This is a genomic window from Paractinoplanes hotanensis (assembly GCF_023717965.1).
Taxonomy (GTDB): Bacteria; Actinomycetota; Actinomycetes; order Mycobacteriales; family Micromonosporaceae; genus Actinoplanes; species Actinoplanes polyasparticus.
Genome location: NZ_JAMQOL010000051.1, coordinates 1 through 57,024, shown reverse-complemented (window position 1 = coordinate 57,024; position 57,024 = coordinate 1). Strand labels below are relative to the sequence as shown.

General features: G+C 72.1%; 51 protein-coding genes (1 of these 51 only partly in view). 27 read left to right on the top strand and 24 right to left on the bottom strand.

Translation table 11 applies throughout. The annotated features are described in order from the left end of the window. Positions 1-825, bottom strand: the 5' portion of a protein-coding gene (locus tag LXN57_RS34965; protein ID WP_251802510.1) for an endo-1,4-beta-xylanase. Its footprint begins 528 nt before the window's first position; only the first 825 of its 1,353 coding nucleotides appear in the window; its start codon is at positions 823-825; the stop codon falls past the left edge of the window. Positions 826-1,254: 429 nt separating this feature from the next. On the opposite strand from LXN57_RS34965, the gene LXN57_RS34960 reads away from it, so the two are divergent. Continuing rightward, on the top strand, positions 1,255-2,673 hold the full coding sequence (locus LXN57_RS34960; RefSeq protein ID WP_251802509.1) for an alpha/beta hydrolase family protein: 1,419 nt from the start codon (positions 1,255-1,257) through the stop codon (positions 2,671-2,673). 210 nt (positions 2,674-2,883) lie between these two features. Here the strand turns inward: LXN57_RS34960 and LXN57_RS34955 are convergent, their stop codons facing one another. From LXN57_RS34955 to LXN57_RS34945, 3 genes are all read right to left on the bottom strand, one after another. Further along, positions 2,884-4,398, bottom strand: a complete 1,515-nt coding sequence (locus LXN57_RS34955) for an FAD-dependent oxidoreductase (protein ID WP_285904705.1) — start codon at positions 4,396-4,398, stop codon at positions 2,884-2,886. Positions 4,399-4,488: 90 nt separating this feature from the next. Continuing rightward, positions 4,489-4,968, bottom strand: coding sequence for a hypothetical protein (locus LXN57_RS34950; RefSeq protein WP_251802508.1), 480 nt, complete (start codon positions 4,966-4,968; stop codon positions 4,489-4,491). Positions 4,969-5,043: 75 nt separating this feature from the next. Next, the gene (locus tag LXN57_RS34945) at positions 5,044-6,063 is read right to left on the bottom strand and encodes an aldo/keto reductase (RefSeq protein WP_251802507.1); all 1,020 of its coding nucleotides are present in this window, start codon (positions 6,061-6,063) and stop codon (positions 5,044-5,046) included. Positions 6,064-6,200: 137 nt separating this feature from the next. Between LXN57_RS34945 and LXN57_RS34940 the strand changes: the two genes are divergently transcribed. Beyond that, the gene (locus LXN57_RS34940; RefSeq protein ID WP_251802506.1) at positions 6,201-6,500 is read left to right on the top strand and encodes a hypothetical protein; all 300 of its coding nucleotides are present in this window, start codon (positions 6,201-6,203) and stop codon (positions 6,498-6,500) included. Between the two features lie 271 nt (positions 6,501-6,771). Continuing rightward, positions 6,772-7,470, top strand: coding sequence for a DUF4097 family beta strand repeat-containing protein (locus LXN57_RS34935; protein ID WP_251802514.1), 699 nt, complete (start codon positions 6,772-6,774; stop codon positions 7,468-7,470). A 17-nt stretch (positions 7,471-7,487) separates the two neighbouring features. On the opposite strand, the gene LXN57_RS34930 is transcribed toward LXN57_RS34935, so the two are convergent. After that, complete coding sequence (locus LXN57_RS34930) at positions 7,488-8,162, bottom strand: GntR family transcriptional regulator (protein WP_251802505.1); 675 nt, start codon at positions 8,160-8,162, stop codon at positions 7,488-7,490. 115 nt (positions 8,163-8,277) lie between these two features. Between LXN57_RS34930 and LXN57_RS34925 the strand changes: the two genes are divergently transcribed. From LXN57_RS34925 to LXN57_RS34890, 8 genes are read left to right on the top strand one after another with little or no spacing between them, the layout of a single operon-like run. Then, positions 8,278-9,075, top strand: coding sequence for an FAD binding domain-containing protein (locus tag LXN57_RS34925; RefSeq protein WP_251802504.1), 798 nt, complete (start codon positions 8,278-8,280; stop codon positions 9,073-9,075). A gap of 16 nt (positions 9,076-9,091) precedes the next feature. After that, positions 9,092-9,583 carry a (2Fe-2S)-binding protein gene (locus tag LXN57_RS34920; protein WP_251802503.1) on the top strand — a complete coding sequence of 164 codons (492 nt, stop codon included), beginning with the start codon at positions 9,092-9,094 and terminating at the stop codon, positions 9,581-9,583. Next, positions 9,583-10,971 (top strand): xanthine dehydrogenase family protein molybdopterin-binding subunit, encoded by a 1,389-nt coding sequence (locus tag LXN57_RS34915; RefSeq protein WP_251802502.1) that lies wholly within the window; start codon positions 9,583-9,585, stop codon positions 10,969-10,971. The genes LXN57_RS34920 and LXN57_RS34915 overlap by 1 nt, the downstream gene beginning before the upstream one ends. Further along, entirely contained in the window at positions 10,968-11,972 is a 1,005-nt protein-coding gene (locus LXN57_RS34910; protein WP_251802501.1) for a xanthine dehydrogenase family protein molybdopterin-binding subunit, read from the top strand. The genes LXN57_RS34915 and LXN57_RS34910 overlap by 4 nt, the downstream gene beginning before the upstream one ends. After that, a complete protein-coding gene (locus LXN57_RS34905) occupies positions 11,969-12,838 on the top strand; it encodes an AAA family ATPase (RefSeq protein ID WP_251802500.1) in 870 nt (289 codons plus the stop codon). Before LXN57_RS34910 ends, LXN57_RS34905 begins: the two co-directional genes overlap by 4 nt. Continuing rightward, positions 12,825-13,976 (top strand): vWA domain-containing protein, encoded by a 1,152-nt coding sequence (locus tag LXN57_RS34900; protein WP_251802499.1) that lies wholly within the window; start codon positions 12,825-12,827, stop codon positions 13,974-13,976. Before LXN57_RS34905 ends, LXN57_RS34900 begins: the two co-directional genes overlap by 14 nt. After that, positions 13,963-14,883, top strand: a complete 921-nt coding sequence (locus LXN57_RS34895) for an amidohydrolase family protein (protein WP_251802498.1) — start codon at positions 13,963-13,965, stop codon at positions 14,881-14,883. The genes LXN57_RS34900 and LXN57_RS34895 overlap by 14 nt, the downstream gene beginning before the upstream one ends. Further along, on the top strand, positions 14,880-15,149 hold the full coding sequence (locus LXN57_RS34890) for a YciI family protein (RefSeq protein ID WP_251802497.1): 270 nt from the start codon (positions 14,880-14,882) through the stop codon (positions 15,147-15,149). Before LXN57_RS34895 ends, LXN57_RS34890 begins: the two co-directional genes overlap by 4 nt. Here LXN57_RS34890 and LXN57_RS34885 read toward each other — a convergent pair. Next, on the bottom strand, positions 15,133-16,425 hold the full coding sequence (locus LXN57_RS34885) for a hypothetical protein (RefSeq protein ID WP_251802496.1): 1,293 nt from the start codon (positions 16,423-16,425) through the stop codon (positions 15,133-15,135). The two genes, LXN57_RS34890 and LXN57_RS34885, sit on opposite strands and share 17 nt — an antisense overlap. Positions 16,426-16,560: 135 nt before the next feature. Between LXN57_RS34885 and LXN57_RS34880 the strand changes: the two genes are divergently transcribed. After that, a complete protein-coding gene (locus LXN57_RS34880) occupies positions 16,561-16,965 on the top strand; it encodes a protein kinase family protein (RefSeq protein WP_251802495.1) in 405 nt (134 codons plus the stop codon). 24 nt (positions 16,966-16,989) lie between these two features. On the opposite strand, the gene LXN57_RS34875 is transcribed toward LXN57_RS34880, so the two are convergent. The 6 genes from LXN57_RS34875 to LXN57_RS34850 form a co-directional block, all read right to left on the bottom strand. Beyond that, a complete protein-coding gene (locus tag LXN57_RS34875) occupies positions 16,990-18,096 on the bottom strand; it encodes an ABC transporter ATP-binding protein (protein ID WP_438872947.1) in 1,107 nt (368 codons plus the stop codon). Then, entirely contained in the window at positions 18,093-19,076 is a 984-nt protein-coding gene (locus tag LXN57_RS34870; RefSeq protein ID WP_251802494.1) for an ABC transporter ATP-binding protein, read from the bottom strand. Before LXN57_RS34870 ends, LXN57_RS34875 begins: the two co-directional genes overlap by 4 nt. 6 nt (positions 19,077-19,082) lie before the next feature. Next, complete coding sequence (locus tag LXN57_RS34865) at positions 19,083-20,042, bottom strand: ABC transporter permease (protein WP_251802493.1); 960 nt, start codon at positions 20,040-20,042, stop codon at positions 19,083-19,085. Beyond that, a complete protein-coding gene (locus LXN57_RS34860) occupies positions 20,039-21,046 on the bottom strand; it encodes an ABC transporter permease (RefSeq protein WP_251802492.1) in 1,008 nt (335 codons plus the stop codon). Before LXN57_RS34860 ends, LXN57_RS34865 begins: the two co-directional genes overlap by 4 nt. Positions 21,047-21,119: 73 nt before the next feature. Further along, complete coding sequence (locus tag LXN57_RS34855) at positions 21,120-22,787, bottom strand: ABC transporter substrate-binding protein (RefSeq protein WP_251802491.1); 1,668 nt, start codon at positions 22,785-22,787, stop codon at positions 21,120-21,122. 183 nt (positions 22,788-22,970) lie between these two features. Beyond that, positions 22,971-23,549 carry a YciI family protein gene (locus tag LXN57_RS34850; RefSeq protein ID WP_251802490.1) on the bottom strand — a complete coding sequence of 193 codons (579 nt, stop codon included), beginning with the start codon at positions 23,547-23,549 and terminating at the stop codon, positions 22,971-22,973. 91 nt (positions 23,550-23,640) lie between these two features. On the opposite strand from LXN57_RS34850, the gene LXN57_RS34845 reads away from it, so the two are divergent. Next, complete coding sequence (locus LXN57_RS34845) at positions 23,641-25,185, top strand: LPXTG cell wall anchor domain-containing protein (RefSeq protein ID WP_251802489.1); 1,545 nt, start codon at positions 23,641-23,643, stop codon at positions 25,183-25,185. A gap of 41 nt (positions 25,186-25,226) precedes the next feature. On the opposite strand, the gene LXN57_RS34840 is transcribed toward LXN57_RS34845, so the two are convergent. Further along, positions 25,227-25,505: an amidohydrolase family protein gene (locus tag LXN57_RS34840; protein WP_251802488.1), complete on the bottom strand. Its 279-nt coding sequence runs from the start codon at positions 25,503-25,505 to the stop codon at positions 25,227-25,229. Here LXN57_RS34840 and LXN57_RS34835 point away from each other — a divergent pair. Further along, entirely contained in the window at positions 25,495-25,683 is a 189-nt protein-coding gene (locus LXN57_RS34835; protein WP_251802487.1) for a P-loop NTPase family protein, read from the top strand. The two genes, LXN57_RS34840 and LXN57_RS34835, sit on opposite strands and share 11 nt — an antisense overlap. Next, on the top strand, positions 25,676-26,512 hold the full coding sequence (locus tag LXN57_RS34830; protein WP_251802486.1) for an ABC transporter ATP-binding protein: 837 nt from the start codon (positions 25,676-25,678) through the stop codon (positions 26,510-26,512). The genes LXN57_RS34835 and LXN57_RS34830 overlap by 8 nt, the downstream gene beginning before the upstream one ends. On the opposite strand, the gene LXN57_RS34825 is transcribed toward LXN57_RS34830, so the two are convergent. The 4 genes from LXN57_RS34825 to LXN57_RS34810 are packed head-to-tail and all read right to left on the bottom strand — an operon-like array spanning position 26,474 to position 30,700. Next, the gene (locus LXN57_RS34825; RefSeq protein WP_251802485.1) at positions 26,474-27,691 is read right to left on the bottom strand and encodes a lipopolysaccharide biosynthesis protein; all 1,218 of its coding nucleotides are present in this window, start codon (positions 27,689-27,691) and stop codon (positions 26,474-26,476) included. The two genes, LXN57_RS34830 and LXN57_RS34825, sit on opposite strands and share 39 nt — an antisense overlap. Continuing rightward, on the bottom strand, positions 27,655-28,680 hold the full coding sequence (locus LXN57_RS34820; RefSeq protein WP_251802484.1) for an NAD-dependent epimerase/dehydratase family protein: 1,026 nt from the start codon (positions 28,678-28,680) through the stop codon (positions 27,655-27,657). Before LXN57_RS34820 ends, LXN57_RS34825 begins: the two co-directional genes overlap by 37 nt. Continuing rightward, positions 28,677-29,525, bottom strand: coding sequence for a glycosyltransferase family 2 protein (locus tag LXN57_RS34815; protein ID WP_251802483.1), 849 nt, complete (start codon positions 29,523-29,525; stop codon positions 28,677-28,679). Before LXN57_RS34815 ends, LXN57_RS34820 begins: the two co-directional genes overlap by 4 nt. After that, entirely contained in the window at positions 29,522-30,700 is a 1,179-nt protein-coding gene (locus LXN57_RS34810) for a nucleotide sugar dehydrogenase (protein WP_251802482.1), read from the bottom strand. The genes LXN57_RS34815 and LXN57_RS34810 overlap by 4 nt, the downstream gene beginning before the upstream one ends. 91 nt (positions 30,701-30,791) lie before the next feature. Here LXN57_RS34810 and LXN57_RS34805 point away from each other — a divergent pair, with 91 nt between their 5' ends. From LXN57_RS34805 to LXN57_RS34790, 4 genes are read left to right on the top strand one after another with little or no spacing between them, the layout of a single operon-like run. Then, on the top strand, positions 30,792-31,550 hold the full coding sequence (locus LXN57_RS34805) for an FkbM family methyltransferase (RefSeq protein WP_251802481.1): 759 nt from the start codon (positions 30,792-30,794) through the stop codon (positions 31,548-31,550). Further along, the gene (locus tag LXN57_RS34800) at positions 31,547-33,358 is read left to right on the top strand and encodes a hypothetical protein (protein ID WP_251802480.1); all 1,812 of its coding nucleotides are present in this window, start codon (positions 31,547-31,549) and stop codon (positions 33,356-33,358) included. The genes LXN57_RS34805 and LXN57_RS34800 overlap by 4 nt, the downstream gene beginning before the upstream one ends. Beyond that, positions 33,355-35,010 (top strand): MmpA family trehalose lipid delivery protein, encoded by a 1,656-nt coding sequence (locus LXN57_RS34795; RefSeq protein WP_251802479.1) that lies wholly within the window; start codon positions 33,355-33,357, stop codon positions 35,008-35,010. The genes LXN57_RS34800 and LXN57_RS34795 overlap by 4 nt, the downstream gene beginning before the upstream one ends. A 33-nt stretch (positions 35,011-35,043) precedes the next feature. Next, positions 35,044-35,205 carry a hypothetical protein gene (locus LXN57_RS34790; RefSeq protein ID WP_251802478.1) on the top strand — a complete coding sequence of 54 codons (162 nt, stop codon included), beginning with the start codon at positions 35,044-35,046 and terminating at the stop codon, positions 35,203-35,205. Here the strand turns inward: LXN57_RS34790 and LXN57_RS34785 are convergent. Then, positions 35,190-36,371, bottom strand: a complete 1,182-nt coding sequence (locus LXN57_RS34785; RefSeq protein ID WP_251802477.1) for a glycosyltransferase family 4 protein — start codon at positions 36,369-36,371, stop codon at positions 35,190-35,192. The two genes, LXN57_RS34790 and LXN57_RS34785, sit on opposite strands and share 16 nt — an antisense overlap. 106 nt (positions 36,372-36,477) lie before the next feature. Between LXN57_RS34785 and LXN57_RS34780 the strand changes: the two genes are divergently transcribed. From LXN57_RS34780 to LXN57_RS34760, 5 genes are all read left to right on the top strand, one after another. Continuing rightward, entirely contained in the window at positions 36,478-38,148 is a 1,671-nt protein-coding gene (locus LXN57_RS34780; protein ID WP_251802476.1) for a substrate-binding domain-containing protein, read from the top strand. Further along, entirely contained in the window at positions 38,145-42,395 is a 4,251-nt protein-coding gene (locus LXN57_RS34775; RefSeq protein WP_251802475.1) for an alpha-(1->3)-arabinofuranosyltransferase domain-containing protein, read from the top strand. Before LXN57_RS34780 ends, LXN57_RS34775 begins: the two co-directional genes overlap by 4 nt. Beyond that, entirely contained in the window at positions 42,310-43,071 is a 762-nt protein-coding gene (locus LXN57_RS34770) for a class I SAM-dependent methyltransferase (RefSeq protein ID WP_251802474.1), read from the top strand. Before LXN57_RS34775 ends, LXN57_RS34770 begins: the two co-directional genes overlap by 86 nt. A gap of 133 nt (positions 43,072-43,204) precedes the next feature. Beyond that, positions 43,205-44,296 carry a cell envelope lipid trafficking protein PgfA gene (gene pgfA, locus LXN57_RS34765; protein WP_251802473.1) on the top strand — a complete coding sequence of 364 codons (1,092 nt, stop codon included), beginning with the start codon at positions 43,205-43,207 and terminating at the stop codon, positions 44,294-44,296. 114 nt (positions 44,297-44,410) lie between these two features. After that, positions 44,411-46,450: a serine/threonine protein kinase gene (locus LXN57_RS34760; RefSeq protein WP_251802472.1), complete on the top strand. Its 2,040-nt coding sequence runs from the start codon at positions 44,411-44,413 to the stop codon at positions 46,448-46,450. A gap of 60 nt (positions 46,451-46,510) precedes the next feature. Here LXN57_RS34760 and LXN57_RS34755 read toward each other — a convergent pair whose 3' ends face one another. Genes LXN57_RS34755 through LXN57_RS34735 form a run of 5 tightly spaced genes read right to left on the bottom strand, consistent with a single transcriptional unit; the run spans position 46,511 to position 52,457 of the window. Further along, positions 46,511-49,051 carry a tetratricopeptide repeat protein gene (locus LXN57_RS34755; protein WP_251802471.1) on the bottom strand — a complete coding sequence of 847 codons (2,541 nt, stop codon included), beginning with the start codon at positions 49,049-49,051 and terminating at the stop codon, positions 46,511-46,513. Between the two features lie 43 nt (positions 49,052-49,094). After that, on the bottom strand, positions 49,095-50,285 hold the full coding sequence (locus LXN57_RS34750) for an ABC transporter permease (RefSeq protein WP_251802470.1): 1,191 nt from the start codon (positions 50,283-50,285) through the stop codon (positions 49,095-49,097). Beyond that, positions 50,282-50,932, bottom strand: coding sequence for an ABC transporter ATP-binding protein (locus tag LXN57_RS34745; RefSeq protein ID WP_438872949.1), 651 nt, complete (start codon positions 50,930-50,932; stop codon positions 50,282-50,284). Before LXN57_RS34745 ends, LXN57_RS34750 begins: the two co-directional genes overlap by 4 nt. Before the next feature lie 2 nt (positions 50,933-50,934). Continuing rightward, positions 50,935-51,969, bottom strand: coding sequence for a peptidoglycan-binding protein (locus LXN57_RS34740; protein ID WP_251802468.1), 1,035 nt, complete (start codon positions 51,967-51,969; stop codon positions 50,935-50,937). Further along, positions 51,969-52,457, bottom strand: a complete 489-nt coding sequence (locus LXN57_RS34735; RefSeq protein WP_251802467.1) for a hypothetical protein — start codon at positions 52,455-52,457, stop codon at positions 51,969-51,971. Before LXN57_RS34735 ends, LXN57_RS34740 begins: the two co-directional genes overlap by 1 nt. Before the next feature lie 88 nt (positions 52,458-52,545). On the opposite strand from LXN57_RS34735, the gene LXN57_RS34730 reads away from it, so the two are divergent. Further along, positions 52,546-53,196 (top strand): response regulator transcription factor, encoded by a 651-nt coding sequence (locus LXN57_RS34730; protein ID WP_251802466.1) that lies wholly within the window; start codon positions 52,546-52,548, stop codon positions 53,194-53,196. Beyond that, positions 53,193-54,344 (top strand): sensor histidine kinase, encoded by a 1,152-nt coding sequence (locus tag LXN57_RS34725; protein WP_251802465.1) that lies wholly within the window; start codon positions 53,193-53,195, stop codon positions 54,342-54,344. The genes LXN57_RS34730 and LXN57_RS34725 overlap by 4 nt, the downstream gene beginning before the upstream one ends. 75 nt (positions 54,345-54,419) lie before the next feature. Here the strand turns inward: LXN57_RS34725 and LXN57_RS34720 are convergent, their stop codons facing one another. Further along, entirely contained in the window at positions 54,420-55,295 is an 876-nt protein-coding gene (locus LXN57_RS34720; protein WP_251802464.1) for a bile acid:sodium symporter family protein, read from the bottom strand. 161 nt (positions 55,296-55,456) lie between these two features. On the opposite strand from LXN57_RS34720, the gene LXN57_RS34715 reads away from it, so the two are divergent. Then, positions 55,457-56,845, top strand: coding sequence for a carbohydrate-binding protein (locus tag LXN57_RS34715; RefSeq protein ID WP_438872946.1), 1,389 nt, complete (start codon positions 55,457-55,459; stop codon positions 56,843-56,845). The last annotated feature ends 179 nt before the right edge of the window (positions 56,846-57,024 follow it).

Below are 57,024 nucleotides of genomic sequence, written 5' to 3'. Positions count from 1 at the left end.
GCCGCCTTGTTGGACGTCGAGTTCGGTGATCTGCACGTCCACGCCGAGGTCGGCGAAGCGCTGGATGTTGGCCTGGTAGGTCGAGTCGAGGCTGGTGCCCAGATGGGACTGCAGGCCGACGCAGTCGATCGGGACGCCACGCGCCTTGAAGTCGCGGACCATGTTGTAGATGCCGGTCGACTTCGCGTTGATGCCGTCGGTGTTGTAGTCGTTGTAGCAGAGTTTGGCGGCCGGGTCGGCGGTGCGGGCGGCCCGGAAGGCGGCCTCGATCCAGTCGTTGCCGGTGCGTTGCAGGTTGGAGTCGCGCCGGGCGCCGGAACCGCCGTCGGCGAACGCCTCGTTCACCACGTCCCAGGTGTGGATTTTGCCGCGGTAGTGGGTGGCGACCTGGGTGACGTGGTTGATGGCGGCGTTGCGCAGGGCGGTGCCGGACAGGGATTGGGCCCAGCCGGGTTGTTGCTGGTGCCAGAGCAGGGCGTGGCCGCGGACTTTGGCACCCATGGCGATGCCCTGGTTGAGGATGCGGTCGCCGTTGGTGTAGGTGAACCGGCCCTGGGACGGTTCGGTGGCGTCCCATTTCATTTCGTTCTCGGCCGTGACGGAGTTGAATTCGGTGGTCAGGATGCGGGTGTAGGTGGAGTCGCCCAGCCGGCCGGCGGCGATCGCCGCGCCGTAGTAGCGGCCGGTCTGGGCGGCGGATGCGCCCAGGGTGCTCGCGGCCTCGGCCGGGCCGACCACGGCGAGGCTGCCGGCGGCGACGACACCCGCGGCCGCTGCCGAGAGCAGCCACGAGCGTCGTCGTGCGGATGCGGATCGGGGCTTCATCAGGGGATGTGCCTTCCTGTGGGGAATCGCGGCTGGGAGCGCTCCCAATTCGTCGCATATTGCCAGGATGTTTCTCCGTCCTCAAGGCGATGTGAACGTGACTCATTGGGGCGGTCCGGCATAACAGCTTTCGCCGACCCGATTTTTGTATGTTCTGAGAGATGCGCTGTTGCGAGCGGAGAACAGCCTCGCGAGCGGCCAACCAGGACATCCGTAAGTATCGCTGTTATCGCTCACATAGGTGATGGCTGGGCCGGTGCGTCGCCCTCAGTGCCCGCCGCCGCTTCGCTGCCGTCCGGCTTCAGCCTGGCCTCCGCCCGGTCGCGGCTGGTTGTGGTCCGTCCTCCGCCTTGCCGCAGTTCGGTCGCACGGCTCGAAGTCTTGACGCCGGTCGATGTCAGGCATGGAATGTTACCGGGAGGTAACACCATGATCCGGAGTCGTGCCGCCGCCGGGCTCGGGCTGATCGTCGCGCTCGCCGTCGCGTTCACGCCGGCTGTCGCCGCGCCGGCCGTCGCCGCACCGGCCGCTGCGCCGTTCTGCACCGCGCCCACGCCCAGCACGACCCAGCCCGGCTACCTGGTCGCCGACCCGGACTGCACGCTCGACGGCACCCCGTTCACCGCGCTACCGGGCGCCGAGGTCCACACCGGAATCGTCGGCGGTGCGGCGTATCGCATCGAGGTTCCCGGCGCGTGGAACGGCGGGCTCGTCGTCTACGCCCACGGGTATCGCGGCACCGGCACGACCGTCTACGTCGACGATCCGGCGCTGCGGCAGCACTACGTGGCGCGGGGCTATGCGTGGGCGGCCTCCAGCTACGCCACCAACGGCTACGACGTCGGTCAGGGCGTCCGCGACTCGGTCGCCCTGATCGACGTGTTCCGGCGGGTCACCGGCGTCCGCGCCCGGTCGGTGATCATGTCCGGGGCGTCGATGGGCGGGCACGTCACCGCGGTGGCGATCGAGGAGCACCCCCGTGCCTTCGCGGGGGCGATGCCCTATTGCGGGGTGCTGGGCGACACCGCCCTGTACGACTACTTTCTCGACGCGAACGTCACGGCGGCCGCTCTGACCGGTGTGACGATCGAGTTCCCGCGGGAACCGGCGGCGGACTACCAACAGCGGTGGCGGGAGCAGGTCGGCCGGATCGTGCCCGCGCTGGGCCTGCCGTCCGGCTCCACGCCGGCCGGGCGCACGTGGTCGGCCGTCGTGGAAAGACGCAGCGGCGGCGACCGGCCCGGCTTCGACAGCGCGTTCGCGTACTGGAACTCCGCACCCTCCCTGCCGCCGCTGGCCGATCTGCCGTTCCTGTTCGGCCTCTATCCCGGTCTGCAGGGCGGCACCGCGGGCATCGCCGAGGGCAACGTCGCCGGCAACCGGCACACGGTCTACCGCAGCACCGACCGGCTGTGGCCGACCGCTGCGGAATGGCGCCTCAACCGGGACGTGCTGCGGGTGAAGCGGGCCGTTCCCGCCGATCCGGGCCTGTCCGGCGTTCCCCGCGTCGACGGCCGGCCGTCGATCCCGGTCCTGTCCCTGCACGACCTCGGCGACCTGTTCGTGCCGTTCTCGATGGAGCAGGAGTACGCGGCCCGGGCGGCCCGCAACGGCCGGTCCGCCCTGTTCGTGTCCCGGGCGATCCGCGGCGTCGGCCATTGCGACTTCACCCCGGCCGAGTTGACGCAGGCCTTCGACGACCTGACAACCTGGCTCCGTACGGGCCACCGCGCCGCCGGCGACGCCGTGCTCAACCGCCGGGCCGTTGCCGATCCGGACTTCGGCTGCCGGTGGACGCGGGGCACGCACCGCGGTTTCGTCGCCCCACCCTGCCCGGCTGACGGCTGAGCCCGGCGGAAGACGGCGTCTCTGCCAGCGCGCCGCCCGGCCCGGCTGACGGCTGAGCCCGGCGGTAGGCGGAGCGTGGCGGCTGGCGGTTCGACCATGACCGTCGGGGCGACGTTCAGCACGGCGGCGGCGTTCTCGCTAACCCGGTTGGCCGCTGGGTCCGCCGGCAAGCAGCGTCACCGCGGGCGTGCGGCCCCGCGGTAGACGGTGTCACCCCCGGCGTGGGGCCAGCAGGCCGCGGGGCGGAACCGAGAACACCTGGACCGGACGCACCCCGTGCCGGCGCAGGATCGCGTTGGCGGCCATGGCCGCCGAGGCGGCCGAACGCTCCATCAGCGCGCACGGAAACGGCATGCGGACCCAGTCGCCGGCCACGAACAGCCCGTCGGCGTCGGTGGTCACGCCCGGCCGGGTGGCGTCGCTGCCCACGTCGAAGGCCGGGGCGTCGTAGCCGACCCGGCTGTCGACGTCGACCGCCCGCAGCCCGCCCGCCTCCGGCCAGATCCCGGCGAGCTCCGACCACATGTCGCGGGCCGCCGCGTCCGCTTCGACATCCGTGTCCGCGGCATAGGCGTGCAGTTCCACGACGGCGCCACCGGTGCGCCGGGCCCATTGCGCCGAGCCGTGTTCGATGCGGTGGAACAGGCTCACCGAGTCCAGCAGCGGCTCACGGGCGACACCGTTGAAGACGGCGCGGTCGCGGGCGACGTCGCCGTCGGTCCAGAATCGGCTCACCGCGTACGGGGCGGTGGTCTCGACCGTCTTCATCGCGGTCGCGAGGCGCAGGGGCAGGCCGGGGGAGGCGGCGGCGATGCTCCGTGCGGAGGCCGGGTCGGTGGCCAGGATGACGTGCTCGGCCTGGATCCGGGCGCCGCCGGTGAGAGTGACGGTCCAGCCGGGTTCGATGCTGTCCACGCCGGCGCCGGTGCGGATGTCCGCTCCGAGCGCCAGCAGCCGCTCGCTCAACGGCCCCCAGATGGCGGACTGGTAGTCGTCGTCGGGCGCGTCGAAGTCCAGGCCCTCGGGGTTGCGCAGGAAGTAGAAGTGGAACTGCATGATCATCTCGGCCGCTGACATCTCGGCCGCGCGGTTGAAGAACGAGTGGGCGAACACGTCGAACAGCAACGTGCGGGCCCGGTCCGGCATGGCCAGGCGATCCAGGAACTCCGCGGCCGACATCGCGTCGAACTCGCGGTACGTCTCGGCCCGCGAATACCGCAGCAGCGCCAGCGAGGTGGGGCCGTCGACGTCGCGCATCTCGCGCGTCCGCAGGCTGGGGGAGCGGGCCATCAGGGCGAACAGGCTCCACGGCGGACCGCCCGGCAGGCCGCCGAAGTCCTCCTCCGGCCAGTCCCGCGAGATCACCGGATAGCGCTCGGCCGGGCGCAGGAAGGACAACGACGGATCGACCCGGCGCAGGACGTTCCGCCAGTTGTAGTACTGCCGGAAGAAGGCGTGGAATCCGTGGCCGACCATCTGGACGGATCCGTCGGCCAGCTTGCGGGGCCAGGCGGAAAGCCGCCCGCCCAGTCGCTCGTCACGTTCCAGCAGCGTCACCGTCACGCCGCGCTCGGCGAGCAGCAGCGCGGCCGTCATTCCGGCGATGCCACCCCCGACGACCACCGTACGCACCGGATGTTCCACCGTGCGGGGCAAGGACCGATCGACGCGGACCAGGCGGTGGGCCCGGCGAGTGGTGCTGACGGCTGCCCGAGAAGGGATCATGCCCGCAAGGTTCCCACCGGCCGATGGTCCAACCCAAACCGTGCCGGGCGCGAGGACCCGGCGCCGCGGGGGTGCGGCGCCGGGAGGAAGTCAGCGCCAGACCGTGTAGCGGACCGTCTGCGGCGCCGGGTCGATGTAGTCGATCTGGTAGAGCACGCGGAACTGGGTTCCGGTCGGCACCCCGGTGGCGAGCACCGTACGCGTCCGGTGCGTGGGCGAGCACGCCCGCACCGGTTCGGTGTAGGTGGGATCGCGCCCGTCGGTGGAGAGCAGCGCCACCAGGAACGTCTGGCACCTGTCCCATGGCCGGCTCACGTCCCGGATGCCCGAGACCGAGATGGTGGTGCACTTCGCGTTGCGGTCGACGATCGGAGCGGAGGCGATGCGCCCGCCGGCATAGAAGTCCGCTGCGGGTCGGACCGGCGTGCAGCGTTGCGCGCCGGCGGTGTTGTGAGTGGCGGTGGTGTGGGCGGCGGTGGTGTGGGCGGCGGTGGTGTGGGCGGCGACGGGCGTGGCTGCGACCACGCCCATCGCCGCCGCGGCAGTGATGACACAGGCTAGTTTCTTCATGCGCACACCGTCTCCCGGCGGCTACGGAGAGTGCCCGGATGATGAACGTGCTGGCACGATGCCGGGAGACGGCCCTCAGATGGTGCGGCTCCGCTGCTTGATGCCGAGCGGGCCGTACGGGTAGTCGTTCGGCCGTGGGTCGCTGGCCTGGTCGAGGGCGTCGATCTCGTCGGCGGTGAGGTGCAGGCCGGCCGCCTTGAGGTTGGCGTCCAGCTGGTCGAGCGTGCGGGCGCCCAGGATCGTCGAGGTCACGCCGGGGCGGTCGGTCACCCAGGCCAGCGCCACCTCGGCCATCGACACGCCGCGGGCCTCGGCGATGCGCTGCACGGCCTCGATCACGTCCCAGGTGCGCGCGCTGTTACGCCGGTCGTAGGCTTCCATGCCCCGCTCCGGGTTGTCGCCGAGGCGGGTGTCGCCGGTGGGCCGCTGGTCGCGCTGATACTTGCCGGTCAGCCAGCCGCCGCCGAGCGGGCTCCACGGCAGCAGGCCGAGGCCGGCGTCGAGCGAGGCCGGGACGATCTCGTACTCGATCTCGCGGACCAGCAGGTTGTACTGGGGCTGGAGGCTGACCGGGCCGGTCAGCCCGAGCTCGCGAGCCAGCGATACCGCCTTGGTGAGCTGCCAGCCGGTGAAGTTGGAGAACCCGTAGTAGCGAATCTTGCCGGCCCGGACGAACCCGTCCAGGGTGCGCAGGGTCTCTTCGAGCGGGGTGAACTCGTCCCACGCGTGGGCCTGGTAGAGGTCGACCGCCTCGACGCCGAGCCGGGTCAGCGACGCGTCGAGCGCGCGGGTGAGGTGGCGGGCCGACAGTCCGGCGCCGTTGGGGTCGGCCGCCATCGGGAAGCGGCCCTTGGTGGCGAGCACGACCGCCTCGGTGACGTCGGCCGGCCGCGCGGCCAGCCAGCGGCCGATGATCCGTTCCGACTCGCCCGCCGAGTACACGTCCGCGGTGTCCACGAACGTGCCGCCGGCCTCGAGGAACCGGTCGAGCTGGGCGTGCGACACCTTCTCGTCGGACTCGTCGCCGAAGGTCATCGTGCCCAGACAGAGCGAGGAGACGGCGCATCCGCTGCGCCCGAGCGTGCGATATTCCATGATCTCAACCTAACGGAGTACGGGGTTCCGGCTTGCCGACACAGCACCAGTACCTTCCCGGGGGCCCCTCAAACACCCGCGGCGGGGAACCGGCCCTCGTGCCATCGGGCGGTGGCCGGTGCTGGATCATCAACGGCATGGCTGTGATGGTGGAGATCCACTTCCCGGCGACCGGGGAGGACGAATGGGTCGACGATGTCGGTGACTTCCTGATCGACCTGGAGGACGAGTTCGGCCTCGAGGAGTACGAGGACGGCGAGCAGGTCGGCGACGACTACGTCTTCTTCATCGCCGGGGCGAGCGAGCGGACGCTGCTGAAGGCGGCTTCCCGGGTGGCGGTGCGCAAGGGCGTGCCGGCGGGGGCGTACGCGATGGTGACCGACACCGCGGCGGCCGAGGTCGGCCTGGGCCGGCGGGTGACCCTGCCGGTGCGATGACCGTCCGGTTGTAGCTCCGGCACGGCCCCGTCATCGGCTGCCGGCCCGCCGGCTGGAGATCAGCCGTGTGCTGCCGCGGGTGCACCTCCGCAAACTGGAGGCGCGTCTCCGCGACGACGCGCCGGGGCAGGGGTGAAACGGAGAGGGAGCCGGCAGTGAACCTGGAGTCGGAGGTCGCAGGCCCGCAGTGCCGGGTGCGGGCGATGGAGAAGCTGTTGCGGGACACGGAGCAGGCGCGCGCGCCGCTGTCACGGGGAGAGGGCCGCAAGTGATGCTGAAGGTGGACGACGGTTCGATGAGCTGGGTACGCGGGGCGGGCCTGGCCGTGATCGTCGCGGTCGCCCTGGCCGGGTGCGGCACGGGTGGCGACAGGACGAGCGCATCGTCGTCGTACGAGGTCGCCGAGACGGTCACGGCTCTGCGGGTCGACGGGCACGGCGGCGACATCAGGATCGTCACCGGCAGCGGTCCCATCAAGGTCACCGAGACGATGCGGTACGGCGCCGAGAAGCCGGTCAGCCGGCACAGCGTCAGCGACGGCAAGCTCCTGCTGCAGTCCGACCGCTGCGACGTCGACGGCGTCTGCACCGTCGACTACAAGATCCAGATCCCGGGGACGCTGACCGCGAAGCTGTCCAGCGGCGGCGGCGCGGTCGAGGTCACCGGCGTGGGGGCCCCGGTTGACATCGATTCGGGCGGCGGCACGGTGGTCGTCGGCAAGCTGTCGGCCAACCTGACCGTCAAGTCCAGCGGCGGCGCGGTCGAGGCCGGCCTGAGCGCGGAGCCGGAATCGGTCACCGTCGACACCTCGGGCGGCGGCGCCCGGATCACGCTGCCCGGCGGGCCGTACGCGGTCGAGGCCGACAGCGGCGGTGGCCCGCGCGACGTCTCGGTCGAGACCGACGACACCTCGGTCCACAAGGTGACCGTCAGGACCAGCGGCGGAGACATCACCATCCGGGCCGCTTGACGACCACCACCGATGTCCTACGTGGCGCTGCTGGGGAAGCGCACCGCTCGGGCCGTGCCGTGCATGTCGTGGGGGAGGTCCGCGTAGGCCCACTGATGCGAGCGTGTGTGCAGGCAGGCAGCCTCCACGTCGCCGGATTCGAGGACGCTCAGCAGCTCGGCGTGCTCGTCGGCCACGTGTCCGAGGTCGGGTTCGGTCACCATCAGGGTGATCGCGGTGCGGGCCTCGATCTGCAGCGCCTCCCAGGCTCGCTCCAGCAGGAAGTTGTCGCCGGCCAGCACCACCCGGCGGTGAAAGCGGGTGCTGGCCAGGCCGATACCGCGGACGTCGCCGGCCGCCCCGCACCGGCGCATGTCGGCGACGTCGTCGCCCATCGCCTCCAGCGGCAGCTTTCCGTTGAGCATCGCCAGCCGGGTCGCCGTCTCCTCCAGGGCCGCGCGAACCACGTACGCCTCCCGCAGGGTCTGTTCGACGAACGGCAGAACGTGGCGGCCGCGCCGGGGGCGGCTCTCGACCAGGCCCAGCCCCTCGAGTTCGCGCAGGGCTTCCCGGACGGGGGCCTGGCTGGTTCCGAAGTCGGCCGCGATCCGGGTCTCGATCAGCCTCTCGCCGGTCTTGAGCCGGCCCGACACGATCATCTCGACCAGGCCGTCCCGGATGCCTTCACTCAGCGTCGGCCTCGACGTGGTCACCCTGGTCCTTCCTCGTCGCCATGATCGCGGAGCGTCAACCGGCGACCGCGCTCTGTTGACCAGCATAGTGAGATCCCGTTACGTTGAATTATCGATATCGATAAAAGGATCTCGCATGTTGACTGAGGTTCATGTCCCCGAGGACGTGCCCGCGGCTGTGGGTCTGATCGCTTCGGGTGCCACCATCCTCGGCGGCGGCACCAGCCTGATGCCGGCGCTCAACGACTACGGATCACCGCCGACCGAACTGGTCAGCCTGCGCCGCACCGGACTGTCCGGCATCACCGTCACCGGCTCCACAGCGACCACCGGCTCCACAGCGACCATTGGCGCGACGACGACGCTCTCGCAGATCGAGCACGATCCCCGGCTCGAGATCCTCAATTCCGTCGTCCGCTCGATCGCCTCGGTGCCGGTGCGCAACCTGGCCACCGTCGGCGGCAACCTGTTCGTCCGGCAGCCCTACGGGGACCTCGCCGTCGCCCTGGTCGCCCTGAACGCCCGTGCTCTACCGGCCGACGGGAGCGGCCCGGCCGAGCTGCCCCTGGAACGGCCGGCTCTCGTCACCGCCGTGACTTTCGAGCTGCCCGCGCCCGGAGTTTTCAAGTACGTCAAGGCGGCCCGCCGCCGGTGGAACTCCGCCTCGCTGGTCACGGTCGCGGCCACGATCGTCGAACTCGACGGGCTCGTGTCCGGGGCCCGGGTCGCCCTGGGCGGCGTCAGCGACCACATCGTCCGGGCGGCGGCCGTCGAGGAAGCGCTGCTCGGCCGGCCGCTGACCGACGAGACCGTGGCGGCCGCCGCGCGGGCCGGCCTCGGTGAGCTGTCGCCGGCCGACGACGCGTACGCCTCGGCCTGGTACCGCACGCGGGTCTTTCCTGTCCACCTGCGGCGAGCGCTGCTCGGCCGCTGACGGAACGAGGTCGCCGGTGAAGATCGTGAACCTCCGGGTCAACGGGGCCGGCCAGGCGTTCATCGCCCGGCCCGGGACGACGCTGCTGCTCGCGCTGCGCGAGCAACTCGGCCTGACCGGGGCCAAGCGGGGCTGCGCTCAGGGCGCCTGCGGCTCGTGCACCGTGCTGCTGGACGGGCAGCCCGTGGTGTCCTGCCTGGTGCCCGCGGTGACGGTCGACGGCGCCGAGATCGCCACGATCGAGGGGCTCGCCGACGGTCAGGTGCTGAGCGACGTGCAGCAGGCCTTCCTCGACGGGTTCGCCACCCAGTGCGGCTTCTGCACGCCCGGCATGATCATGTCGGCCGAGGCGCTGCTCGACCGCAATCCGGATCCGACCCGCGACGAGGTCAACGAGGCGATCAGCGGCAACGTCTGCCGATGCACCGGCTACGAGCCGATAGTCAGCGCCATCCTCGACGCCGCCGCCCGCCGGCGGTCGCGCGCGGGCCAGGGGGCGAAGCTCTGATGCCGCGCGTCAACCCGATCGACACCGAGTACTTCAAGGACGAGCGCAAGGGCGGCGACTTCACCGTCATCGGCACCACGGTGCAGCGCTCGGACGCGCTGGGGCACGTCACCGGGCGTACGGAATTCTTCGAGGACCGGACCTTCCCGGACCTCGCGCACGTCAAGATCCACCGCTCCGCCCGCCATCACGCGCGGATCGACAGCGTCGACTGTTCGGAGACGCTGAAGGTGCCCGGCGTGCTGCGGGTCATCACCCACCGGGACGTGCCGTCGAACTGGTACGTCGTGCTGCGGCTGATCGGCATCGAGCCCAACGACGAGCCGGTGCTGGCCGAGGACCGGGTGCTCTACAAGGGCGAGCCCATCGTCGCGGTGGTGGCCGACTCGGAGGCGGCCGCGATCGAGGGCGCCGCGCGGGTCAAGGTCGGCTACACCGAACTGCCGGCGGTGTTCGACGTCGAGGAGGCGCTGGCCCCGGACGCGCCCGTCATCAAGCAGGCCGGCACGAACTACTTCGTCTACGAGGGTCACCACGCGCGCCGGCTCCGGTTCGGCGACGTCGAGCGGGGCTTCGCGCAGTCCGACCGCATCTTCGAGTGGCGCTACAGCTCGGCCCCCATCGAGCACGCGCCGACCGAGACCACCGGCTGCGTCGTCGTGCCGCAGAGCAGCGGCCGCCTTCTCATCCACAGCAACACCCAGGCCGCGTTCTTCACGCTCGACAACACGGCCCTGATCCTCGACCGGCCGTTCACCGACCTGCAGGTCAAGGGGGGCACCGTCGGCGGCGGCTTCGGCGGCAAGGTCGACGTCATGGTCGAGCCGCTGGCCTGCATCGCGGCGACGCTCACGAACCGGCCGGTCAAGTTCGTCTACACCCGCGAGGAGGAGATGCAGGTCTCGTCGCCCCGGGCGGCCGAGCGCATCTACATCAAGGACGGTGTCACCAGCGACGGGCGCATCCTCGCCCGCAAGGTGATGCTCTACGTCGACGCCGGCGCCTATTCGCGGCACTCGCCCTACGGCACGACCAAGGCGTGTGCCCATCTGCCCGGCCCGTACACGATTCCGAACGTCTACGCCGACTGCCATTGCGTCTACACCAACCGCACGCCGTCGAGCGCGATGCGCGGGTTCGGCGTCACCATCGCAGACTTCGCCCTGGAGTCCCAGATGGACCGGATCGCCCGGGCCCTCGACCTCGACCCGCTGCAGTTCCGGCTGCGCAACGCCTACCGCGACGGCGATCTGAAGGCCCACCGCAAGGTCGCCGAGGGCACCGCCCTGATCGAGGTCATCCAGCGCGCCGCCGCCCTCGTCGGCCACGAGCTGCCCGCCGAATACCTGGCCCTGACCTCGACCACGCCGAGAGGAGACGAGGCATGACGCTGTTGCGCGGCCGCGGGTACGCGTCGGTCAACTACCCCACCGGCATGAACCTGGGCGGGGACCCGTCCCAGGCGCTCATCCACGCGACGACCATGGGCGGCTTCGTGATCAGCCTGTCGTCGGTCGACCTCGGTCAGGGGCTCAAGACCGTCGTCGCCCAGTGCGCGGCCGAGACGCTGGGCATGCCGATGGCCAACGTCATCGTCGACACCGCCGACACCGACACCGGCCCGCACTGCATGGGCACCTTCGCCAGCCGGGGCACGCACCGCATCGGCAACGCGGTCATCATGGCCGCCCGCGAGGCGCGGGACGTGATGCTCGAGGTGGCGGCGGAGGAGCTCGAGGCCGACGCGGGCGACCTGGAGACCGACGGCACGGGCTTCGTGCGGCTCAAGGGCAGCCCGGAAACGAAGATCCACATCCAGGACATCACGCTGGCCGCCCACTTCAAGCAGGGCCGGACGATCTCGGGGCGGGGCATCTATCTCAAGGAGCGCAACTATCCGGTCCCCGAGACCGGTGAGATGGACCCGGACTCGTGCCAGGCCCACGCGTGCACGGTCGCCGAGGTCGAGGTGGACGACGAGACCGGCGTGGTCACCGTCCTGAGCCTGCACAACGCGTACGAGGTGGGCCGGGCCCTCAATCCCGCGATGGCCGCCCAGCAGGTGGAGGGCGGTGGCTGGATGGGCGTCTCGCACGCCGTGTTCGAGTCGACCGAGCCGTACTACCCGGCCTCGCGCGACCACGGGCCGGTCGACTTCTGCGAATACCTGATGCCCGGCCCGGCCGAGATCCCCGTGCAGTCGAGCGTGATCCTCGAGCGCCCGGCCACGAACGGTCCGTTCGGCGCCAAGGGCATCGGCGAGATGACGGCCAACGCTCCCATCCCGGCGATCGCCAACGCCATCTTCGACGCATGCGGCGTGCGGTTGACGACGATGCCGTTCACACCGGAGTCGATCCTGCGCGGCCTCGACGCCCTCCGCGCATGACGGCGCCCGATCGCGACACCCTCAACCGGCAGCTCGAGGAGCGGCGCTATTTCGCCGACGAGGGCCTCCTGACGGCCGTGCGGCTGGCGATCGCGCTCGGCCGGCCGTTGCTGCTGGAGGGGGAGCCCGGCGTCGGCAAGACGCAGATCTCGCACGTGCTCGCCGATGCTCTCGGACGCGACCTCATCCGCCTGCAGTGCTACGAAGGCATCGACGTCTCGCAGGTCCTCTACGAGTGGGACTACCCGAAGCAACTGCTGAGCCTGCGCACCGCCGAAGTGCGGGGCACTCCGGTGGCCGACCTCTACGCGAGCGAGTTCCTGCTCGAACGTCCGCTGCTGCGCGCGTTGCGCAGCCGGGCCGGGGCCGTGCTGCTGCTCGACGAGATCGACCGGGCCGACAGCGAGTTCGAGGCGTTCCTGCTCGAGTTCCTCGACGGTTTCCAGATCACGATCCCGGAGCTCGGCACGATCGCGGCCGCCGTGCCGCCGCTGGTGGTGCTCACCTCCAACCGGACCCGGGAGCTGCACGACGCCCTCAAGCGGCGCTGCCTCTACCACTGGATCCCGTTCCCGGACCCGGAACGCGAGCGCACGATCATCGAGGCGCAGGCGCCCGGGCTCGGCGCGCGCAGTGCCGCCCGGCTGGTGCGCTCGGTCAACGTCATCCGGTCGCTGGGCCCGTTGAAGCGCCCCGGCATCGCCGAGGCCATCGCGTGGGCGCAGGGCTCGCGGACGCTGATGGACGAGGGAGCGGGCGCGAACGACGCTCTGCGGGCCTCACTCGGCCTGGTCCTGAAGAACGAGGAGGACGTCGCCCTGGTTCTGGCCCACGCCACCGAGGTCTTCAGCGATGACCCCGCCTGAGGACGACCGGCGGCTGGTGTCGCGCGTCGAGGACCACCTCCACGCCTTCCTGCGGCAGCTGCACGCCCGGGGGATCGGCGTTCCGGCCACCAAGCGGGTCGACTTCCTCGCCGCCGTGCAGGTGATGCCGCCCGAAACCACCGGGCAGCTGTACTGGATCGGCGCCGCCACCCTCACCACCCGCGAAGCCGACCGGCCGGTCTACGACGAGGTGTTCCAGCAGTTCTTCGGCATGACCACCGGCGCTCTCGTGCTCGTCGAGCCGCCCGGGCAACCACCGGAGAACGGCAACGAGCCGACGGGTGTCCCGGGTGACCGCGAGGCCGGCGACACCGTCCTCGAGCACGGCGGCCGGTCCGGTCTCGCCGCCGGCCGGTTCAGTCCCGAATTCCCGGTGCGGTTCGCCGCCACCGAAGCCGGCGCCCGCGAGGTCCTGCGGCAGATCCGTCGCGAGCTTCCCCGGGCCGTGCCCACGATCCGGTCGCGGCGGAACCGGCCCGGCGGCCGCCGGCAACGCGTGGACCTGCGCGCCACGTTCCACGAGTCCCGTCGTACGCAGGGTGAGATCATGCGGCTGCACTGGCGGCACCGCCCGCCCCGCGAGCGCCGCGTGCTGGTGCTCGTCGACGTGTCCGGCTCGATGAAGCAGTACAGCGCGAACTACCTGCGGTTCGCCCACGCCGTGGTGGCCACCTGTGCCCGGGCCGAGGTCTTCACCTTCGGCACCCGGCTCACCCGGGTCACGTCCGCGTTGCGTACCCCCGAGACCGACGCCGCCCTCGCCGCCCTGACCCCGCTGGTGCTGGACGCCGAGGGCGGCACCCGGATCGGCGAGAGCCTGCGGACGTTCCTCGGCAGCGCGCGCTTCGTGACCATGTCCCGCGGCGCTCTCGTCCTCGTCCTCTCCGACGGGCTCGAACGCGGCGACTGCACGGCGATGGTCGGGGCCACCCGCCGGCTGTCCAAGCTGGCCCACCGGTTGCGCTGGTGGTCGCCGCTCGCCTGCGACCCGGACTACCGGCCGCTGACCCGTGCGATGGCGGCGGTGCGGGCCGACCTCGACTCGCTGACCGGGGTCCGCGACCTCGGGACCGCGCTCGCCGCCGTTCGGGAAGGGCTCGCCCATGTACGAAGGTGACATCGTCGACTGCCACCACCACGTCTGGCGCCAGGCTGACATGCCGTGGCTGTCCGGGCCGATGGTTCCGCGGATCTTCGGCCCGTACGAGCCGATCCGGCGGGACTACCCGATCGAGGAGTACGTGGCCGACGCGCGCTCGGCCGGCATCGGCGCCTCGGTGTACGTACAGCCGAACTGGCCCCTGGACCGGGTGGTCGACGAGGTCCGCTGGGTCGCCGGTCTGCACGAGCGGACGGGCTGGCCGATGGCCGTGGTGGGCAGCGCCGACCTGTTCGCCGGGAACGCCGTCGAGGTGATGCGGCAGCAGCAGGCGATCAGCCCGCTCGTGGTCGGCACCCGCCTGCAGCTGCACTGGCACGAGCGTCCGGAGTTCCGCTTCGCCGACGGGCCGGACCGGATGAAGGACCCGGTGTTCCGCGGCAACATCGCCGCCCTGCGCGAGCTCGGCTGGCTCTTCGAGCTGCAGGTGTTCGCCGGGCAGATGCACGACGCCGCGGCCCTGGTGGCGGAGCACCCCGGCGTGACGTTCGTCCTCGTGCACGCCGGGATGCTCACCGATCACACCGACCCCGCCGTCGTCGCCGAGTGGCGGGCCGGCCTGCGGGCACTGGCCGCCCGGCCCAACGTCGTCGTCAAACTGACCGGCCAGGGAACCTTCGTCCACCGCGTCGACCCCGAGCTGATCCGGCTCGTCGCCGACGAGGTCCTCGACCAGTTCGGCTCGGCCCGCGCCATGTTCGGCACGAACCTGCCCATCGAAACACTGTGGACGAACGCCGCCGAGCTGACCGGCGCGTGGAGACACGCCCTGCGGCAGCGCACCGGCGACGAACAGGCCGATGTCTTCTCCCGTACGGCCCGCCGGGTCTACGGCCTCACCACCGCGGAAAGGGCAGGACAATGAGCCACTTCATCCTCACCTACGGATACAACGACACCCCGGAGCGCGCCGAGCGGCGTCCCGAGCACCTGGAGCACCTGGCCAAGTTGCAGGCGGAGGGCTCGCTGCTGCTGGCCGGGCCGCTGGCCGACCTCAGCGGCGGCGTCATCGTGCTGACCGCGGCCGACGCCGAGGCCGCCCAGGCCCTGGTCGAGCGGGACCCGTACACCCGGCACGGCGTGACCAGGGACCGCCAGCTGAAGGAATGGAAGATCACCGTCGGCTTGTGAGCAGGCCGTCGCCGGGCTCGCAGGCCAGGATCGCCCGGCGGACGGCGGCCACCCGCGCGGCCGCTTCCCGCTCGTCCAGCTTCGTCAGCCGCTGCCACAGCGACCGGGCTTCCGGCTGCTCCGGTTCGGTGCCGAGCAGCCAGGCGGACGCGGCCTCGACCACGGCCCGGTCTGTCCCGGGCGCCTCGCCGGGGCAGACGAACGGGACCACGCCCAGGTCGCGGACCATGTAGCCCTCGAGCTTCCCGGGCTCCCGGGCGTGGCCGTCGTCGCCGATGACCAGGGGGATCAGCACGACGTCGGCCGACTGGTCGACCTTGGAGTCCCAGTCGAGGTGCTCCACCGCCCGGCTCGGGGCGCCCGGCAGCCGGGCCAGCTTCGCCAGCGCCGCGCGCGCCGGGGGAGTCACCTCGTCGAGTACTCCGCTGTGTATCCGGGCCACGCAGACCTGCGGGGCGTCCGCGGTGCAGACCAGCTCGCGGGCGTCCGGGTCGACCGGGTTCCGGACGAAGGCCGATCCGCCCTGCAGCACCAGCACCGCGGTGGCGGCGCCGAGGAACGGGGGCAGCACGGCCACCAGCCGCGCACGCCAATGGGCGGCGGCGAACAACAGCGCGGCGCCGGCGGCCAGACCGGTCAGATACACCAGCTGGGCGAGGCTGAACCGGCCGGGGATGGTGTCGAAGTCGGAGCCGCCGCCCAGGCCGTACGAGGGGAACAGGAGCGTGCTCAGCCACTCCCGGCCCCCGGTGATCCCACGGGCGACGAGCGGCGAGGCGAACGACGCGATCGCCAGGAGGGGAGCGGTCACGAGGTACGGCAGCAGCCGGCCGGCCGCCAGGCCGAACCAGGCCGCGGCCACCATCGCCACCGCGCCGGCGGCCACCACCCCGGCGAAGGCCCCGGCTCGCAGATACTCGGCGGTGCCGGCGAGGCGGAGGGCGGCGAGGCCGGTGGCGCCGGCATACCCGGCAGCGACCGTCGAGCCGTACACCAGAAGGAGGGGGACTGCCTGCTGGAGGCGTGGACGCGCCACACCGGCGAACATCTCGGTGACCCGCGACCGGTGGTCCCGGCGTCCCTGCGCGGCCCCGATCGCCAGGGCGAGCCCGAGCAGGACCGAGAGGTACCACCGCTGGTCCAGCGCCAGGATCATGTAGCCGGAGGTCCACCGCTGGGGGGCGTTGTACAGCAACCCGGTCCCCGCGGCCAGCAGCGCCAGCGCCGACCAGAGGGCCGGGGTCCGGCGCAGTTCGATGAACAGGATTCGGCTCACAACACCTAAGACGCCGCCCATCGGCTGACGGATCTCCTTTTCCTGTGGCGTGTGTCACGTCATACCGGCTAGCCGGTACGAGGGTTGGGTGCCTGCCCTGACGACAGGAGGTCCGGCAGCCGGGATCGTCAAGGCATGACAGTTGTTGCGTACGTGCCGGAGCGTCCGGCGCTCCGAGGCCGCACGATGGCCGACGCGATCCGTGCGGAAGGGCGGCTGCCGGTGGGCCAGGTGCGCCGGATCGGCCTGCAACTGCTGGACGCCCTCGAAGCGGCCCACGCGACCGGCGTCGTCCACGGCAACGTGCAGCCGGGCGCCGTCCAACTGTTCGCCGACGACCGAGCGGTCCTGCTCCTCACCGCCGAGGGCGGCGCCGCCGAACCGACCCGCACGGGCGACCTGCTCTCGCTGGGCGCCACCCTGTTCGCCGCGGTGGCCGGGCGGCCGGGCCCGCTACGCCCGGCCATCGACGCGCTCCTGAACCCGCCCGTCCACGGCGGCTTCGACCAGGTCCGGGCCGCCCTGCACCAGGCCGCGTGAGGCGGCAGACGACGACGGTTCCGGCTACTGCGTGGGCAGGTCGGTTCGGGTGGGGATGAGTTCGTTGTCCGCGGCCGGCGCGGCGTCGGCGCCGGGGTGGACCAGTTCGGCGCGGACCTCGTGCGGGGTCAACTCGCCGCTGTGGATCTGTTCGGCGAAGTGGCAGGCCACGCGCTGGCCGGAGTCGTCGAAGACGCGTAGTTCCGGGCGTTCCTCGGCGCAGCGGGTCTGGGACCAGGGGCAGCGGGTGCGGAAGCGGCAGCCGCTCGGAGGGTTGGCCGGGGACGGCAGGTCGCCGACCAGCAGCATGCGCTCGCGTCTGTCCTCCACCCGCGGGTCGGGGATGGGCACGGCCGAGAGCAGGGCACGGGTGTACGGGTGCAGGGGGCGCTCGTACAGCTGATCGGCGTCCGCCTCCTCGACCAGCGAACCCAGATACATCACGCCGATGGTGTCGGAGATGTGCCGGATGACGGCCAGGTCGTGCGCGATCACCAGGTAGGTCAGCCCGAGCGAGTCCTGCAGGTCGCCGAGCAGGTTGACCACCTGGGCCTGGATCGACACGTCGAGGGCGGACACCGGCTCGTCGGCCACGATCAGCTCGGGCCCGAGCACCAGGGCCCGGGCGATGCCGATCCGCTGGCGCTGGCCGCCCGAGAACTCGTGGGGATACTTCGTCAGCGCCGACGCGGGCAGGCCGACCGAGTCCAGGGTCGACCGTAGCCGCTTCTGCGCCTCTGCCTTGTTCCTGTGCAGGCCGTGTGCCTTGAGGCCCTCGACGAGCAGCGATTCCACCGACTGCCGCGGGTCGAGGCTGGACATCGGGTCCTGGAACACCATCTGGATGCGCCGGCGGAACAGGCGCATCCGCTCGCCGCTGAGGGCCCGGACGTCCGTGCCGTCGAAGGTGATCCCGCCGCTGGTCGGCTCGACCAGGCGCAGCAGGCCCCGGCCCAGCGTCGACTTGCCGCAGCCGGACTCGCCGACCAGGCCGTAGGTCTCGCCCCGGTTGATCTTCAGGGACACGCCGTCGACGGCGTAGACGTACCCGACCGTACGATCGAAAAGCAGTCCGCTCTTGATCGGGAAGTGGACCTTGAGATCGTCGATCTCCACCAAGGTGTCGCTCACACCGGCACTTCCTTCGGTACGGGGTTCGTGCACCGCAGCGCGCCGGCGCGGTAGGTGGGTTCGAGGGGCACCGTGTCGCCGATGCAGTCGTCGATCACCCGGTCGCACCGCGGCGCGAAGGCGCAGCCCTCCGGCCAGGGGATGTTGTCGCTGACCGAGCCGCGGATCTGGTGCAGCCGCTCGCCGCGGCCGGCGTCCAGGCGGGGTACGGACTGCAGCAGACCATCGGTGTACGGATGCCGGGGCTCCGCGAACAGGTCGTGGCGGTGGGCCCGCTCGACCACCTTGCCGGCGTACAGCACGTTGACCGTGTCGCACAGCCCGGCCACCACCCCCAGATCGTGGGTGATCATCACCAGCGCCGTGCCCGAGTCGTCGACCAGTTCCTTGAGCAGCGTGAGGATCTGCGCCTGGATGGTCACGTCGAGGGCCGTGGTCGGCTCGTCGGCGATCAGCAGGCGCGGCTTGCAGGCCAGGGCGATCGCGATCAGCGCCCGCTGCCGCATGCCGCCCGAGAGCTGGTGCGGGAACTCCTTGAGCCGCCGCGCCGGGTCCGGGATGCCGACCGCGTCGAGCAGCCCGCGCGCCTCCTTCAGCGCCGCCTGCCGGGTGCGGCCCTGATGGCGTTCCAGCACCTCGGCCACCTGCACGCCGAGCGGGATCACCGGGTTCAGCGATGACAGCGGGTCCTGGAAGATCATGCCGATGTCCCGGCCGCGCCAGTCCCGCAGGTCGCGCGGGCGCAGCTTGAGCAGATCGGTGTCGGAGAACAGCACCTCGCCGGTCACCTTGTTGCCGCGGCGGGGGAGCAGGCCCATGATCGCCAGGCTGGTCACCGATTTGCCGCAGCCGGACTCGCCGACCAGCCCGACCGTCTGGCCGGGTTCCACCGTGAAGCTCACGCCGTCCACCGCTCGCACCGGATCGGTGCCCTTGCGCTGGAAGACGACCGACAGGTCACGCACGTCGAGCAGAGGCATGTCAGATCACCGCCGGTTCTTCGGGTCGAGCGCCTCGCGGATGCTCTCACCGAGCAGGGTGAAGCCGAGGGCCACGATGATGATCGCCAGGGCCGGGTAGTAGGCCAGTTCCGGGCGTACCTCGAAATAGCGCACGCCGTCCACGCCGAGCATCAGACCCCACTCGGCCCGGTTGATGTCCGGGTCGCCGAGGCCCAGGAACGACAGCGCGGCCGCGTCCAGGATGGCCACCGCGAAGGTCAGGGTTGCCTGCACGATCACGGCGGTGAGCGAGTTCGGCAGCATGTGCCGCACCACGATGTCCCGCCGCTTCACGCCCAGCGCGCGGGCGGCCAGCACGTGGTCGCTCTCCCGTTGCGCCAGCATCGAACCCCGCAGCAGCCGGGCGAAGATGGGCACGTTGACCACGGCGACCGCGATGATCACCGTCCACTGGGTGGACTGGCTGGCCAGCGCGACCAGGGTGATCGCCAGCAGCAGGCTGGGCAGGGCCAGCATGACGTCGGTGAGCCGCATGACCAGCGCGTCGATCCAGCCGCCGAATGCTCCGGCCAGCGCGCCGAGCGCCACGCCGAGCAGCAGGCCGATGAGCGTGGCTAGGACGCCGACGAACAGTGTCTGCCGGGCGCCGTAGATCATCCGGGACGCGAAGTCGCGGCCCAGCGGATCGCTGCCGAGCGGGTGCCCGGCGGTGGGGCCCGGGATGTTGTCGACGGTCAGGTCCTGGGTCAGCTCGGGGAACCGCTGCACCGGGTCGTGCGGCGCCACCAGCGGCGCGAAGATCGCGATGATCAGGAACAGCAGGATGAGGACGGCGCCGACGATCGCGGTCGGATTGCGCAGCAGGCGGCGGCCGGCGTCCCGGATCAGGCTGACCCCGCCGGGCTCGGCCGTACGGGCGATCAGCTCGTCGATCCGCCGCCGCTTGTGGTCGGCGAGGGTGGAGATTCCTCCGGGCCGGGTCATCGCACACGCACCCTCGGGTCGATGACCGCGTACGAGAGGTCGACCACCAGGTTGACCACGACGAAGACGGCCGCGGCGAGCAGGATCAGAGCCTGGAGCACGGGGTAGTCGCGGCCACCGCTGATCGAGTCGGTGATCAGCGTGCCGAGGCCGCCCCAGTTGTAGACCTTCTCGGTCAGCACCGCGCCGGCCAGCAGCGCGCCGGTCTGCAGACCGATGATGGTGACCACCGGCAGCAGGGCGTTGCGCAGCACGTGCCGTTTGCGGATCGTGGGGCTGCGCAGCCCCTTGGCGTCGGCGGTGCGGATGTAGTCCTCGTCCAGGACGTCGAGCACGCTGGCCCGGGTGATCCGGATGATGATCGCCAGCGGGATCGTGGCCAGGGTGAGGGCCGGCAGCACCAGATGCCAGAGGGCGTCGGCCGAGGCGTCGAGCTCCCGGGTCAGCAGTCCGTCCAGCACGAAGAAGCCGGTCACGTCGGTGTTGTCGAGACCCGTGCTGATCCGGCCCGAGGGCGGGAAGACGTGCAGGCCCTGGGTCAGCCAGTCCTTGAGGAGGTAGCCCAGGAAGAAGATCGGAATCGAGATGCCGATCAGGGTGACGATGATGGTCGCGTTGTCGAGCAGCCGCCCGTGGTGCCGGGCCGCGAGATAGCCCAGCGGGACCCCCAGCCCGATCGCGATGATGATCGCCGCCAGGGCCAGTTCCACGGTGGCCGGGAAGGCGCGGCTGATCACGTCCGTGACGGGCTCGCCGGTGCGGATGGAGTTGCCGAAGTTACCGGTCACGACGTTCTGGAGGAACCGGCCGTACTGCACCCAGATCGGCTGGTCGTAACCGAGGGCCCGGGTCAGCAACTCGCGGGTCTGCGGGGTCGCGCGCTCGCCCAGCAGCGCGTCGACCGGCCCGCCGGGCAGGCTGCGCAGCCAGAAGAAGACCAGGGTCATCAGGGCCAGCAACGTGACGACCAGCTGGATCAGGCGGCGCGAGATGATTCTCACCATGAGGTAGTCCTTCGCATGTTCCGCGCCGGAGGCCCGGACCTGATGAGGTCCGGGCCGGCGGCTGCGCCCGCTGTTACTTGGTCAGCGAGACGGTGTTGAACTCCTCAGCGGTGAGCGGACTCGGCACCAGGCCCTCGACGTTCTTGGTGGTGACCAGCGCCGGCGGGGCGTGCCAGATCGGCACGGCCGGCAGCCACTTGGCCGCCAGGTCGCGGTTGACCTGCTCGAACGCGGTCTTCTTGGCTGCCTGGTCGACGGTCGCGTCGGCCTTGCCGATCGCGTCGAACATCTCGGTCATCGCGTCGTCGCCGAACTCGGCCTTGGCCCGGCCGAAGAACGTGCCGACGAAGTTGCCGGGGTCGTTGTAGTCGCCGGTCCAGCCCAGGATGTGCAGGTCCTGCTTGCCGAACTGCTGCACGTCGTCCTTGAAGCCGCCGTTCCACGGCCGCGGGACGCCGTTGACCTTGATGCCGGCCGCCTGCAGGTCGTTGGCGAGCACGGTGAAGATCTCCTGCGGGTTCGGCATGTAGGGCCGGGACACCTCGGTCGGGTAGTAGAAGTTCAGCGTCAGGCCGGTCGCGCCCGCCTCGGACAGCAGCTGCTTGGCCTTGTCGACGTTGTACTCGTACTTCTGCACGTCCGGGGCGTAGCCGGACACCGTGTTGGGCAGGAACTCGTCGGCCACCACGGAACCGCCCGGGCCCTTGGTCTGCACGAGCTGGGCCCGGTTCAGGGCGTACGCGATCGCCTGGCGTACGCGCAGGTCCTTGAGCTTCGGGTTCTTCTGGTTGATGCCCAGGTAGAGGATGTTGAAGGCGGGCCGGTCGAGCACCTTGTAGCCCTCGCCGGCCAGCGCCTTGCGGTCGGCCGGGGCCGGGAAGTCGATCGCCTGCACCGTGCCCGCGCGCAGCTCCTGCTTCCGGGTGTTCTCATCCTTGATGATCTTGATGATCATCTTGTCGACCTTGGCCTTGTCGCCCCAGTAGTCGGCGTTCTTGTTCAGCGTGATCTCGCCGGTGGCCTTGTTCCAGCCGCCGAACGTGAACGCGCCGGTGCCGGTCGGGTGCTCGTTGGCGAACGCGCTGTACGAGAACGAGTCGCCGTTCTGCGTCACCGTGTCGGCGTTGTGCTTCTTCATCGCCTCGGGGCTGGCGATGGAGAACGCGGTGAGCGTGAACGCGCCCGGGAACGCGCCCTTGTACCGCTTCATCGTCACGACCGCGGTGCCGGCGTCCTGCGCCTTGCAGTTGTCGTACAGGGCGTCCGGGCTCCCGGCGAAGCCGCCGAAGATGTCGGTGTAATAGATCATCTGGGACTGGGCGGCCTCGCCCTTCATGTTGTACCAGCGGTCGAAGTTCGCGCAGACGGCCGCGGCGTCCAGCGGGGTGCCGTCGTGGAACTTGACCCCCTGGCGCAACTTGAACGTCCAGACCTTGCCGGTCGCGTCGTTCTCCCAGCTCTCGGCCAGACCGCCGACCAGCTCGGCGGTGCCGGGCTTGTGGGTGATGAGGGTGTCGTACATCTGCCGGATCGGCCGGAACGACTCACCGTCGTCGTTGAAGATCGGATCGAAGTTCTTCGGGTCCCCGGCTCCCGCGAAGATGAAGGTGCCGCCGGCGGCGGACGTGCCGCCGTCCCCGCCGCCGTCGCGGTCACTTTCCGCACAGCCGGCCGCGCCGATCGTCAGCGCCGCGACGGCGCCGGCGGCGATGACCGCCCGGAGCCTTCCTGATGCACGCATCCTGTCCACCTCGTCCTATGGGTACGGACCAACGCCGTGTCCTGTGGGTACGGACAAACCCGGTGACGACTGGCCACCGTTGGCGAGACCCTAACCATTCGGGATGATCACTTTGTTACTTGGTATCGGATCGTGTCCTTCGCGTTCGGCCGGGCCCGGTGGCCGGTCCGCGGGGTGGCGGCATCAGTCCTGGTTGCGGCGACCGCCGAACGTCCACGGGTGGATCTCGATCCGGTCGTAGGCGCCGGTGGCGTCGAACAGGTTCCGGACGGCCTCCGGCGAGGGAAACTCTCCGATCACGGCCGTCCCCTCCCAGTCCTCGCCGTTGTCGGAGAGCAGTCGCCCGAAGGCGATGAGCCGTTCGCGGTCCAGGGCCGGCTCGGTCCGCTCGGCCCCGGGCCAGTCCATCAGCGGCCGGGCGTGCGCGAGGATCAGATGGTGCCGCCCGATCCCGTCGCGGCGGCCGGGGTAGTCCCACATCGTCCGTCCCAGCAGGTCGACGAACCGCCGGACCAGCACGTGGCGGTAGACCCCGGCGCGGTAGTTGGGCTCGTCGAACGCGAACTCGCGCACGGTCTCGGCGTCGGGCAGGTCGGCGATGTGCACGCTGCCGGTCGCGCCCTCGAGGTCGTCGGTGAGCGTCGGTCCGCGCGCGATCATCTCGTCGGCGAACCGGTCCATGAAGGTCCAGTGCTCCTCGAGGATCCGCTGCCGCAGCCGCCCGGTGTCGCTCCGGTCGCGCCCGTAGAAGAAGTAGTCCACCCGCAGAGTATGGGCGGGGCAGCGCGATGATCGAGAACGGCCTATGCTGCGTCGGCTCCAAAGCGAAGCATTTTCACGGGAGGCCCCCTTCATGTACCGCTCTCTCGGCCGGCGCCTGTCCTTCGGCGCTGTGGCCGCCGCCGCAACCGCGGCTTTCGCCTTCGCGGCGCCCGCCCAGGCTGCCGCCCCCACCATCGATGTCGTCCTGCCCGACGTCACCGTCGCGGCCGGGGCGAGCATCCAGGTCGCGCCGATTCTGTACGCGAACCGGGCGACGGTGCTCCACAACACCGCGATGACGTTCGAGCTCGCCGGCGACCTGCCCGGCGTCGCCTTCAAGATCGGGGAGTTCGACGACTGCGAGGCCGTCGGCGCCACGAAGCTCACCTGTTCCCTGCCGTTCGAGTTCGACCTCGGGCCGGACGGGGTGATCGGCTACTACCAGGCCGAGCTGGCCGCGCCCACGGCCGCCCTCGGGAAGACCGGCAAGATCACCACCACCTTCACCGCCGAGGGCGTGGACGCGGTCACCACCACGGCCGACGTGACCGTCGCGTCCGGCGTCGACCTGGCGGCCGGCCAGGACTCGAAGCTCAGCGTCAAGGTCGGCGCCGGCTTCGACGCCAAGCTCCAGGTGCGCAACAACAGCAAAGAGGTCGTGAAGGGCGCGGCGATCGTCTTCCACACCGACTACGCGTTCGCCTCTGCCAGGCAGTTCTCGAACTGCTGGTACGGCGACGGCCAGGTCAACGCCTGCACCTTCGGCCAGGACCTGCAGCCGGGCGCGACCTACCAGACCAGCCTGCCCTACAAGCTGCGTCCCGGCACGGCCGCGCCGGGCGGCGCGTACGGCGAGTTCCAGTGGCTGACCGGCGACGACTACCAGGACTACCTCGAGTATCTGGAGAAGGCCGGTTACGAGGGGCCCGGCGCCCCGGGCAAGGGCGGCAAGCTCGGCCTGACCTCGCAGGCGACCGCCCGCGCGGCCCAGACCGACACCGACCCCGACAACAACTGGCAGAACGTCGAGATCAAGGTGCTCGGCAAGCTGGGCACCGACTTCGCCGCGGTCGGCGCCACCGCCAAGGGAGCCGAGGGCGACACCGTGACCCTGCCGGTCGGCGCCCGCAACAACGGCCCGGCCACCGTGGACGCCAGCCGGGCGGGCTCGGCCGCTGCCACGGTCATCGTCACCATCCCGGCCAAGACGAAGGTCGTCACCGTTCCCGAGGGCTGCTCCAAGGCCGAGGACGACAGCGTCAAGACGAACCCCAAGGCGCTGCAGTACGTGTGCTACAGCTCCCCGCTGTTCCCGGCCAAGACGACGGTGCTGTGGAAGTTCGGCGTCGAGCTCACCGGCGACATCACCGACGGCAAGGGTCTCGTCGAGGTCAACCCGCCGTGCGAGTGCGAGCGGTTCTCCCGCGACACCGACAAGAAGAACGACACCGCGGCAATCGTGATCAACGAGGTCCCCGGCGCGGCCGACGAGGGCAGCGGCGGTCAGGGCGGCGGCGACCTGCCGATCACCGGCACGCAGACCGCCTTCGTCGGCGGCGCCGGCGCGGTCCTGCTGGCCGGCGGCATCCTCGGCTTCGTCCTGGCGCGGCGCCGCCGCACCCGCTTCGAGGCCTGACGACCGGGCGGTGACCTCCCGGACCGGGAGGTCACCGCACCTCATCGGAGCGTGTCGTGGACGACGCGGCCACCGATGACGGCCAGGACGGGGCGGGTGTCGCGCATCGCGGCGTCGGAGACCGGGAAGTAGTCGCGGTCGAGGACGACCAGATCGGCGAACCGGCCCCGCTCGATCGAGCCGAGCTCCTTCTCGCGGCTGAGATACCAGGCGTTGCCTCGCGTGTACGCGCGCAGCGCCTGCCGGCGGGTGCTCGACGAGGCGCTGGCCGGGCTCAACCCGGCCGAGGTCGACAACGCCGTCCGCGTGGTGCGGCGCATCCACAGCACCGGCATCACCATCGTGCTCGTCGAGCACCTGCTGCGCGTGCTCAACCAGCTCGCGACCCGGATGGTCGTGCTCGACCGCGGCGCCGTCCTGGCCGACGGCGACCCGAAGACGGTGCTGAGCGATCCGGAAGTCGTCCGCGCCAATCTGGGAAGGCAGGCCCATGTCTGACACGCTGCTCGAGGTCGAGGACCTGGACGTCCGTTACGGCGACGCCCAGGCGCTGTGGGGCGTCAGCCTGACCGTCGGCGCGGGCGAGACGGTGTGCGTGGTCGGCCCGAACGGCGCCGGCAAGTCCACTCTGGTCAACGCGCTGGCCGGGGTGCACCGGGCCAGTGGCGGCCGGATCCGGGTCAACGGCGCCGACACCACCGCCCTGCCCGGGCACCGCGTCTGCGCGCACGGGGTGGCCGTCGTGCCCGAAGGCCGCCGGATCTTCCCGCGGATGACGGTCACCGACAACCTGATGCTGGGCGCCTATCGCAAGGCCGCCCGGCCCGCCCACCGGGAATCGGTCGCCACCGTCCACGAGCTGTTCCCGCGGCTGGCCGAACGGGCCGGGCAGCTCGCCGGCAACCTCAGCGGCGGCGAGCAGCAGATGCTCGCGATCGGCGGGGCCCTGATGGCCCGCCCGGCCCTGCTGCTGCTCGACGAGCCGTCGCTCGGGCTGGCCCCGGTCCGCGTCGACGAGGTCTACGACGCCGTGCAGCGCATCGCCGCCACCGGGTCAGCGTGGTCCTGGTCGAACAGGACGTGGAACGCGCGCTGGCCGTCGCCGCCCGCGCCTATCTGCTCGGCGAGGGGAGGATGGTGTCCTCCGGCCCGGCCGCCGAGCTGCGCGACAGCCCGGAGGTGCGCCGCAGCGTGCTTGGCCTGTGAGCCGGTGCTCAGGCGCGGGCCCAGGTCGCAGCGCCGGCGCGGTCGAGCCGGACCTGCCGGACCGGATCGCGGCCCTGCCCGGTCAGGGCTGCCCGGTCTGAGATCTGTTGCTGAGGGATAGGGCCGTGCCTGTCAGGGCCAGCGCCGCGGCGCCGGCCGAGCACCACATGATGGCGGGCAGGGTGTGCGGGACCAGCCATTCGGTGGTCGCCACCAGCACCGCCGCGGCGGCCCACAACGGCGCTGACGGCCAGCGTGCGCCCGCCGCCACCTGGGCGTTGACCAGCACGAAGACCAGCGCGTAGAGGGCGCCGGTGGTGGCGAAGACCGGCGCGTACCGGCCCAGGCCGGTGTAGTCGGCGCCACCGGCCAGGCTGAAGGCCAGGCCGCCGGCCAGCGCGGACGCCGCGACGAGCAGGGCGCCGCAGCCGGCGACCAGCCCGACGGCGATCAGCAGCGCGCGCCGGCTGCCCTGGGCGAGCCGGGGCAGGGCCAGCACGGTGACCACCTGGGGGGCCCACATCGCGCCCTTGGTCAGCACGGCGCCCACCGCGTAGGCGCCGGACGCGTCGGCCGGCAGCACGTGGCGGGCCAGGATCACGTCGGCGTACGAGACGGCCAGCATGGCGAGGGTCGCCGAGCCGGCGGTGAAGACCTGCTTCGCGGTCAGACCGTGGTCGTTCGGCGCGGCGCCGGGGGTGCGGGCCATGACGGCCAGGACGGACGGCACGCCCAGCGCCAGCACGGTGCCGAGCAGCACGGAGCCGGTCAGGCCGAGACCGAGCAGCAGGCCCGCGACGAGCCCGGCGTACCGGCCGGCGGCCAGCACGGACATGCCCAGGGCCAGGCGCAGGAAGCGCTCGTCGCCCTGGAGCTCGCCCAGCCGGCGGCCACTGAGGACGATTGCGAAGGTGTAGACGGCGAGCAGGGGAGTGAGCACGGGCGGCAGGTCGAGCAGCGGGCCGGCGACCGGCGCCAGCGCCAGCACCGCGCCGCCGCAGACGAGGGCGGTGACCGTGGCGACGCGGCCGGCGGTGGCGCCCGGGTGGCGGGCCCGGCGTACCGCCATTGCGATCTGCAGGCCGGTGCCGGGCACCGAGGCGATCGCCACGATCGCCAGCACCGTGGCGAGCGCGCCGAGGTCACCCGCGCTGAGCCGCCGGGCGCCGAGGACCGGCACGACATAGCCGAAGGCGTTGGTGATCGCGCCGGCGATCGTCACGGCGGCGCCGGAGAGACCGATGCTGCGCCGGGACGGTGCGCTCAGAGCCGGCCCTCCGCGACCGCTCGGGTGATCCACGGGATCACCTCGTCGAGCATGGCGTCGAGCGTGGTGGCGGCGGTGAAGCCGAGCACCTCGCGGGCCTTCGTCACGTCCGGCACCCGCATCGCCACGTCGTGCGCGAACGGCTCGTCGCTGACGTGGCGGAACGGCACGTCCGGTCCCCTGACCTTGCGCCAGATCAGTTCGGCCAGCTCGAGCACCGTCGTGGACTGGGCGGTGGAGAGGTTGAAGTCCTCGTTGCGGGCGGCCTCGTGCTCCATCGCGGTGACGATGCCGCGGGCCAGGTCGCCGCCGTACGTGTAGTGCCGCACCTGCTCGCCGCTGCCCAGGACGTGCAACGGGTCCTGCCCCTTGAGCACCTTCTGCACGAGGTCCGGGACCACGTGCGACATCGCGAGCTTGACGTTGCCCGAGAGCACCTCGGCGTTGCCCAGGGCCCGGCCCTCGCCGACGCCGACGCAGTTGAACGGGCGGACGATCGTGTACGGCAGCTGGTACTGATCCCAGGCGGCCCGGGCGTAGTACTCCACGGCCAGCTTCTGGAAGCCGTACGAGGAACGCGGCGGCGGCACTGCCTTCTCGTCGCCCTCCTTGCTGGGCCAGCGGTCGGTCGACTCGTACACCATGGACGACGAGATGTACGTGACCTTCTGCAGCCGGCCGTCGCGGTGCGCCGCGATCGCCGCGTCGCACGACGACGCCATGATCCGCTCGTTGGTGGCGAGCAGGTCGTACGCGTACGTGTGGAAGTAGGAGATGCCGCCGATCATCGCGGCGCCCGCGATGAAGTGGTCGCAGCCGTCGAGCAACTCGCCGACCAGACGCGCGTCGCGGGCGTCGCCCTCGACGAACCGGAAGTTCGGGTGGTCGTCGTAGGCGTGCGCCACCTTGCCGTACTTCGAGTAGTCGTCGAGGCCCACCACCTCGTGCCCGCGGCCGAGCAGCTCCTCGACGAGGTAGCCGCCGATGAATCCGGCCGAGCCGGTGACCAGAACCTTCGTCACTGCGGGGTGCTCTCCTTGTCACGATCGATCTCGAGGGCGTCGCGATCGGGCTCGACGACGTCGCGTCCGGGTTCGGCGGCGTCGAGTCCGGGCTCGGCGGCGTCCGGCTTGCGGGCCGCCCAGCGGACGGAGAGCTGCTCCCCGGTCAGCCGGGGGCCGAACGCGAAGAGATACCAGCGTAGGTAGCTCGGCACGAACCGGCCCACGTCGAAGTTGGAATCGCCGAGCTGCCGGTCGAGCCAGATCGTCGGGATCTCGGCCACCGGGCGGCGCATCCGGGTCGCCTTAGCGGTGAGCTCGATGCCGATCTCGAAGCCGGTCCGGGATTCGATGCCCACCTCGCGGACGAACCCGGTGTCGTACGCCTTGAAGCTGTTCGTCGCGTCCCGGGTGCCCACCCGGGCCAGCCACCACAGCGTGCGCCCGGCCCAGCGCGAGGCCATCCGCTTGAACCTCGGACCGCCCACCTGCTGCCCGCCGGGCATGTAGCGCGACGCCGCGGCGACCACCACGCCCCGGTCGACCAGCCGGGCCAGGTCGTCGATCTGCCGCGGGTCGTCGCAGCCGTCGGCCATGGTGACCACGGCGACCGGCGCGGCGGCGGCGTCGATGCCGAACCGGATCGCGTTGGCCGGCCCCCGCCCGTACGTGTTGAGGACCGTCCGGACCCGGGGGTCGTGCTCGGCGATCTTCTGCGCGTACGGCACCGTCGTGTCCTCGGGCATGTCGTGCACAACGAGGATCTCGGCCGGCAGCAACACCTCGCGCAGGATCCGTTCCAGGTGCCGCACCACGTCGGCGCCCTCGTTGTAGACCGGGATGACCACCGAGACCCGGGGCGTCACACCAGCACCCCCGTCCCGGTCAGGCCCCACATGTCGATCAGCGGCGTGTCGGTCTCGAGGTCGGCGTACTGCGGGTGGGGCGCCGCGATGATCAGCAGGTCGGCCCGTTTCAGCACCTCGTCGAGCGGCAGGAAGCGGTCGTCGCGCACGAACGGATCGGTGCAGAGGGTCTCGCGGGCCTTGAGCGTCAGGATCTTGCGCAGTTTGTAGGCCAGGCTGTCGCGCGAGTCGTCGCTGCCGCCCTTGAACGCCATGCCGAGGATGCCGACGGTGAGCCCGCTCAGATCGAACCTGTCTTCCAGCCGGGAGACCAGGTAGAGCGGGAGGCCCTCGTTGATCAGCATCGCCGAGTGGCCGAGCACGAAGTTGTTCCGGTTGAACGCGGCCAGCTGCATCGTGTCCTTGAGCAGGCACGGCCCGGCGGCGAATCCCGGCATCGGCAGGTCGTCGGCGCGCGGGTAGTCGAAGGTGACCGCGTGCCGGATCCGGGCGAAGTCGAGGCCGAAGTCGTTGGCCATCATCCAGAACTGGTTGGCCGCCGCGAACTTCAGGTAGCGCCAGGTGTTGGTGAACAGCTTGGCCAGTTCGGCCTCTTCCGGCTCGAGCCGGACGATCGAGTCGGTCAGGGTGCGGAACAGCTTCTCGGCCCGGTCCAGGGCCTGCGGCGTACGGGCGGCGACGATCTGCGGCAGCTCGAAGAGCTCGGTCATGGCCTTGCCCTCGGCGATCCGTTCCGGGCAGAAGGCGACGTCCACGTCGAGGCCGCGGCCGCTCAGCAGCCGCTCGGTGAGCGCGGTGACACCCGGGTAGACCGTGCTGCGCAGCACGATGAGCTGGCCGTCGCGCAGGTGCTCGGCGCCGCGTTCGATGGCCCGCGGCACCGCGCCCAGGTCGGGGTTGAGATGTTCGTCGACCGGGGTGCCGACGACGACGATCAGCGCGTCGGCCCGGCCCACACTCGACGGCTCGGTCGTGGCCACCAGGCGGCCCGCCGCGACCGCCTCGGCGAGCAGTTCGGCCGCGCCGTGTTCAGCGAAGGGCAGCACTGCCGCGTTGACCGTATCGACCGCGGTCGCATCGATGTCGTAGAGCACGACGGAGAGGCCGCGCGAGGCCAGCGCGATGCCCAGGGGCAGGCCGACACGGCCGCAACCACCCACGACGCAGACGTCCACACACGGCTCCCTTCACTTCGGTGCCTGGAGGTTACTCGTGAGTCAACTTCGGGTCTACCCATGTGCGAGACAGGCACTATGGTTCGTCACCATGGCCGGCACGTTGACCACCCGAATGAGCTCGCGCATCGCCGCGGCACTACCGTCGAACGCCGTCGCGGCGGCGGTGCGAATCGCCTATCCGCGGGTCGAGCCGGAACTCGCCCGGCTTCCGTCCTACGCGCCTCGAGGCGGCACCGCCGTCGATGTCGGCGCCTGGTACGGACCGTGGACGCGTGGCCTGCGCCGGATCGCCGACCGGGTGGTCTCGGTCGAGCCGACGGCCGAACTGGCCCGGTGCGTCGCCGCCGCGTTCCCCGACGTGCGGGTGGTCGAGGCGGTCGCTTCCGACCATGCCGGCACGGCCGAGCTCTACCTGCCGTCGGGCGGTCCGGGCACCGGCACCTCGTCGCTCGAGCAGCCGACCGGGCGCGCGGTCACGGTCGAGCGGATCACCATCGACGAGCTGGCGCTGACCGACGTCCGGTTCCTGAAGATCGACGTCGAGGGGCACGAGATGCCCGCGCTGCGCGGCGCCGAGACGACGCTGCGCCGCGACCGGCCGCTGCTGATCGTCGAGCTGGAGGAGCGGATCCAGCCCGTCGAGCCGGTGCTCGGCCTGCTCGGCGGGTGGGGCTACCGGCCGTACGTGATGCCGGCCGGCCGCTGGATCCCGCTGTCCGAATTCGATCTGATCGGCCATCAGCGCGCGGCCCTGGCCCGGGTCGAGCAGAGCTTCGCCCGCCGGGTGGTCTGGCCGCGGCCGCGCTACGTCAACATGGTCCTGTTCCGGCCGGAGCGGCGGTCGTGACCGCCGCGGCTGTGCCCGCCGTGCGTGTCCGGGTCGATCCGGTCGACGCGGTCGCCGGTGTCCTCATCGTGCTCAGCGTGGCCTGGCGGGCGGTCGTCTCGCGGCGCGGCTTCCTGGCCATCGACGACTTCCCGATCGTGTCCCAGGCCGACGCGTACGGGCTGGACCCCGGGCATCTGTTCGGGCTCTACAACAACCACTTCATGCCGGCCGGCCGGCTGGTCACCCTGGCCGTCGAGCGGCTCGCCGGGTACGACTACGTCCCGTTGCTGGTGCTGATGCTGCTGGCCCAGCTCGCCGTCGGCATCGCCTTCTACCGGCTGCTCAAGCTGATGCTGCCGGCCGGCTGGGGCCTGCTGCTGCCGCTCTGCCTGCTGGTGTTCAACCCGTTGACCCTGGAGCTCACCGCGTGGTGGGCGGTCGGCGTCAACCTGCTGCCCATGCAGTTCGCAATGATCGTCGCGATCGGCGCGCTCGTCCGCTACCTGCGCACCGGCGACAACCACCACTTGGTCTCGCTGGCCGCGGCGGTGCTCGCCGGGCTGCTCTTCTTCGAGAAGGTGCTGTTCGCGGCGCCGCTCGTGTTCCTGGTCGCGCTGTGTCTCTACGCGCCCGGCGGACCGGTCCGCGCGGTCGTCACGACGGTCCGGCGCTGGTGGCCGGCCTGGGCCCTGCTGACCGTGATCGTGCTGGTCTACCTGGGCGCCTACCTCGCGATGTCGACCACCTCCACCATCCGCGAGCCGTCGTCGGCGGGCGAGGTGGGCACGTTCCTGGGCCAGTACTTCGGCGAGTCGCTGGCCCCCGGGCTGATCGGTGGCCCGTGGAGCTGGCTGGCAGCGGGGGACGGCACCGCGGTCGTGGCGCCGACCGCGGCCGCCCGGTGGATCTCCTGGATTCTCGTCGGGGCGCTCGTGGCGGGCACGATCTGGTGGCGGCGCTGGGTGGCGGTGCGGGCCTGGACCCTGCTGCTGCTCTTCGCGCTGCTGGCCGGCGGCCTGATCGCGGCCACCCGGCTCGGCTCGGCGCTCAGCGGGGTCGCCGGTCTGGTGCCGCGCTACCTCGGCGACGTGATGCCGGTCGCGGCCCTCTGCGTGGGCATCGCCGTCTGCGGCTTGCGGAAGCTGGACGGCACTGTGGACGAGGTGAAGCCGCCGGCGCGCCTCACGGCCGCGGTGGTGGCGGCGGCCCTCTTCGTCGCCAGCAGCTTCTGGAGCAGCGTCGACTTCGCCGCCGACTGGTCGCAGAAGGCCGGACGGGACTACCTGCGCACCGCGCAGGCCGACCTGGCCGTGGCCGGGGCCGGCACGGTCTTCATGGACCAGCCGGTGCCGGAGGAGGTGGTGCCGGGCATGTCGAGCCCGTGGAACACACAGTCCCGGTTCTTCGGACCGGTCGAGAACGGGCCGGCCTTCGTCACCGAGGCCCAGAGGCTCTCCGTCTTCGACGAGTCCGGGCACATCCGGCCGGCCTGGGTCGACGGCGTACGGGCCGAGCCCGGCCCGGTGAAGGGCTGCGGTTACCAGGTGAATCGCGGCCGCACGGTGCGGATCCCGCTGCGGGCCGAGGTCGTCGACTACTGGCAGGTGCTGCGGATCGGCTACCTCAGCGACAAGGACACCACGGCGACGGTGCGGGCCGGCGACCATCCGGCCCGCTCGTTCGCGGTGCGCCGCGGCCTCAACGCCATGTTCATCCTGCTGCTGGCCGGCGGCGACGAGGTGACGCTGAAGGTGGCCGACGCCTCGGCCAACCTCTGCACCGACGAGATCGAGATCGGCTCGCTCGTGCCCCAGCCTGCCGGGTGAAGGCGCTGCACGGTGTGGCCGCCGCGGTCACCGTGGTGGTCCTCGCGCCCCTGGCCCGGCCCGGTTACGTGCTGCGCTACGACATGGTCTTCGTGCCCCGGCAGCCGCTGAACTGGGAGATGCTCGCCCCGGTGGACTCGCTGCCACGGGCAGTGCCGCTGGACGCGTTGGTGTCGCTGGCCAACCTGGCCGTGCCGGGCTGGCTGCTGCAACGGATAGCGCTGGTGGCTGTCGTCTATCTGGCCGCGCTGGGCGCCGCGCGGCTCATGCCGGCCGAGCGCACCGGCCCCCGGGTGGTGGCGGCCCTCGCGTACGCCTGGACGCCGTTCCTCGCCGAACGCCTGCTGCTCGGGCAGTGGGCGCTGCTGCTCGCCTACGCCGCGCTGCCCTGGCTGGTGGCGGCGGTCCGGGATCTGCGCGCAGGTCGTCCCGGCGCCCTGCCTCGGCTGGTGCTCGCGGCCGCTCCGGCCGCCGTCACGCCCACCGGCGGGCTGATCGCGCTCGCCGCCGTGCTGGTGCTGCTGCCCCTGTGGTCGCGTACCACCGCGTTCGCCGCCGCTTCGGTGCTCGGGCTCAATCTGCCGTGGCTGGTCGCGGCGCTGACCGCGTCGGCCGGTGGCGTCTCGGACCCCGAGGGCGTGCCCGCCTTCGCCGCCCGGGCCGAGAACTGGGCGGGCGCCTGGTGGTCGCTCGCCGGCACCGGTGGCATCTGGAACTCCCAGACCGTGCCGGACAGCCGGGGCTCGGCGCTGACGCCCCTGGTGACCCTGCTGCTGCTCGCGGTCGCGGCGGCCGGTCTGCCCGTCCTGCGCCGTGGCCTGCCCGGCGTCGCGGACCGGCTGCTGGTGCTGGCCGCGGGCGGTTTTCTGCTCGCCGCGGCGGGCGCCGGGCCGGCTGAGCCCGTGCTCGAGTGGGTGGTCGGCCAGGTGCCGGGCGGCGGTCTGCTGCGCGACGGGCAGAAGTTCCTCATCCCGTACGCGCTGGCTCTGGCCCTGGCCTTCGCGGCCGGCGCCGGGCGTCTGGCAAGCGCGCTGGCCCGCCGCTTCGAGCCGTCGGCGGGCCGGATGGCGCTGATCGGGGCGGCGCTGTTGCCGGTCGCCGTCCTGCCCGATCTCGCCTTCGGTGGCCTCGGCGCGCTGCGGCCGGTCCACTATCCGGCGGACTGGGATGTGATCGCCGACCGGGTCGACGCGGCGCCCGGCGAGGTGCTCTCCCTGCCGTTCGAGGGCTACCAGCGCTATCCGTGGACGGACGGCGTCGTGGTGCGCGACCCGGCGCCCCGCTACCTGGACGCCCCGGTGCTGATCAACGATGCCCTGCGGGTGGGGCCGGTGACCGTCGACGGGGAGAGCCCGCGCGCCCGCGCCGTGCGGCAGCACCTGGCAGCCGGCCGGCCCGCCGCCGGACTCGGTTTCCGCTGGGTGCTGGTGCGGCTGGGCGCCGGGGACGAGCCGCCGGCGGCCGTCCTGAGCGGACTCCGGCTCGCCTATGCGGGACCGAGCCTGCAGCTGTGGGAGGACCCGTCCGCTCCGCCCGCCCCGGCCACGGACGTCGGCGGCCGCGTCCTCGCCCTGACGGCCCACGGGGCCGCGGCCGCAATCGTGATCTTCTATGCCCTCGCGCTGCTGCGGCGGCGGGTTACTCCGTGGTAATGTCCGCCAATTCAAACCGGGGAGGGAGAAAGCATGGCCAAGCTGGCAACCTACGTTGTAGCCCTGGTCGCCGGGGGTGTCCTCGGCGCGGTGGGCATCATGGCCATGATGGGCGCGGTCAACCCGTCCGCCGATCATGTCGCCCAGACGACCGACATCGTCGATGCCTCGACGAGCGTCTACGGCACCCGCTGATCCGACTTCCCCGGCTGAGCCGCGGGAAGGTGCCCGGCGATCACCTGGGCGAAGGCCTCACCGGCCTGCGCCCAGGTGAACCGCCGGGCGTAGCACGCCGCGGCCGCGCCCATGCTCGAGCGGCGCTGAGCGTCCAGCAGCAACTCGCGTGTCGCCCGGAAGAACTCGAACTCGTCCTCGACCAGCATGCCGGTCTCGCCGTCGGCCATCGCGTCGACGACGCCGCCTGCGGACCGGAACGCCACCGACGGCGTGCCCCGCGCGCCGGCCTCCACGATGGTCAGACCCCAGCCCTCCTTGATCGAGGGCTGCAACATCAGCCAGGAGCCGCAGAGCAGCTCGTGCTTGTGCGCCTCGCTGACGTACCCGGCGAACCGCACGTGCTTCTCGATGTCCAGGTCGGCCGCCAGCTGCCGCAGCGGCTCGTCCCACCACCCCTGCCCGGCCACCACCAGCTCCACGTCGGGCATCTCGGTGGCCAGCAGCGCGGTCGCGCGCATGGCCAGCTCGACCCGCTTGTGCGGCACGAGGCGGCCGAGAACGATCAGGCTGGGGAAGGCCGTGCGCGGCACCGGCGGACCCACCACCTCGGTGGTTCCGTTGTGGATGACGGTGATCCGCTGGGGGTCGACGCCCAGGCCGGACAGCTCGCCCAGGGTCGACGCCGAGACCGTGACGTACCGGCACCGGCGGTAGACCCGGACGGCCAGCCAGGACTCGATCCACCAGCCGATCCGGGCCATCCGCGGCCCGAACAGCACCGGCCACTGCTCCCGGTGCACGTGGTGCACCAGCGCTATCACCGGCCGCCGGGACCAGAGCCGGCTGAGAAACGGGATCCCGTTGCCGACGTCGACGATCACGTCCGGGCGGCCCAGGCGGCGCCGCGACAGGGGACCGATTCCGAATACTCCGGCAAGGTAGATCATCGCCGCGAAGAGGTATACGGTGTGCCGGCCGCCGCGGCGGACGATCCGGAGGCCGTCCGGGTTCGTCTCCTCGGCCGGCGCGACGCCGTAGGCCTGACAGACGAGGGTCGCGCGGTAGCCCCGGGAAACCATTTCGGCGGCCACCCGCTCGAGGAAGACCTCCGAACCGCCCCCCTCCGGGTGGGCAGTGTCCCGCCAGTTCAGGAACAGTACGTGGGCGCCGAAGACATCGGTCATGGTCTACTCGTTCACACCCCTACTGGCGAGTACGATTCACGATCGCGTCACATTAGGGCAGCGTGCCGAGAAACCGCAACGGTGCATCGATGGAAGGAAGAAACCAGTGGCCGACGGGAGCCTCCGCGCGCGGCCGGAGTTCTGGCCGGTCACGTTGCTGAGCGTCGCCCTGGTCGCCGTGCTCGGCGGATGGAGCGCCGTCACCTATCTCGAACGCACCCGCAGCGACCCCGGCTGCGCCGAGCGGATCACGCTGCGGGTCGCCGCGACGCCGAGCATCGCCGGCGCGGCCCGGACGGTCGCCGAGCGGCTGGCCGCCCGGGAGACCTGCCTGACCGTCCTCGTCGACGCCCGGGATTCGGCCGACGTCTTGCGTGACCTGTCCCGGGACACATCCCCGTCGGCGGCGTCGCCATCTGCCTCGGCGCCGGCCGTGTCGCCGGCGCCCGACGTGTGGCTGCCCGAGTCGACGCTCTGGTTGCGGCGGGCCCGCGCGGCCGGCGCGTTCCAGGTTCCGGCCGAGGGCGTCTCGGTCGCCACCACCCCGGTCGTGCTGGCCCTGGACAGCGCCTCGGCCACCCGGCTGAGCCGCAGCGGCGATCTGAGCTGGGTCAAGCTGGTCGGCGGGGCCAAGGCGCCGGTGCCGGTCGCGCTGCCCGACCCGGCGACCAGCCCGCTCGGCTTCGCGACGCTGGTCGGCATCCGGGCCCTGGCCGCGAAGACGCAGCCGGCCGATGCCGCCGCCGGCGCGGCGGCCATCATGCGCCGCCTCGCCCCGAACACCCTGTCGGTCACCGGGGAGAGCCCGGCCGTTCCACCCGGGCGGCGCGCGATGATCAGCACGGAGCTGTCCGTACTGGGCGGCGCCGGCCAGGTCGCGCTCTACCCGCCGGCTGCGCTGCCCGGCCCCGACTATCCGTACGCGGTGCTCGGCTCCGGCGACGAGCAGACGGGCGCGACGGCCTTCCTGCGCGCGCTGCTCGCCGCCGAGGGCGCGCGGACGCTGACCGAGAGTGGGCTGCGCACCCCGTCCGGAGACGCCCCGGCCGGCATTCCGGCCGCCACCCGGATCCGTAAGGTGGTCTACCCGCCCGCGCGGCTGCCCGACGAAGCCGCCGCGACCGACCTGCTCAACGCCTGGGGAGGAGTGCACATCAGCGCCCGGATGCTCGCCGTCTTCGACATCTCCGGCTCGATGGCTGCGCAGGTGCCCGGCTCCACGGCGACGCGCCTGTCGGCCACAGTGGCGGCGGCCCAGGGCGGCGCCCAGTTGCTGCTGGGCACCACCGAGATCGGCATCTGGGAGTTCTCGACCAACCTCGATGCCGGACGCGACTACCGCGAGATGGTGCCGGTCGGGCCGGTCGGCCCGCGACGCGCGCAGATCGTCGCGGAACTGGGCCGGATGCGGGTCAAATCGAACGGCGGGACCGGGCTCTACGACACCACCTTGGCCGCCTATCGCGACGCCACCCGCAACTGGACCCCGGGCCGGATCAACATGGTCCTGATCCTGACCGACGGGCGCGACGACGACCCGCGCGGCATCAAGCGCGCCGTGCTGCTGCGCGAACTGGGCGAGCTGGCCGACCGCAAGCGCCCGGTGCCGATCCTGTTCATCGGCGTCGGCCCCGAGATCGACAAGGACGAGCTGCAGCAGATCGCCGGCGCCACCGGCGGCCGGGTGGCGCTGACCAAGGAGCCGTCCGGCATCCGCCAGATCTTCTTCACCGCGCTGGCCGAGTTCAGCTGCCTGCCGCCGAAGTGCCGCCGGTGACGGCCGCCGTCGACCGGCGGCGGCCCCTGGCCGTCAGCGCCGGCGCCCTGCTCCTGGTGGTCCTCGCGTTCCTGCAGCGCCCGGGTCGCACCACGTTCGACACCAAGCTGGACCTGGCCGAGAACCCGATCGGCTTCCTGGCCCGCTCGCTGCACCTGTGGAACCCGTGGGCCACCTCGGGCGAGCTTCAGCAGCAGGCGTACGGCTACCTGTTCCCGATGGGCCCGTTCTTCGCGGCCGGCGACCTGCTCGGCGTCCCGCCCTGGATCACCCAGCGGGTCTGGTGCGCGTTGCTGTTCTGCGCCGCCTACTTCGGCGTGCTCCTGCTGGCCCGGGCCATGGGGATCGGCTCGGACGCGGGCCGGATCGTCGGCGCCCTGGCGTACGCGCTGGCGCCGCGGATGCTGACCGAGATCGGGCCGCTGTCCTCGGAGATGCTGCCGGTCGTCGTCCTGCCCTGGGTGATGCTGCCGCTGGTGTCCGTGCACCGGATCGGATCCGCGCGGCGGGCAGCCGCGCTCTCCGCCCTGGCCGTGGTCTTCATGGGTGGTATCAACGCCGCCGCGGTGGTGATGGCCCTCGTCCTGCCCGGCGTCTATCTGCTCACCCGGCCCTGGAACCGGCGCCTGTTCGCGCTGATCGGCTGGTGGGCGCTGTTCGTCACGCTGGCCTGCCTGTGGTGGATCATCCCGCTGTTCCTGTTCGGCCAGTACAGCCTGCCGTTCCTCGACTACATCGAGTCGTCCGCCACCACCACGGCGATCACGTCGCTGTTCCAGGCGATCCGCGGCACCAACCAGTGGAGCGGCTACATCGTCCAGGGCGAGCCGTGGTGGCCGGCCGGCTGGATGCTGGTCGACCGGCCGGTGCTGATGGCCGCGACGGCCGCGGTCGCCGCGGTCGGCCTCCTCGGCCTCGCGCTGCGCGGCCTGCCCGAGCGGCGCTTCCTGGTGCTGGGCACGCTGACCGGCCTGACCCTGCTGACCATGGGCTACGTCGGCACGATGGACAGCCCGTTCGCGCCGCTGATGCGTGACCTGCTCGACGGCCCGCTCGCCCCGCTGCGCAACGTCCACAAGTTCGAGCCGGTGCTGCGGCTGCCGATCGTGCTCGGCCTGGCCTACGCGGCGAGCCGGGTGCTCGCCCTGCCCCGCCTGCGTCTGCGGTTGCCGGCCGCTCCGGTGGTGGCCGCGCTGCTGCTGGCCGCGATCGCCCCGGCCTGGCTGTTCGTGCTGCGCCCGGGGCCGGGCTGGACCGAGGTCCCCGGCTACTGGAACCAGGCCACCACCTGGCTGCACGACCAGGACGCCCAGGCCCGCACCCTGGTCGTGCCCGGATCCGGGTTCGCCCAGCACTCCTGGGGCCGTACGGTCGACGAGCCGATCCAGCCGCTGGCCGAGGCCCCCTGGTCGACCCGGCACCAGATCCCGCTCGGCTCCGAGGGCAACATCCGCGTCATGGACACCGTCGAGCAGGTGCTCGCGCAGGGCCGCGGCTCGCCCGCCCTGGCCGACTTCCTGGCCCGCTCCGGCTACCGCTACCTGCTCGTCCGCCACGATCTCGACCGCGCGGCCTCCGGCGCCCCGCCCATCGCCGTGGTGCGCCGGGCGGTCACCGGCTCACCCGGCCTCGTTCCGGCGGCCACGTTCGGGCCCCCGGTCGGCGCGGCCGGCCCGGCGCCCAGTCCGGTGGACGCCGGCCTCTCGGTGCCGGCCATCGAGATCTTCCAGGTGGACCGCCCGGTGGCCACCGTGTCGGCCACCGCGGTCCAGGACGTGCCGACGGTCAGCGGCGGGCCGGAATCGCTGCTCGGCGTGCTCGAACAGGGCCTGGTCAGCGGCGACCGGCCGGTCGTGCTGGCCGGCGACTCCGCGGCGGCCGGCTTCGACGGGCCGCGGATCGTCACGGACGGCCTGCGGCGGCGCGAGCTCAACATCGGCCGGATGCGCGACAACGTCAGCCAGACCCTGACCGCGGACGAGAAGACCCGGCAGGGGCGGGTGCGCAGCGACCTGTTGCCGTTCGACGCCGACGGTCACCAGACGGTCGCGGCCTACCAGGGTGTCCGCTCGGTCCGGGCGTCCAGCAGCGAGAGCTTCGCGGACTCGTTCGGCCCCAGCGACCCGTCCGGGCTGCCGTTCGCCGCCCTCGACGGCGATCCGTCGACGGCGTGGCGAACCGACGCGTACCAGCGGGCCGTGGGGCAGTGGCTCGAAGTGGTGCTGGAGACGCCGCAGCGGGTCACCGAGGTGACCGTCGACTTCGCGGACGACCTGCGGATCGCGGCCCCGGTCGCGGCGGTGCGGCTGACCACCGACCAGGGCGTGGTGGACCGCCTCGTGCCGGCCGGGCCGGGCCCGCACAAGCTCTCGACGCTGCCCGGTCTCACCACGACCGTGCGGGTCACCGTGCTGGCTCTGCAGCCGGGTTACGCGGGCGGCGTGGCTCTGCGCGAGCTGGGTCTGCCCGGCCTGGCCGCCCAGCGTGGCCTGCGGGTGCCGTCCGACGTCCCGGCCGGCGCGGCGGCGGTCTACGCGTTCGAGCGGTCGCCGCAGCAGCGGGGCTCCTGCTATCCCGCCGGCGGCGCCGTCCGCTGTGACCAGTTCCTGGCCCGTTCCGGCGAGGAGCCGCTCGGCATCGACCGGTTCTTCACGACCACCGCCAACAGCGCCTACGACCTGCGCCTGACCGCCCGTCCGCGGCCCGGTGGAACCCTGCCGCTGAACCGCAAGGTTTCCGCTTCGGCGTCGTCCGTGCTGACCGGCGACGTCACGGTCGGCGCGCACGCGGCGGTCGACGGCGACCCGGCCACGGCCTGGCTCGCCGAGCCCACTGACGACACCCCGGCGCTGCGGCTGTCCTGGGCCGCGCCCCGCCGGCTGGATCGGGTCAGACTCGTCGTCCCGGCCGCCCCGGCCGCCGCCCGGCCCACCCAGGTGCTGATCACCACGCCGGGCCGGGACACGGTGGCCGGCGTCGGCGCCGACGGCTGGGTGCGCTTCCCGGCCGTCACCACGAAGCAGCTGCGCATCACGATCACCGGCACCCAGGGGGTCGTGGCCGACACCCGCGGCAACAGCTGGCCCGCGCCGGCCGGGCTGGCGGAGGTCGAGGCGCCTGCCCTGAGCGGTCTGATGCCCCCGGCCACCGACGGCACGCCGCTGCTCGCCCGGTGCGGCAGCGGACCAGCCGTCGAGATCGACGGGGTGGCCTACCCGACGTCGGTCGCCGGCACGCTGGGCGACGTCCGGGCCGGACGCGGCCTGAAGGTCACCGTGTGCGACGACTTCGTGAGCGAGTCCGTGCCGCTCGCGGCGGGGGAGCACCGCCTGCGGACGGTGCCGTCGGCGGCGTACGTGGTGGACACGGCAACCCTCGCCCAGGGCACGACCGCGCCCGTGACCACGCGGCCGGTCGAAGCCACCCGATGGCAGCCGACCGACCGGAGCGTCACGGTCGGCGGCGGCGCGGAGTCGCTGCTGCTCGTGCACGAGAACTTCAACGCGGGTTGGACGGCCACGCTGGACGGGCAGCAGTTGCGCGCCGTCCGGGTCGACGGCTGGCAGCAGGCGTTCGTGGTCCCGGCCGGGAACGGCGGCGCGGTGGCGCTCGAGTTCACGCCGGACCGCCCGTACCGCCTCGGTCTCGCCGCCGGCGCCGCCTGCATTCTGCTCGTGTTGCTGATGGCGCTGACGCCGGTGCGCAGGCGCCGCCCCGGGCCCGCCGGGACGCCGCCGGCCTGGATGTTCTGCGGCGTGCCGGGCGGGGGCGGATGGATCGTCGTGCCGCTCATGCTGCTGGTCGTGGTGCTGGGCGGAGTGGCCGGCGCGGCCCTGCTGCTGGCCGCGCTGATCGTGCGCCAGCTGCGCCCGGGGGCGTTGCCCGGCCTCGCCTTCGCCGCCGCGGGCGCGGGCCTCGCGGTCGCCGTCGGTGGTCGCCTGCTCGGGCAGGGACAGGAATGGGCGTACGGCGCCTGGGTGCAGGTCGCGATGCTGGCAGCGGTCTGCGCGGTGGCGGCAACCGCCGCCCCGACGACCCACCGGACGCTCCCGGCGGCATCAGCGGCAGCGGCATCAGCGGCAGCGTCACCGGAGATCGTGGCAGCGACCACGGCGCCGGACGAGGACTCGGAGGAACCAGGTGGCAGTGCGCAGAGCAACGGTGGATCGGGCGACCCCGCACCGGGCGACGACGAGCCGGTCGATCTCGCTGTTCCGCGCGTTCCTGGTGGAGCAGACCGACCCTGACCGGTTCTACTCGGAGCTCGCCGTCGACTCGGTGCGCCAGCTCGGGTCCTATGTCGACCTCGACGGCGCCCGGGTGCTCGACGTGGGCGGGGGGCCGGGGTACTTCGGCAACGAGTTCGACAAGGCCGGGGCGACCTACCACGGCATCGACCCGGCGGTCGGCGACTTCGCGGCGGCCGGGGCCGAAGTGCGCGGCATGGTCCGCGGCAGCGGCACGGCCCTGCCGATCCGGACCGGCTCGGTCGACGTCTGCTACTCGTCCAACGTCCTGGAGCACGTCCCCACCCCGGAGGCGATGCTCGACGAGATGTTGCGGGTGACCCGGCCCGGCGGCACCATCTTCGTGTCGTACACGCCCTGGCTGTCACCGCACGGCGGCCACGAGACCGGGCCGTGGCACCTGCTGCTCGGCGGCGCGGGCGCCCGGCGTCGCTACCAGCGCCGCACCGGCCGGGAGCCCAAGAACCGCATCGGCGAGACGCTCTTCGCGATCAGCGCGGCGCGCAGCATGCGCTGGGCGCGGGCGGCCCGGCGCGCCGGGGAGGTGACCGTCGTCGATGTGCTGCCCCGGTATCATCCCCGCGGGATGTGCTGGGTGGCCCGCGTGCCGCTCCTGCGCGAGGTGCTGACCTGGAACTTCACCGTCGTTCTGCGACGCGCCGGGCCGGCCGAATAATTTGTGCTCAGGAAGTTGCCCGCCAGGGGTCGCTTCCGGATGTGACTCAGTAGTAACCTTCCGCCAACTCCGATGTGACTCAGCAGTAACTTTCTCCTCACACTCATCCCTCACCACCTCTCGTGGAGGCACTATGAGGTCCCGCGTCCTCGGCGCCGCGCTCTTCGGTCTCGGCGTCCTGGCGTTGGTTTTCGCCGGCGGCCTGGCCTTCGTCGTGGCGCCCACAGTGGAACAACTGCCCTACGACCTGAAGCCCACCCAGTCGGTCGCCGTGGCCCCCAACGCGCGCTTCCTGCAGATCACCGCCGGCAAGGCCGAAGTCGTCGAGGGCGTCGAACTGCGCTCGACGATCTCCGTGACCCCGGACGCGAAGGCCACCTCGGCCCTCAGCGACCCGCTCGACGGTGAGGCCGTGGTCTGGCTCGTCGGCCAGCAGGTCGTGCGCACCGACACCAACGCCCTGATCAGCGCGTACAGCACGTCCCTGGCCCTCGACCGGCAGACCGCGGCGGCCCAGCCGTGGGACAAGGCGTGGCTCGACACCGGCAACAACCAGGAGTCGGTCGCGTACTCCGGCCAGATCTACAAGTTCCCCTTCGGCACCGAGAAGAAGGACTACGAGATCTACGACCGGGACATCCTCAAGGCCGTGCCGGCCAAGTTCGTCAAGACCCAGCAGATCGAGGGCCTGGAGACGTACCAGTTCACCCAGGAGATCCGCGACGAGATCCAGGAGCTCCCGGCCGACCGGCTCACGGTGCTGACCTCGCAGCTGCTGAAGGGCGGCGTGACCGGCAAGGTCCACTACAGCAACACCCGTACGGTCTGGGTCGAGCCCGCCACCGGCCAGTACCTCAAGGTCGAGGAGAAGCAGAGCAAGAGCCTGATGAGCGACGACGGCCAGTCCGTCTCGATCCTCGACGCGACCTTCACCTACACCGACGACACGATCAAGAGCGCCGCCGAGACCTCCGGCGACAACCGCCAGAAGCTCCAGCTCGTCGGCGTCTGGGCGCCGATCGGCCTGGCCGTCCTCGGCGCCGTCCTGATCATCGCCGCGCTCTTCCTGCTCAACCGCCGCCCGGCTGCCCCCGCAGCCCCGGCCCCGGCCCACAACCCGCGCCACTCGGCGTCCGGCGCCGCCGACGACACCACCACCGAGGTCGACACCAACCACGACACCACCGTCGACACCAGCAAGACCTCCGCCCAGAAGACGGAGTAGCGACGCGTTCCACGACGCTCCGGTCCCCGTTCCCGGTGGACCGGAGCGTTCCGCGTAGATCGCGAGCCGTACTGTATGCGGGTCCAGGTCCGCGATCTTCGATGGGTTGAGCAGATGAAGAGCCCGCTCCGCCCGGGCGACCCGGCGTCGCTGGGCGGCTACCGACTGCTGGCCCGGCTCGGCGAGGGCGGCATGGGGTCGGTGTTCCTCGGCCGGCGGGACGACGGGCCGCTGGTCGCCATCAAGATGATCAAGCCCGAGTACGCCCACGACGAGGAGTTCCGCGGCCGGTTCCGCAGCGAGGTCAAGCGGGCGTGGCAGGTGCCGCCGTTCTGCACGGCAGCGGTTCTCGACGCCGACCCCGACCACCGGACGCCGTACCTGGTGGTGGAGTACGTCGACGGTCCGAGCCTGGACGAGGTGGTGGCGCACGAGGGCCCACTGGCCGACAGCCGCCTGCACGGCGTGGCGGTCGGGGTGGCCACGGCGTTGACCGCGATCCACGGGGCCGGCGTGATCCACCGGGACCTCAAGCCGCAGAACGTGTTGTTCGCGCTGGGCACGCCGAAGGTGATCGACTTCGGGATCGCCCGCGCGCTCGAGGTGACCAGTCAGCACACGCATCCCGATCAGATGGTCGGCACGGTCGCGTACATGGCGCCGGAACGGTTCGACGGCGATCACCGGGACATCACGCCGGCGGCTGACGTGTTCGCGTGGGGCGCGGTCATCGCGTACGCCGGCACCGGCCGCACCCCGTTCCGGGCCGACTCGCCGGTCGCCACCGCCGCTCGGATCCTGACCCAGCCGCCGGATCTGACCGGTCTCACCGGGCCGTTGGCCGACCTGGTGGCGCTCGCGCTGTCCAAGGTCCCGGAGGATCGGCCGACCGCGCACGAACTGCTCAACCTGCTGCTCGCTCAGAACACCGGCTCCGGCGCGATCGGCCGTCCGCTGCGGGAGGCCGCCGAGGCGGCCCAGCTCTCCGGCCGCCACGTCTCCGGCGCCGGACTGCGCCCCGAACCCCGGGGCGGGCGCCGCCGCACCTGGGCGATCATCGCAGCCGCCACCGCGGTGACGCTGCTCGCGGCCGGCGTCGGCCTGTTCAGCCGCCGGAACCTCGAGCCCACGGCTCAGCCGCTGCCGGCGCTGACCACCATGCCGGTGCCGGGGGCGGTGCGGGGCCCGTGGGTGGTCGACGCTCTCGACCGGCCGGGGCAGTGGCGGGCCGCCACCGACGACTACGGTGGCCGCTGCTCGTTCAAGAACGGCCTGGCTATGACCACCCCCAGTTTCGCGATGGTGTGCCCGGGCACGACCCGGAGCTTCGCCGGTGACCAGTCGATCTCCGTCGACGTCAGTCTCGACAACGCCCGGTCCTGTGCCGAGGTCCAGTTCCGCTCCGCGGGCGACAGTTCCTACTGGCTCGACCTGTGCCCGCGGGTCATCCGGATCCGTCACGAGGGCGCCGTCCGGAACACCACGGTCGGCTCGGCCGAACAGGCCCTGTTCGCCCCCGGCAAGCGGCGCGCTGTGGTGCTGAGCGTCCGCGACGAGGTCGCGTCGGTCTCGGTCGACGGGGCTGTCGTGCTCGAGCGGAAGCTGACCGATCCGAGCCTGCCGGCCGGCAAGGTGGCCTTCGGCGTGGGCCCGACCGACGAGGCGAAGGATCAGGACGCCCCGGCCGGCGCCCACGTCACCCGGGCCGAGATCAGGCCGATCGAGGACGCGGTCCCGTCCTCCGCCGGGACGGTGCCCCCCTTCACCGACGTCCGGCGGGGAAACACCAAGTCGATCGTCAAGGTTCACGGGTACTTCCCGAAGGCGAGATCCGTCGTGGTGGAGCCGGTGCTGTTCATGACCGGTGACGAGTACTGCGACACCTTCAAGGTGAAGTCCACGTCGGACGCCCCCTGCGAGCAGGCCTGGCTGACCGAGGACAGCCGCATGGTCGTGACCCTGCCGACCTCGGCCGCCCCCAGGCTCACCAGCACGTTCGACGACCCGGGGCGCTGCGCGGGCGACCCGGTCACCGTCGGAACCTGCGCCATCGGCCCCGAGAAACTGGCCGAGAGGCTCGGCAACAACGGCCTGGTCGAGGTGACCACCACCAACGGCATTGTCACCGCGATGGCCGACGTCTACGTCCCGTGACACCTCACCTCAGGCCACGCCGGCGAAGGTGAGCAGGCCGGTCATCGTGAACGCCCCGTCTCAGGGCTGCAGGAGGGCTCTGATCTCGTCGGCCTCGGGGATGCCGAGGGCGGTGAACAGGGTCAGGGCCTGCTGGTAGTGCTCGCGGGCCCGCTCGTGGTCGCCGAGGACGCGGTGGGCGTGGCCCAGTCCCGCGTGGGCGACGCCCTGCTCGTCGGGCATGTCGACGTCGATCGCCGTGGTCAGGGCCTCGGCGTGGCGGGCGAGCGCGTCGGCCGTCCGCCCGGCTGCCAGGGCGGCCTCGCCGAGACCGTTGAGCGACCCGATCTCGCCGCCCTTGTTGCCGAGCTCGCGGAAGAGGGCCAGCGCCGGCTCGAAGTAGCTGATGGCCCGGGTGGGCTGCCGGAGGCGGTTGTACAGCAGGCCGAGGCTGTCGAGCGCCCCGGCCTCGTTGTTGCGGTTGCCGAGTTGCCGGAACAGGATCAGCGCCTGCTGCAGGTGGTCGGCGGCGGCTTCGTGCCGGCCCGCCCGCGTCTCGACGTCACCGAGAATGTTCAGGGCCTGGGCCTGGCCGTGCCGGTTACCGGTCTGCCGGTCGAGCGCGAGGGCCTGCTCGCAATGGTCGATCGCCTCGGGCAGGCGGCCCATCCGCTCCAGCACGAGGGCGAGGCCGCTGAGCATGTTGGCCTCGCCGTAACGGTCGCCGGCCGCCCGGTACAGGGCGAGCGCCTGCTGCTTGTAGTCGAGGGCGTCGGGGTAGCGGCCCATCCACTGCATGACCGTGGCGAGATCGTAGAGAGCGGCCGCCTGGCCGGCGTCGTCCCCGATCCGGCGGAACAGCTCCAGGGACTCCTCGAGGTCGTCGGTGGCCCGCTTCGGCGAACCCAGCCGCCGGTGGGCGACGCCGAGGCCGTTGAGGGCATGCGCCTGGTCGGTCAGGTCGCCGGTGTCCCGGGCGGCCCGCAGGGCGTGGCCGTGCACGGTCAGGGCATCGCCGTGGTGGCCGCCCTTCAGGTAGCGCGACAGGGTCCGCGCCAGGCGGACGGCGTGGGCCGGCGAATCGTGCGTGACGGCGACCAGGGTGGGCCGCTCGGTGTCCAACCAGGCCAGAGCCGTGCCGGGATCAGCCAGGGCAGGCCCCGGGGCGGCGCCCGGCGGGAGGGCCGGCCGCTGGTCGGCCTCGGCCGGGTGCAGCGTGTTCATGGCCGCCCCGGCGGTGGCCAGGTAGAAGTCGAACAACCGGGTCAGGGCCGCGCGCCGGGCGGCCGGCGGGTCCTCGTCGTGCGCGCGGTCAGTAGCGTAGGCGCGGACCAGGTCGTGGAGGGTGTAGCGCCCCGGGCCGCTCGGCTGCAGCAGATGATCGTCGAGAAGCCGGCCGAGCCGGATGGCCGCGGCGGCCGGGTCGGTGCCGGTCAGGGCGCCCACGGCGTACGCGTCGAAATCCTGCCCCGGATGCAGCGCGGCCAGCCGCAGCAGGTGCTGCCGGTCGGCCGGCTGATCCTGATAGGACAGGTCGAGCGCCAGTTCGACCCCGGACTCGAGGCGGCGGTCCCGGTGGCGGTCGTCCAGCCGGTCGGCGTGGTCGGACAGCGTCCAGTCCGGGAAGGCGCGGATATGACCGGCGACCAGGCTCAAAGCCAGCGGCAGATGCCCGCAGCGGGCGGCGATGCGGCTCAGTGCCGCCGCGTCCGTGCCCACGCCGGAGCCGCGCAGGAAGGTCTCGGCCTCCTCGGGAGTGAACACGTCGACGGCGAGCGCGGTGGCGGACGGCAGCCCGGACAGGGTCCGCCGGCTCGTGATGAGCGCGAGGCAGCCCGCGGTGTCCGGCAGCAACGGCCGGACCTGCTCGACCGTGGCCGCGTTGTCCAGCACCACCAACGTACGGGTGCCGGCCAGCAGGCCGCGGTAGGCCGAGGCGCGGGCGTCCAGCCCGTACGGAATCCGGTGACCCGACACGCCGAGCACCCGCAGGAAGCCGTCGAGGACCGCCGCCGGGTCGGCCGGCGGCTGGGCCGGGCCGGGGTGGAAGCCGCGGAGATTGACGAACAACACCCGGTCGAACCGTTCGTCCCGAATCAGCAGGTGGCCGGCGTGCACGGCGAGCTGGGTCTTGCCGACACCGGCCATCCCGGCGATGGCCGAGATCACCACCGCGCCGCCGCCCTGCCGGGCGTCCTCCAGCGCGCGACGCAGCCGGTCCAGCTCGTGGGTGCGGCCGGTGAACCCGGCCAGGTCCTGCGGCAGGGCGTCCCGCACGCGGACCTGCGACCCGGCGTCGATCTCGGCGCCGACCGCCCGCAGCGCCTGCCGCCATCGATCCACGTAGGCCCGGTCCGGGTGCAACGCCTCGACGACGGCCATGACGAGCGCGGTGCTCAGTCGCCGCCGCCCGGCCCGGAAGCAGTCGGCCACCGTGGATTTGCTGGTCAGCTCGCTTGCCGGCCGGCCCGCCGCGGTCCGGGCCGCGTTCACCCGGTTCTTGATCGTGTCGTAGGACGGGTCGCCGGCCCACACCTTGAGCAGCCGCAGCCGTTCGGCCACGTCGTCGAGGCTGCCGGCCCGAGCCGGATCGGGCAGCGTGGCGAACGCCTCGTGCGGCATCGATCACCTCATTGACATAGCCGAATCTCCAGCCGCCTCGACCCTAACTCGCCAGCGCCTCGGTCGGGGTCAGGCGGGCCGCCAGCACCGCCGGATAGAGGCCCGCGACCACGCCGACCAGGACGGTCGCGGCCAGGCCGCCGGCCGGAGCCCAGAGTGGCAGCGCCATCGGCCAGGCGCGCCACCACGACCAGGCCGCCGTGACGAGGGCTCCGACGGCTGCGCCGGCCAGGCCGCCGGCCGTGGCCAGCAGCAGCGATTCGGTCAGGAACTGCTGGCACACGTGCCATCCGGTGGCCCCGAGAGCGCGGCGCAGACCGATCTCGCCGCGACGTTCCAGCACCGAGACGACCATCGTGTTGGCCACTCCCACCCCGCCGACCAGCAGGGCCACCGCGCCCAGTCCGAGCAGCAGGCCGTTGAGCGCGGCGTCGGTGGCCCGGGCCGCGGCCAGCGCGTCGGACGGACGGGACACCTTGACCTCGTGGGGCGCGGCCGGGTTGACCGTGGCGCCGAGCACCCGCCGCACCCGCTCGACGTCCGCCTCGTCGGATCTTGTGTAGACCGTCGTCGGGTGGCCGTCGAAGCCCAGCAACGACGTGGCGGTGGTCCAGTCGACCAGGGCCGCCGAGTCGATCTCGGGCGCCAGCGGTGACGACGTCAGCATGCCCACCACCGAGAACCACTGCCCGCCCAGCCAGACGCGTCCGCCCGGTGCCCGGACGCCGAGCCGGTCCGCCGCGCCGGCGCCGAGGACGACCGTGGGGGCGCCCGGCATGGTGGTGGTGAGCCAGCGTCCCCGGGCTGTGCCGATCCCGAGCGCCGGCAGCAGATCGGGCCGGGCGGCCAGCACGCTGATGCTGCCGTGCTCGGCGACCGGGACGAACTCGTTGCGGTAGACGCGCGCGGTCAGCTTCGCGGTGGCGCTGACGGTCCGGACCGCGGCGATGCGCCGGACCATGGCGAGCGACTCCGGGGGCAGGGACGACTCTTCGCCGGTCAAGGTCTGGCCGGGGGCGGCGGTGAGCAGGTTGGTGCCGAGCGCGGCCAGCGCCCGGTCCAGGCCGGCCCGGCTGGACGCCGAGAGACCGACCACGGCCAGCATCGCCGCGATGCCGATGGCTATCCCGGCCGCCGACAGCACCATCCGCAGCGGCCGGGCGCGCAGGCCCGCCGCCCCCAGCCGCAACACATCGGAGCCGGCCAGCCGGGCCGGACGCAGGCGGGCCGTCATGCGGCGACCAGCCTTCCGTCGCGCAGGGCCACCCGGCGGGGGAGGGCGGCGGCGATGTCACGGTCGTGGGTGATGACGACAGTGGTCGTGCCGGCCCGGTGCAGATCGTGCAGCAGGTCCATGACGACGGCGCCCGACGCCGAGTCGAGGTTGCCGGTGGGCTCGTCGGCCAGCAGCAGCGCGGGACCGGCCACCACCGCGCGGGCGATCGCGACCCGTTGCCGCTCGCCGCCGGACATCTCGTGCGGCCGGTGGTGGGCGCGGTGGACCAGGCCCACCCGCTCCAGGGCGACAGACGCGCGGGAGCGGCGCTCGCGGCGCCGTACGCCCGAATAGAGCAGGCCGTCGGCCACGTTGTCCAGAGCGGACACCCCCGACGCCAGGTGGAACTGCTGGAAGACGAAGCCGACGGTGCCGGCCCGCAGCGCGCTCAGCGACCGGTCGGGCAGGGCGGCGACGTCGTGGCCGGCGATCCGCACGGTGCCGGCGGACGGACGGTCGAGCGCCCCGAGCAGGTGCAGCATCGTCGACTTGCCGGACCCGGACGGTCCGACCACGGCCAGCAACTCGCCCGGCGACACCGACAGCGACACGTCGTCCAGGGCGGTGACCCCGCCCGGATAGACCTTGCGGACGTTGCTCATCATGATCACGTGGGCATCCCGACCGTCGTGCCCGCGGCCAGCCCGCCGCCGCGCACCTCGACCTTGCCCCCGGCGAACAACCCCACTTCGACCGCTACGAACCTCCGCGCGCCGCCCTCGACCACCTCCACGCCGTAGCCGCCCTCGGCCAGCGCGACCAGCGCGGCGACCGGGACGGTGAGCACGTTCCGGCGCTGCTCGCTGACGTAGGTGGCGGTGACCGGCCCCTCGCGCAGCTTCCCGAGCGCAGCCGTGGAGGTCAGCGCCACCGTCACCGGGATCGTGGGCTCCTCGCCGGACTCCGGCGGTGAGGCCTTGGCGCCGATGGATGCCACGGCGCCGGGAGTCCGCTTGCCGTCGGGCAGCGTGATCGTGACCTTGACGCCGGGCCGCGCCCACCCCGCCCCGTCGGCCTCGACGTCGACCGTGACCACGGATTCCGCCCCGGTGTACTCGAGCACCTCGCCGGTCGCCGCCGCGCCCGGCCGGACCGGGAGCGCGGCCACCCGGATGGCGCCGTCCGCGACGACCAGCCACGAGGGGTCCACCACGCCGGTCTCCTCCCGTCCCAGGTGCTTCTGCCAGCGGCGGACGGCCCGGGCGGTCAGCCCGGTGTATTCGTCGTCGACCGTGAAACCGGCGTACCCGAGGTCGCGCAGGTTGCGCTCCAGCAGGGCTACGTCCGGGCCCTCGGCGCCGGGCCGCAGCTCCCGGTACATCGGCAACACCCCGTCGAGCAGGACGACGGGAAGGTTGTCGGCGCGCAACACCGGCTCGCCCGGATCAATCGTGTCGCCGACCCGGGGCAGCCACGTGACCGTGCCGGGCGCCTTGGCGATGATCGGCACCTGTTCGCCGTACCCCAGCTTGCCGTCGACCGTGACCGATCCGGACAGGGTCTCGCGGCGGACCGTCGCCGTCGCACCGGCCGGCGGGGGAGGGGAGTCGGCCGGGCCGCCTCTGCTCCGGAACGCGACCACCGGAGCCGCGACCAGCACAGCCGCGGCCGCGGTGGCGCCGGCGATGATCCGGCGTCGCATCACTGGGCCCTCGTCAGGGGAACTGCGCCGCCGCACTTCTCGCCCGCCGCGGCCATCTTCTTCACATCGACGGTCTCCTCGGAGAGCGCCACCGCGCCCGTTTCCGGATCCGGGTCGGGAAAGTCCGGCATTCCGTTCTCCCGCATGCACTTCGACAGCGCCCGCGCCTTCTCCAGGTCCTCGGCCGAGACCTTCTGCGGTTCGCCGCCGGCGCCGCCCGGCATCAGGTCACGGCATTTCTCGATCGCCGCTTCCATCTTCTTCAGCTCGGGCGAGCCGGCCTTCATGGCAGGGAGGCCCAGCACCCCGTCACCGTTCGGGTCGGGCATGTCGACCCCGTTCTCGCGCATGCATTTCGCGTACGCCCGCAATTGGCTCTTCTCATCGGCCGACGAGGCCGACGGAACCGGCGCCGCGCCCCTCCCGGACAGGGAACAGCCGGCCAGGGCAAGGCTCAGAACCGTCAGGGGTACGAGGATTCGTCTCATGCGTCCCAGCACACCGGGGCGCTCGTAAGATCATCATCAGCGCGGGCGCTTACAGGATTCTTATAGCCCGACCGGTAACCATGTCCCGATGCGTGTGCTGATCGCCGAGGACGAAATCATGATGGCGGAGGCGATCGCCGAGGGGCTCCGGCTCCAGGCGCTCGCCGTGGACACCGTGCACGACGGTGGCGCGGCCCTCCAGCGGCTCTCGGTCAACGAGTACGACGTCCTGGTGCTCGACCGGGATCTGCCCGGCGTGCACGGCGACGACGTGTGCCGGGCCGTCGCGGGCGGCGACGTCCGCATCCTGATGCTCACGGCCGCCGGCGAGCTCGCCGACCGGGTCGGCGGGCTGGGCCTGGGCGCGGACGACTACCTGGCCAAGCCGTTCGCCTTCGCCGAACTGGTGGCCCGGGTACGCGCGCTGGGCCGCCGGGCCCGGCCCGCGGCGCCGCCGGTGCTGGAACGTTCCGGCCTGCGCCTGGACACCACTCACCACGAGGTGTTCCGGGACGGCAGGGTGGTCGGGCTCTCCCGCAAGGAGTTCGCCGTGCTGGAGGAGCTGCTGCGGGCCGGCGGCGCCGTGGTCAGCGCCGAACAATTGCTGGAACGGGCCTGGGACGAGCACACCGACCCGTTCACCAACGTCGTGCGGGTGACCATGATGACGCTGCGCCGCAAACTCGGCCCGCCTACGGTGGTCGAGACCGTCACCGGCGTCGGGTACCAGATCCGATGAGCCACCGCTGGACCGTCCGCCTGCGCCTGACCGTCCTCTACGGCGGCCTGTTCGTGCTGGCCGGGGCGGCGCTGCTGACCATCACCTACCTGCTGCTGGGGCAGGCGCTCAACCGGCAGCCGGTCAGCGCGGCGGCCGTGCTGGCCATCGCCCACGCGCCGGCGGACACGTCGTCAGTCGAGATACAGCCCACCGCCCCGATGACCGGGCAGCTCGACCTGGCGCGGAGCACCGAGGTGGCGCGCGACCTCCAGTCGGACTTCCGGGCGGCCACCCTGACGTCGCTGCTCCAGCAGGGCGGGCTGGCCCTGGCCGGGGTGGCGGTCGCCGGTGTGGCGGCGGCCTGGTTCGCGGCCGGGCGGACGCTGCGCCCGATCGCCGAGATCACCGCGACCGCGCGCCGGGTCGCCGGCCGCAGCCTGCACGAGCGGATCGGCCTGACCGGGCCCCGCGACGAACTGCGCCGGCTGGCCGACACGTTCGACGACATGCTCGCCAGGCTGGACACGGCGTTCGCGTCGCAACGCCGGTTCGCCGCCAACGCGTCGCACGAGCTGCGGACCCCGCTGGCCATCAACCGCACCCTGATCGAGGTCGCGCTGTCGTACCCCGATCCCTCGCCCGACGTGCGCCGACTCGGCGAGACGCTGCTGGTCGTCAACGCCCGGCACGAACGGCTGATCGACGGCCTGCTTCTGCTGGCCCGGGGCGACCAGGAACTGGCCGACCCGATTCCGGTCGACCTCGCGGCCGTCACCGAGCACGTGGTCACCCTGGTCCCGGCCGGGTCGGTGACGGTGGCCGTCACCACCGCGCCGTCGCCGATGACCGGCGACCCGGTGCTGCTGGAGCGCCTGGTGCAGAACCTGGTCGAGAACGCGGTCGCCTACAACGTCGCCGCCGGCTCGGTCACCGTGACCTGCGCGCCGGGCGAGCTGACCGTGACCAACACCGGCCCGGTGATCGCCGCCTTCGAGGTTCCGCGCCTGTTCGAGCCGTTCCAGCGCCTGACCGATCGGGTCGGCTCGGCCACCGGCACGGGCCTGGGCCTGTCGATCGTCCGGGCGGTGGCCCGGGCCCACGGCGGCACGGCGACCGCGACCCCCGGCCCGTCGGGTGGGCTGACGGTGCGCGTCACCTTCCACTGAGCCGGCAATCTTGTGGCCGTGCCGCGCCTCCGTTGCGATCCGGCTGCTGGCCGGCTTGGCGTTCGGGTCCCCGCCTCACGCCGCCGGCTCGCGTTCGCGCTGCCGGGTGACGAGGTAGCCGAAGGCGGCAGCGGTGAAGAACATGACGATGCCGTACACGGCGGCCGGTACGGCCATCTCGGTGTTGTTCAGCAGGGCCGGGCTGATCGCGATCGTGATGGCCAGGGTGCTGTTGTGGATGCCGATCTCCATGCCGACGGCGATCGACTCGCGGCGGCCGACGCCGGCCAGGCGGGGTGCGCCGTACCCGATGACCAGGCTGGCCACGTTGAACAGCAGGACCGCGAGGCCCACGGCCACGAAGTAGTCCGCGATGTTGTCGCGCTCCCGCAGCACCGTGCCGGCGATAACCGCGACCAGCACGACGACGGACACGATCTTCACGGGTCGCGCCAGGCGGCCGGCCACGCCGGGGAACCTCGCGCGCAGCGCCATGCCGAGGGCGACCGGCAGCAGCACGATCGCGAAGACCTGGAGCACCTTGTCGAACTGGAGGCCCAGGGACGCGGCGTCGCCGAGGAAGTGTGCCGCCGAGAGGTTCACGATGATCGGCAGCGTGACGACCGCCAGCACCGAGTTGACGGCGGTGAGGGTCACGTTGAGGGCGACGTGCCCGCCGAACAGGTGGCTGTAGAGGTTGGCCGTGGTGCCGCCGGGCGAGGCCGCGAGCAGCATCATGCCGACGGCCGGGGCGGGCGGCAGGTCGAGCGCGACCACCAGGGCGAAGCAGAGCGCGGGCAGCAGCAGCACCTGGCAGCCGAGCGCGATCAGGGCAGCCCGGGGGTAACTCACGACGCGCCGGAAGTCGGCCACCGTGAGCCCGAGACCCAGGCCGAGCATGATGATGCCGAGCGCGACGGGCAGCCCGACGGTGGTCAATGGCGAGTCCATGGCGCTGCATTCTGCCGCAGCGCGCGCCGGGCTCCCATTGCCCGAACGGGCATCGACATCCGTTCATATTTGACAACGCCGCGTAACGCGCTCGAAACTTTGTGAGAGCGCTCCATCCCCCGCTCACCAGCGTGCGAAGCCCTAGCAGAAGGGCCTGTCCCATGACTGTCCGCACCCGTCTCCTGGCCGTCGCGACCGCGACGGTCGCCCTCATCGGCTCGGCCGCGATGGCTGTCTCCGCCAGCGCCGCCCTGCCCCCGCCGCCGAGCGGCTGGACCCAGGTCTGGGCCGACGACTTCACCGGCGGCGCCGGCACCCTGCCCAACGGCGCCAACTGGATCATCGACACCGGCACCAGCTACCCCGGCGGCCCGCCGCAGTGGGGCACCGGTGAGATCCAGACGTACACCAACAGCACCAGCAACGTCGCCCACGACGGCTCGGGCAACCTGCGCATCACGCCGCTGCGCAACGGTTCCGGTCAGTGGACGTCAGCCCGGATCGAAACGCAGCGCACCGACTTCAAGGCGCCGGCCAACGGGGTGCTGCGCATGGAGGGCCGCATCCAGATGCCGAACGTCACCGGCAACGCTGCCCTCGGCTACTGGCCCGCGTTCTGGGCGCTCGGCGCGCCCTACCGGGCCGACCGGTACAGCTGGCCGGCGATCGGCGAGTTCGACGTCATGGAGAACGTCAACGGCATCAACTCCGTCTGGGGCGTGCTGCACTGCGGCGTCAATCCGGGCGGGCCGTGCAACGAGACCAACGGCATCGGCGCCAGCCGGGCCTGCCCCGGCTCGACCTGCCAGGGCAACTTCCACACGTACGCCTTCGAATGGGACCGCAGCGTGTCGCCGAACCAGCTGCGGTGGTACGTGGACGGCCAGCAGTACCACGCGGTGAACCAGAACCAGATCGGCGAGCCGCACTGGACCAACATGACCAGCCACGCCGGCTACCACATCCTGCTCAACGTGGCCATGGGCGGCGGTTTCCCGAACGGTGTGGCCGGATTCGGCACGCCGACCGCGGCCACCGTGCCGGGCCATCCGATGCTGGTCGACTACGTCGCGGTCTACACCCGGGGCGGGGGCGGCACCACGCCGCCGACCACACCCCCCACGACGCCGCCGCCCGGGGGAGTGCGCGACGCGTACGCGCAGATCCAGGCCGAGTCGTTCAACGCCCAGTCCGGCGTGATCGTGGAAACGGCGAGTGAGGGCGGGCAGAACATCGGCGCGATCCGCTCGGGCGACTGGGTGCAGTTCAACAACGTCGAGTTCGGCTCGGGTGGTGTCCGGGACTTCGTGGCCCGGGTGGCCTCGGGGGCCGCGGCCGGCATCAGCGGCCTGGTCGAGGTGCGCGTCGACAGCCGCGGCAACGCGCCGATCGGCAGCTTCGCGCTCGCCAACACCGGCGGCTGGCAGAGCTGGCGGTCCGTGCCGGGCAACGTGTCGAACGTGTCCGGCCGGCACACGGTGTTCCTGACCTTCACCAGCGGGCAGCCCAACGACTTCGTCAACGTGAACTGGATCCAGTTCCGCCGGTGAGCCGTTTCCCGCCTCCTTCGCCGGTGGCCCGTCTTCCGCCTCTTTCGCTGATGACCCGTCTTCCGCCTCATTTCTGGTAACCCCCGTGGGGGGGGGCGCCCCCCCCCGGGGGGGGGCCGGGGGGGGGGGCCGGGGGGGGGGGGGGGGGGCGCCCGGGGGGGGTGGTGGCGGGCGCCGCG

Bases quoted from the DNA above. Each gene is read 5' to 3' on its own strand.
- LXN57_RS34960 (WP_251802509.1), top strand. From the start codon at position 1,255: ATGATCCGGAGTCGTGCCGCCGCCGGGCTCGGGCTGATCGTCGCGCTC.
- LXN57_RS34955 (WP_285904705.1), bottom strand. From the start codon at position 4,398: ATGATCCCTTCTCGGGCAGCCGTCAGCACCACTCGCCGGGCCCACCGC.
- LXN57_RS34950 (WP_251802508.1), bottom strand. From the start codon at position 4,968: ATGAAGAAACTAGCCTGTGTCATCACTGCCGCGGCGGCGATGGGCGTG.
- LXN57_RS34945 (WP_251802507.1), bottom strand. From the start codon at position 6,063: ATGGAATATCGCACGCTCGGGCGCAGCGGATGCGCCGTCTCCTCGCTC.
- LXN57_RS34940 (WP_251802506.1), top strand. From the start codon at position 6,201: ATGGCTGTGATGGTGGAGATCCACTTCCCGGCGACCGGGGAGGACGAA.
- LXN57_RS34935 (WP_251802514.1), top strand. From the start codon at position 6,772: ATGCTGAAGGTGGACGACGGTTCGATGAGCTGGGTACGCGGGGCGGGC.
- LXN57_RS34925 (WP_251802504.1), top strand. From the start codon at position 8,278: ATGTTGACTGAGGTTCATGTCCCCGAGGACGTGCCCGCGGCTGTGGGT.
- LXN57_RS34915 (WP_251802502.1), top strand. From the start codon at position 9,583: ATGCCGCGCGTCAACCCGATCGACACCGAGTACTTCAAGGACGAGCGC.
- LXN57_RS34910 (WP_251802501.1), top strand. From the start codon at position 10,968: ATGACGCTGTTGCGCGGCCGCGGGTACGCGTCGGTCAACTACCCCACC.
- LXN57_RS34905 (WP_251802500.1), top strand. From the start codon at position 11,969: ATGACGGCGCCCGATCGCGACACCCTCAACCGGCAGCTCGAGGAGCGG.
- LXN57_RS34900 (WP_251802499.1), top strand. From the start codon at position 12,825: ATGACCCCGCCTGAGGACGACCGGCGGCTGGTGTCGCGCGTCGAGGAC.
- LXN57_RS34895 (WP_251802498.1), top strand. From the start codon at position 13,963: ATGTACGAAGGTGACATCGTCGACTGCCACCACCACGTCTGGCGCCAG.
- LXN57_RS34890 (WP_251802497.1), top strand. From the start codon at position 14,880: ATGAGCCACTTCATCCTCACCTACGGATACAACGACACCCCGGAGCGC.
- LXN57_RS34880 (WP_251802495.1), top strand. From the start codon at position 16,561: ATGACAGTTGTTGCGTACGTGCCGGAGCGTCCGGCGCTCCGAGGCCGC.
- LXN57_RS34870 (WP_251802494.1), bottom strand. From the start codon at position 19,076: ATGCCTCTGCTCGACGTGCGTGACCTGTCGGTCGTCTTCCAGCGCAAG.
- LXN57_RS34865 (WP_251802493.1), bottom strand. From the start codon at position 20,042: ATGACCCGGCCCGGAGGAATCTCCACCCTCGCCGACCACAAGCGGCGG.
- LXN57_RS34860 (WP_251802492.1), bottom strand. From the start codon at position 21,046: ATGGTGAGAATCATCTCGCGCCGCCTGATCCAGCTGGTCGTCACGTTG.
- LXN57_RS34855 (WP_251802491.1), bottom strand. From the start codon at position 22,787: ATGCGTGCATCAGGAAGGCTCCGGGCGGTCATCGCCGCCGGCGCCGTC.
- LXN57_RS34845 (WP_251802489.1), top strand. From the start codon at position 23,641: ATGTACCGCTCTCTCGGCCGGCGCCTGTCCTTCGGCGCTGTGGCCGCC.
- LXN57_RS34840 (WP_251802488.1), bottom strand. From the start codon at position 25,505: ATGCGCCGCACCACGCGGACGGCGTTGTCGACCTCGGCCGGGTTGAGC.
- LXN57_RS34830 (WP_251802486.1), top strand. From the start codon at position 25,676: ATGTCTGACACGCTGCTCGAGGTCGAGGACCTGGACGTCCGTTACGGC.
- LXN57_RS34805 (WP_251802481.1), top strand. From the start codon at position 30,792: ATGGCCGGCACGTTGACCACCCGAATGAGCTCGCGCATCGCCGCGGCA.
- LXN57_RS34790 (WP_251802478.1), top strand. From the start codon at position 35,044: ATGGCCAAGCTGGCAACCTACGTTGTAGCCCTGGTCGCCGGGGGTGTC.
- LXN57_RS34785 (WP_251802477.1), bottom strand. From the start codon at position 36,371: ATGACCGATGTCTTCGGCGCCCACGTACTGTTCCTGAACTGGCGGGAC.
- pgfA (WP_251802473.1), top strand. From the start codon at position 43,205: ATGAGGTCCCGCGTCCTCGGCGCCGCGCTCTTCGGTCTCGGCGTCCTG.
- LXN57_RS34760 (WP_251802472.1), top strand. From the start codon at position 44,411: ATGAAGAGCCCGCTCCGCCCGGGCGACCCGGCGTCGCTGGGCGGCTAC.
- LXN57_RS34755 (WP_251802471.1), bottom strand. From the start codon at position 49,051: ATGCCGCACGAGGCGTTCGCCACGCTGCCCGATCCGGCTCGGGCCGGC.
- LXN57_RS34750 (WP_251802470.1), bottom strand. From the start codon at position 50,285: ATGACGGCCCGCCTGCGTCCGGCCCGGCTGGCCGGCTCCGATGTGTTG.
- LXN57_RS34745 (WP_438872949.1), bottom strand. From the start codon at position 50,932: ATGATGAGCAACGTCCGCAAGGTCTATCCGGGCGGGGTCACCGCCCTG.
- LXN57_RS34740 (WP_251802468.1), bottom strand. From the start codon at position 51,969: ATGCGACGCCGGATCATCGCCGGCGCCACCGCGGCCGCGGCTGTGCTG.
- LXN57_RS34735 (WP_251802467.1), bottom strand. From the start codon at position 52,457: ATGAGACGAATCCTCGTACCCCTGACGGTTCTGAGCCTTGCCCTGGCC.
- LXN57_RS34730 (WP_251802466.1), top strand. From the start codon at position 52,546: ATGCGTGTGCTGATCGCCGAGGACGAAATCATGATGGCGGAGGCGATC.
- LXN57_RS34725 (WP_251802465.1), top strand. From the start codon at position 53,193: ATGAGCCACCGCTGGACCGTCCGCCTGCGCCTGACCGTCCTCTACGGC.
- LXN57_RS34720 (WP_251802464.1), bottom strand. From the start codon at position 55,295: ATGGACTCGCCATTGACCACCGTCGGGCTGCCCGTCGCGCTCGGCATC.
- LXN57_RS34715 (WP_438872946.1), top strand. From the start codon at position 55,457: ATGACTGTCCGCACCCGTCTCCTGGCCGTCGCGACCGCGACGGTCGCC.